Origin of the sequence: Methylobacterium phyllostachyos, assembly GCF_900103445.1 — a bacterium.
GTDB lineage: Bacteria > Pseudomonadota > Alphaproteobacteria > Rhizobiales > Beijerinckiaceae > Methylobacterium > Methylobacterium phyllostachyos.
Genome location: NZ_FNHS01000001.1, coordinates 337,064 through 391,710 on the forward strand (window position 1 = coordinate 337,064; position 54,647 = coordinate 391,710).

At 69.7% G+C, this 54,647-nt stretch carries 54 protein-coding genes and 1 other RNA gene (2 of these 55 running past the window's edge); 25 read left to right on the forward strand and 30 right to left on the reverse strand.

Translation table 11 applies throughout. The features are described 5' to 3' along the window. From BLQ49_RS01580 to rcdA, 3 genes are all read left to right on the forward strand, one after another. Window positions 1-31 carry the final stretch of a hypothetical protein gene (locus BLQ49_RS01580; protein WP_244507387.1) on the forward strand. 389 nt of this gene lie to the left of the window's left edge, so only the last 31 of its 420 coding nucleotides appear in the window; the start codon falls outside the window, past its left edge; its stop codon occupies window positions 29-31. Window positions 32-72: 41 nt separating this feature from the next. Beyond that, on the forward strand, window positions 73-2,205 hold the full coding sequence (locus BLQ49_RS01585; protein WP_091712742.1) for a TonB-dependent receptor family protein: 2,133 nt from the start codon (window positions 73-75) through the stop codon (window positions 2,203-2,205). Window positions 2,206-2,447: 242 nt separating this feature from the next. Further along, window positions 2,448-2,978 (forward strand): protease adaptor protein RcdA, encoded by a 531-nt coding sequence (gene rcdA / locus BLQ49_RS01590; RefSeq protein ID WP_091712743.1) that lies wholly within the window; start codon window positions 2,448-2,450, stop codon window positions 2,976-2,978. Between the two features lie 31 nt (window positions 2,979-3,009). On the opposite strand, the gene BLQ49_RS01595 is transcribed toward rcdA, so the two are convergent. Next, a complete protein-coding gene (locus tag BLQ49_RS01595; RefSeq protein ID WP_091712744.1) occupies window positions 3,010-3,792 on the reverse strand; it encodes a MetQ/NlpA family ABC transporter substrate-binding protein in 783 nt (260 codons plus the stop codon). 368 nt (window positions 3,793-4,160) lie between these two features. Next, window positions 4,161-4,409: a 50S ribosomal protein L31 gene (gene rpmE, locus BLQ49_RS01600; RefSeq protein WP_091712745.1), complete on the reverse strand. Its 249-nt coding sequence runs from the start codon at window positions 4,407-4,409 to the stop codon at window positions 4,161-4,163. 236 nt (window positions 4,410-4,645) lie between these two features. On the opposite strand from rpmE, the gene BLQ49_RS01605 reads away from it, so the two are divergent. Then, entirely contained in the window at window positions 4,646-6,487 is a 1,842-nt protein-coding gene (locus tag BLQ49_RS01605; protein ID WP_091712746.1) for an ABC transporter transmembrane domain-containing protein, read from the forward strand. 45 nt (window positions 6,488-6,532) lie between these two features. After that, complete coding sequence (locus tag BLQ49_RS01610) at window positions 6,533-7,555, forward strand: D-cysteine desulfhydrase family protein (protein ID WP_091712747.1); 1,023 nt, start codon at window positions 6,533-6,535, stop codon at window positions 7,553-7,555. Between the two features lie 36 nt (window positions 7,556-7,591). On the opposite strand, the gene BLQ49_RS01615 is transcribed toward BLQ49_RS01610, so the two are convergent. From BLQ49_RS01615 to BLQ49_RS01640, 7 genes are all read right to left on the reverse strand, one after another. Next, on the reverse strand, window positions 7,592-8,605 hold the full coding sequence (locus BLQ49_RS01615; RefSeq protein ID WP_091712748.1) for a peptidoglycan -binding protein: 1,014 nt from the start codon (window positions 8,603-8,605) through the stop codon (window positions 7,592-7,594). After that, window positions 8,605-9,582 carry a MotA/TolQ/ExbB proton channel family protein gene (locus BLQ49_RS01620; RefSeq protein ID WP_091712749.1) on the reverse strand — a complete coding sequence of 326 codons (978 nt, stop codon included), beginning with the start codon at window positions 9,580-9,582 and terminating at the stop codon, window positions 8,605-8,607. The genes BLQ49_RS01615 and BLQ49_RS01620 overlap by 1 nt, the downstream gene beginning before the upstream one ends. A gap of 102 nt (window positions 9,583-9,684) precedes the next feature. After that, complete coding sequence (locus BLQ49_RS01625; RefSeq protein WP_091712750.1) at window positions 9,685-10,503, reverse strand: TIGR00282 family metallophosphoesterase; 819 nt, start codon at window positions 10,501-10,503, stop codon at window positions 9,685-9,687. 3 nt (window positions 10,504-10,506) lie between these two features. Next, window positions 10,507-11,112, reverse strand: a complete 606-nt coding sequence (locus tag BLQ49_RS01630) for a 5-formyltetrahydrofolate cyclo-ligase (RefSeq protein ID WP_091712751.1) — start codon at window positions 11,110-11,112, stop codon at window positions 10,507-10,509. After that, window positions 11,102-11,258, reverse strand: a non-coding RNA gene (gene ssrS, locus BLQ49_RS01635) — 6S RNA. The genes BLQ49_RS01630 and ssrS overlap by 11 nt, the downstream gene beginning before the upstream one ends. 395 nt (window positions 11,259-11,653) lie before the next feature. Next, complete coding sequence (locus BLQ49_RS28805) at window positions 11,654-11,938, reverse strand: hypothetical protein (protein ID WP_143012187.1); 285 nt, start codon at window positions 11,936-11,938, stop codon at window positions 11,654-11,656. Window positions 11,939-12,368: 430 nt separating this feature from the next. Next, on the reverse strand, window positions 12,369-13,898 hold the full coding sequence (locus BLQ49_RS01640) for a glucosamine inositolphosphorylceramide transferase family protein (RefSeq protein WP_091712752.1): 1,530 nt from the start codon (window positions 13,896-13,898) through the stop codon (window positions 12,369-12,371). A gap of 273 nt (window positions 13,899-14,171) precedes the next feature. Between BLQ49_RS01640 and BLQ49_RS01645 the strand changes: the two genes are divergently transcribed. Together BLQ49_RS01645 and BLQ49_RS01650 are read left to right on the forward strand one after the other, a co-directional pair. Next, a complete protein-coding gene (locus tag BLQ49_RS01645) occupies window positions 14,172-16,277 on the forward strand; it encodes a GumC family protein (RefSeq protein WP_091712753.1) in 2,106 nt (701 codons plus the stop codon). Next, the gene (locus BLQ49_RS01650; protein ID WP_208858996.1) at window positions 16,274-17,557 is read left to right on the forward strand and encodes a VpsF family polysaccharide biosynthesis protein; all 1,284 of its coding nucleotides are present in this window, start codon (window positions 16,274-16,276) and stop codon (window positions 17,555-17,557) included. Before BLQ49_RS01645 ends, BLQ49_RS01650 begins: the two co-directional genes overlap by 4 nt. Window positions 17,558-17,571: 14 nt before the next feature. Here the strand turns inward: BLQ49_RS01650 and BLQ49_RS01655 are convergent, their stop codons facing one another. Both BLQ49_RS01655 and BLQ49_RS01660 read right to left on the reverse strand, forming a co-directional pair. Further along, window positions 17,572-18,819, reverse strand: coding sequence for a glycoside hydrolase family 5 protein (locus BLQ49_RS01655; protein ID WP_091712754.1), 1,248 nt, complete (start codon window positions 18,817-18,819; stop codon window positions 17,572-17,574). Beyond that, window positions 18,816-19,994, reverse strand: coding sequence for a DUF1972 domain-containing protein (locus BLQ49_RS01660; RefSeq protein WP_091712755.1), 1,179 nt, complete (start codon window positions 19,992-19,994; stop codon window positions 18,816-18,818). Before BLQ49_RS01660 ends, BLQ49_RS01655 begins: the two co-directional genes overlap by 4 nt. Window positions 19,995-20,198: 204 nt before the next feature. On the opposite strand from BLQ49_RS01660, the gene BLQ49_RS01665 reads away from it, so the two are divergent. The 3 genes from BLQ49_RS01665 to BLQ49_RS01675 all read left to right on the forward strand — a co-directional run bounded on the left by BLQ49_RS01665 (window position 20,199) and on the right by BLQ49_RS01675 (window position 23,712). Further along, window positions 20,199-21,353 carry a glycosyltransferase family 4 protein gene (locus BLQ49_RS01665; RefSeq protein WP_244507404.1) on the forward strand — a complete coding sequence of 385 codons (1,155 nt, stop codon included), beginning with the start codon at window positions 20,199-20,201 and terminating at the stop codon, window positions 21,351-21,353. Window positions 21,354-21,589: 236 nt separating this feature from the next. Continuing rightward, window positions 21,590-22,579, forward strand: coding sequence for a sterol desaturase family protein (locus tag BLQ49_RS01670; protein ID WP_091712757.1), 990 nt, complete (start codon window positions 21,590-21,592; stop codon window positions 22,577-22,579). 2 nt (window positions 22,580-22,581) lie between these two features. Further along, a complete protein-coding gene (locus BLQ49_RS01675; protein ID WP_091712758.1) occupies window positions 22,582-23,712 on the forward strand; it encodes a GNAT family N-acetyltransferase in 1,131 nt (376 codons plus the stop codon). Window positions 23,713-23,762: 50 nt separating this feature from the next. Here the strand turns inward: BLQ49_RS01675 and BLQ49_RS01680 are convergent, their stop codons facing one another. Then, window positions 23,763-24,908, reverse strand: a complete 1,146-nt coding sequence (locus BLQ49_RS01680; RefSeq protein ID WP_091712759.1) for an aminotransferase class V-fold PLP-dependent enzyme — start codon at window positions 24,906-24,908, stop codon at window positions 23,763-23,765. Window positions 24,909-25,357: 449 nt separating this feature from the next. Between BLQ49_RS01680 and BLQ49_RS01685 the strand changes: the two genes are divergently transcribed. Then, a complete protein-coding gene (locus tag BLQ49_RS01685; protein ID WP_091712760.1) occupies window positions 25,358-26,230 on the forward strand; it encodes a 4-(cytidine 5'-diphospho)-2-C-methyl-D-erythritol kinase in 873 nt (290 codons plus the stop codon). A gap of 8 nt (window positions 26,231-26,238) precedes the next feature. Here the strand turns inward: BLQ49_RS01685 and BLQ49_RS01690 are convergent, their stop codons facing one another. Together BLQ49_RS01690 and BLQ49_RS01695 are read right to left on the reverse strand one after the other, a co-directional pair. Then, on the reverse strand, window positions 26,239-26,724 hold the full coding sequence (locus BLQ49_RS01690) for a hypothetical protein (protein ID WP_091712761.1): 486 nt from the start codon (window positions 26,722-26,724) through the stop codon (window positions 26,239-26,241). Next, a complete protein-coding gene (locus tag BLQ49_RS01695) occupies window positions 26,721-28,298 on the reverse strand; it encodes a chloride channel protein (protein WP_425283965.1) in 1,578 nt (525 codons plus the stop codon). Before BLQ49_RS01695 ends, BLQ49_RS01690 begins: the two co-directional genes overlap by 4 nt. A gap of 372 nt (window positions 28,299-28,670) precedes the next feature. On the opposite strand from BLQ49_RS01695, the gene BLQ49_RS01700 reads away from it, so the two are divergent. Then, complete coding sequence (locus BLQ49_RS01700; RefSeq protein WP_091713106.1) at window positions 28,671-29,093, forward strand: MarR family winged helix-turn-helix transcriptional regulator; 423 nt, start codon at window positions 28,671-28,673, stop codon at window positions 29,091-29,093. Between the two features lie 39 nt (window positions 29,094-29,132). On the opposite strand, the gene BLQ49_RS01705 is transcribed toward BLQ49_RS01700, so the two are convergent. After that, the gene (locus BLQ49_RS01705; protein ID WP_167627600.1) at window positions 29,133-30,158 is read right to left on the reverse strand and encodes a polyprenyl synthetase family protein; all 1,026 of its coding nucleotides are present in this window, start codon (window positions 30,156-30,158) and stop codon (window positions 29,133-29,135) included. A gap of 165 nt (window positions 30,159-30,323) precedes the next feature. Here BLQ49_RS01705 and BLQ49_RS01710 point away from each other — a divergent pair, with 165 nt between their 5' ends. Together BLQ49_RS01710 and BLQ49_RS01715 are read left to right on the forward strand one after the other, a co-directional pair. Continuing rightward, entirely contained in the window at window positions 30,324-30,548 is a 225-nt protein-coding gene (locus BLQ49_RS01710; RefSeq protein WP_091712764.1) for a putative signal transducing protein, read from the forward strand. Further along, on the forward strand, window positions 30,545-31,300 hold the full coding sequence (locus BLQ49_RS01715) for a tRNA1(Val) (adenine(37)-N6)-methyltransferase (RefSeq protein ID WP_091712766.1): 756 nt from the start codon (window positions 30,545-30,547) through the stop codon (window positions 31,298-31,300). Before BLQ49_RS01710 ends, BLQ49_RS01715 begins: the two co-directional genes overlap by 4 nt. 9 nt (window positions 31,301-31,309) lie before the next feature. Here BLQ49_RS01715 and BLQ49_RS01720 read toward each other — a convergent pair whose 3' ends face one another. Continuing rightward, window positions 31,310-31,621, reverse strand: a complete 312-nt coding sequence (locus BLQ49_RS01720) for a hypothetical protein (RefSeq protein WP_091712768.1) — start codon at window positions 31,619-31,621, stop codon at window positions 31,310-31,312. Between the two features lie 37 nt (window positions 31,622-31,658). Continuing rightward, window positions 31,659-32,333, reverse strand: a complete 675-nt coding sequence (locus BLQ49_RS01725; RefSeq protein ID WP_091712769.1) for a trna delta -isopentenylpyrophosphate transferase — start codon at window positions 32,331-32,333, stop codon at window positions 31,659-31,661. A gap of 273 nt (window positions 32,334-32,606) precedes the next feature. Here BLQ49_RS01725 and BLQ49_RS01730 point away from each other — a divergent pair, with 273 nt between their 5' ends. Genes BLQ49_RS01730 through BLQ49_RS01740 form a run of 3 tightly spaced genes read left to right on the forward strand, consistent with a single transcriptional unit; the run spans window position 32,607 to window position 34,172 of the window. Further along, on the forward strand, window positions 32,607-33,407 hold the full coding sequence (locus BLQ49_RS01730) for a heme ABC transporter permease (RefSeq protein WP_091712771.1): 801 nt from the start codon (window positions 32,607-32,609) through the stop codon (window positions 33,405-33,407). Window positions 33,408-33,417: 10 nt separating this feature from the next. After that, window positions 33,418-33,561: a heme exporter protein CcmD gene (gene ccmD, locus BLQ49_RS01735; protein ID WP_091712773.1), complete on the forward strand. Its 144-nt coding sequence runs from the start codon at window positions 33,418-33,420 to the stop codon at window positions 33,559-33,561. Then, window positions 33,558-34,172, forward strand: a complete 615-nt coding sequence (locus BLQ49_RS01740) for a DsbE family thiol:disulfide interchange protein (RefSeq protein WP_091712775.1) — start codon at window positions 33,558-33,560, stop codon at window positions 34,170-34,172. The genes ccmD and BLQ49_RS01740 overlap by 4 nt, the downstream gene beginning before the upstream one ends. On the opposite strand, the gene BLQ49_RS01745 is transcribed toward BLQ49_RS01740, so the two are convergent. After that, window positions 34,173-34,787: a septation protein A gene (locus BLQ49_RS01745; RefSeq protein ID WP_091712777.1), complete on the reverse strand. Its 615-nt coding sequence runs from the start codon at window positions 34,785-34,787 to the stop codon at window positions 34,173-34,175. 88 nt (window positions 34,788-34,875) lie between these two features. Between BLQ49_RS01745 and BLQ49_RS01750 the strand changes: the two genes are divergently transcribed. Together BLQ49_RS01750 and BLQ49_RS01755 are read left to right on the forward strand one after the other, a co-directional pair. After that, window positions 34,876-35,136, forward strand: a complete 261-nt coding sequence (locus BLQ49_RS01750; protein WP_091712779.1) for a type II toxin-antitoxin system VapB family antitoxin — start codon at window positions 34,876-34,878, stop codon at window positions 35,134-35,136. Beyond that, entirely contained in the window at window positions 35,133-35,528 is a 396-nt protein-coding gene (locus BLQ49_RS01755; protein ID WP_091712781.1) for a type II toxin-antitoxin system VapC family toxin, read from the forward strand. The genes BLQ49_RS01750 and BLQ49_RS01755 overlap by 4 nt, the downstream gene beginning before the upstream one ends. Here BLQ49_RS01755 and ftsY read toward each other — a convergent pair. Continuing rightward, on the reverse strand, window positions 35,525-36,877 hold the full coding sequence (gene ftsY, locus BLQ49_RS01760; protein ID WP_091712783.1) for a signal recognition particle-docking protein FtsY: 1,353 nt from the start codon (window positions 36,875-36,877) through the stop codon (window positions 35,525-35,527). The genes BLQ49_RS01755 and ftsY overlap by 4 nt on opposite strands. 57 nt (window positions 36,878-36,934) lie before the next feature. Between ftsY and BLQ49_RS01765 the strand changes: the two genes are divergently transcribed. After that, complete coding sequence (locus BLQ49_RS01765; protein ID WP_091712784.1) at window positions 36,935-37,627, forward strand: RluA family pseudouridine synthase; 693 nt, start codon at window positions 36,935-36,937, stop codon at window positions 37,625-37,627. Between the two features lie 111 nt (window positions 37,628-37,738). On the opposite strand, the gene mtaB is transcribed toward BLQ49_RS01765, so the two are convergent. Then, the gene (mtaB, locus tag BLQ49_RS01770; RefSeq protein ID WP_091712786.1) at window positions 37,739-38,965 is read right to left on the reverse strand and encodes a tRNA (N(6)-L-threonylcarbamoyladenosine(37)-C(2))-methylthiotransferase MtaB; all 1,227 of its coding nucleotides are present in this window, start codon (window positions 38,963-38,965) and stop codon (window positions 37,739-37,741) included. Further along, window positions 38,962-39,852, reverse strand: coding sequence for a diaminopimelate epimerase (dapF, locus tag BLQ49_RS01775; RefSeq protein WP_091712788.1), 891 nt, complete (start codon window positions 39,850-39,852; stop codon window positions 38,962-38,964). Before dapF ends, mtaB begins: the two co-directional genes overlap by 4 nt. Window positions 39,853-40,078: 226 nt before the next feature. On the opposite strand from dapF, the gene BLQ49_RS01780 reads away from it, so the two are divergent. The 5 genes from BLQ49_RS01780 to tam all read left to right on the forward strand — a co-directional run bounded on the left by BLQ49_RS01780 (window position 40,079) and on the right by tam (window position 44,366). Then, on the forward strand, window positions 40,079-40,813 hold the full coding sequence (locus BLQ49_RS01780) for a GyrI-like domain-containing protein (protein ID WP_091712790.1): 735 nt from the start codon (window positions 40,079-40,081) through the stop codon (window positions 40,811-40,813). 131 nt (window positions 40,814-40,944) lie between these two features. Further along, window positions 40,945-41,718: an endonuclease III domain-containing protein gene (locus BLQ49_RS01785; protein WP_091712792.1), complete on the forward strand. Its 774-nt coding sequence runs from the start codon at window positions 40,945-40,947 to the stop codon at window positions 41,716-41,718. A gap of 80 nt (window positions 41,719-41,798) precedes the next feature. Then, window positions 41,799-42,863, forward strand: a complete 1,065-nt coding sequence (gene trpS, locus BLQ49_RS01790; RefSeq protein WP_091712793.1) for a tryptophan--tRNA ligase — start codon at window positions 41,799-41,801, stop codon at window positions 42,861-42,863. Beyond that, on the forward strand, window positions 42,860-43,561 hold the full coding sequence (locus BLQ49_RS01795) for a haloacid dehalogenase type II (RefSeq protein ID WP_091712795.1): 702 nt from the start codon (window positions 42,860-42,862) through the stop codon (window positions 43,559-43,561). The genes trpS and BLQ49_RS01795 overlap by 4 nt, the downstream gene beginning before the upstream one ends. Window positions 43,562-43,583: 22 nt before the next feature. Further along, complete coding sequence (gene tam / locus BLQ49_RS01800; protein ID WP_091712797.1) at window positions 43,584-44,366, forward strand: trans-aconitate 2-methyltransferase; 783 nt, start codon at window positions 43,584-43,586, stop codon at window positions 44,364-44,366. 16 nt (window positions 44,367-44,382) lie between these two features. Here the strand turns inward: tam and BLQ49_RS01805 are convergent, their stop codons facing one another. From BLQ49_RS01805 to pyrC, 9 genes are all read right to left on the reverse strand, one after another. Then, complete coding sequence (locus BLQ49_RS01805; RefSeq protein WP_091712799.1) at window positions 44,383-46,458, reverse strand: methyl-accepting chemotaxis protein; 2,076 nt, start codon at window positions 46,456-46,458, stop codon at window positions 44,383-44,385. A 238-nt stretch (window positions 46,459-46,696) separates the two neighbouring features. Beyond that, window positions 46,697-47,350: a pyridoxamine 5'-phosphate oxidase family protein gene (locus tag BLQ49_RS01810; protein WP_091712801.1), complete on the reverse strand. Its 654-nt coding sequence runs from the start codon at window positions 47,348-47,350 to the stop codon at window positions 46,697-46,699. Window positions 47,351-47,515: 165 nt separating this feature from the next. After that, entirely contained in the window at window positions 47,516-48,535 is a 1,020-nt protein-coding gene (gene ilvC / locus BLQ49_RS01815) for a ketol-acid reductoisomerase (RefSeq protein ID WP_012322218.1), read from the reverse strand. A gap of 12 nt (window positions 48,536-48,547) precedes the next feature. Beyond that, window positions 48,548-49,204, reverse strand: a complete 657-nt coding sequence (locus tag BLQ49_RS01820) for a TetR/AcrR family transcriptional regulator C-terminal domain-containing protein (RefSeq protein ID WP_091712802.1) — start codon at window positions 49,202-49,204, stop codon at window positions 48,548-48,550. A gap of 84 nt (window positions 49,205-49,288) precedes the next feature. Beyond that, complete coding sequence (locus BLQ49_RS01825; RefSeq protein ID WP_091712804.1) at window positions 49,289-49,933, reverse strand: glutathione S-transferase family protein; 645 nt, start codon at window positions 49,931-49,933, stop codon at window positions 49,289-49,291. 125 nt (window positions 49,934-50,058) lie between these two features. Then, on the reverse strand, window positions 50,059-50,601 hold the full coding sequence (ilvN, locus tag BLQ49_RS01830; RefSeq protein WP_091712806.1) for an acetolactate synthase small subunit: 543 nt from the start codon (window positions 50,599-50,601) through the stop codon (window positions 50,059-50,061). 171 nt (window positions 50,602-50,772) lie between these two features. Then, window positions 50,773-52,548 carry an acetolactate synthase 3 large subunit gene (locus BLQ49_RS01835; protein WP_091712807.1) on the reverse strand — a complete coding sequence of 592 codons (1,776 nt, stop codon included), beginning with the start codon at window positions 52,546-52,548 and terminating at the stop codon, window positions 50,773-50,775. A gap of 411 nt (window positions 52,549-52,959) precedes the next feature. Further along, entirely contained in the window at window positions 52,960-54,405 is a 1,446-nt protein-coding gene (locus BLQ49_RS01840) for an amidase (RefSeq protein WP_091712809.1), read from the reverse strand. A 117-nt stretch (window positions 54,406-54,522) separates the two neighbouring features. Continuing rightward, on the reverse strand, window positions 54,523-54,647 hold the 3' end of the coding sequence (gene pyrC, locus BLQ49_RS01845) for a dihydroorotase (protein WP_091712810.1). The gene runs 955 nt beyond the window's last position; 125 of the gene's 1,080 nt are visible here — the last part of the coding sequence; its start codon lies beyond the right edge, outside the window — the gene reads right to left on this strand; its stop codon occupies window positions 54,523-54,525.

Genomic DNA, 54,647 nt, shown 5'->3' on the forward strand with positions numbered 1-54,647 from the left:
CCGCGCCCGAGCCCCGCCCCCCGTCGTCTGACCCGATCGCCCTCCCCGATCCTCAGACACGGACACGCCATCATGCCCCGCCTTTCCCGGGCCGGCCGCCGCGCCGCCCTGTCGCTTTTCGCCTGCGCGACGCCATCGGCCGCCCTGGCCCAGGACCCCGCCGTCACCCTCCCGGAACTCAGTGTCGTCGGCGATGCCACGCCCACCGGCCCCCTGCCTGGAGAGGCGCGCGGCTCGCTCTCGGTTCCGAGCGTCGATCGCCAGCGCGCCACACTCTACCAGACCGTCGGATCGGTCGCCTTCGTGGACGCCGCGACGCTTCAGGACCGCTACGCCAACACGATCCGCGACGTGCTCAAGGACGTGCCGGGCGTCTACGTGCAGGAGCGCTACGGCCAGGAACTGCGCCTGTCGGTGCGCGGCTCAGGGATCGCCCGCGGCTACCACCTGCGCGGGCTCGAGATCCTGCAGGACGGCATCCCGTTCAACCTCGCGGACGGGAGCGGCGACTTCTACCAGATCGACCCGCTCGCCCTGCGCGCGGTGGAGGTCTACAAGGGCGGGAACGCCCTCACTTTCGGGGCGACGACGCTCGGCGGCGCGATCAACTTCGTCACGCCGACCGCCTACACGGCCATCGCGCCCAACATCCTGCGCATCGACGGCGGCAGCTTCGGCACGATCCGCGAGCAGGCGCAGATGTCCCGCATCGACGGGCCGCTCGACGTGCTGGTCAACGCGACCTTGACCAATGCCGAAGGCTTCCGCGCCCACGAGGTGCAGGCGACCAAGAATTTCAACGCCACGATCGGCTACCGGATCGCGCCCGATATCGAGACGCGCTTCTATCTCGGCACCTATCTCACCGACCAGAAGCTGCCGGGCAGCCTGACCCTCGGCCAGAGCCTGACCACGCCGACGCTGGCCAATCCCACGGCGATCACCGGCAACCAGTCGCGCAAGGTCGAGACGGAGCGGATCGCCAACCGCACCTCCTTCCTGCTCGATGTCGGCAAGCTCGACGTGGACAGCTGGGCGATCCACAAGAGCCTCTACCACCCGATCTTCCAGGCGATCGATCAGGACGGCTGGACCTACGGGATCAGCCCGCACTGGGCCGGCACCTTCGATCTCGGCGGGTTCCGCGACGACGTGGTGCTGGGCCTGCGCGCCTTCGCGGGCCAGAATTCGGCGCTTCAGTTCGTCAATATCCGCGGCCAGCGGGGCGCGCAGACGCTGAACGCCCTTCAGAGCGCATCGAACTACGAGGCCTATGGCGAGAACCGGTTCTGGTTCCTGCCGGACGTGGCGCTGATGACCGGCGCCAAGGCGTTCTCGTCGAACCGCACCTACAGCGACAAGGGGGGCCTGCCCGGGGATGTGACCCTGCGCTTCGCCGAGCAGACCTATGCTGGCATCAACCCGAAAGTCGGCCTGCTTTGGCAGCCGCTCCCCACGGTGCAGGTCTTCGGCGACATCACCCGGTCCCGGGACGTGCCCGATTTCGGGGACCTCGTGCAGCAGAACCTGTTGAACACCACCTTCGTGCCGCTCCGGGCGCAGCGCGCCTGGACCTACGAGGCGGGTGCCCGCGGCCGGATCGACCGCCTCGCCTTCGACGTGACGTTCTACCGGTCGGATCTCCGCGACGAACTCATCAATTTCTCGACCAATCCCGGCCTCAACATCCCGGCCGCAACCTTCAACACGCCGCGCTCGATCCATCAGGGCGTCGAGGCGGCCGTGACCCTCGACTTCGCCGGCGATCTCATCGGCGCCGGTGACGCCCTGAGCCTGACGCAGATCTGGACTCACAACGACTTCCGGTTCGTGCGCGACCCGGTCTTCGGCAACGACCGCATCGCCGGCATCCCCACGGACGTGCTGCGCACGGTGCTGAGCTACCGCCATCCGAGTGGCTTCCACATCGCCCCGGCGGTGGATTGGGTGCCCGAGGGTGCCTTCGCCGACCACGCCAACACCCTGCGGGTGCCGGGCTACGCGCTGCTCGGGGTCGAGGCCGGGATCGACTTCTCCAACGGAATCGCCCTGTTCGTGGATGCCCGTAATCTCACGGATGCGCGTTACGTGTCGGACATCGCCGTGGTGGCGAACGCCCGGGCGGCGGGCGGCGCGGCGGCTCTGGCGGCGTTCTATCCGGGGACGGGCCGCAGCATCTTCGCAGGCGTGCGCGCAGCGTTCTGAGCGCTGTCGCCCCAGTCACCTCAGGGGTGCGCCCGATCGCCCTGTGATCGGGCCCCGCTCCAAGCACTGGCATCCGCGCGCGAAGGACTTATCTCCAGATTCGGCGATCCATTAAGGTTAAGAATGGGTGAAGCGTGATGCCCCCTTCGATCGGCGCTAGGATTGCAGCGTCGTCGGACAGCAGGGGCGATATGTCCCAAATCCGGACGGACTGGACCGTCGGACGGCGCGGGAGAGGCAGGATGAACGGCTTCGAGGTCACGTTCCGGGACGATCAGGACTGGGTCGATTTCGGCAAGTCTTACGTCAACTCGGAAGCGTTCAAGGCCCTGTTCCGCGAGGGAATGTTGCTCGTGGAGGAGACCGCCGCCTATCTCGACGGCGAGGGACGCGACGAATCGCGCCTGATCTCGCGCGACGCGACGCTGAGCTACGCGGCTGAGAGCATGCGGCTCACCACGCTGCTGATGCAGGTTGCCTCCTGGCTGCTGGTGCAGCGCGCGGTCGCCGAGGGGGAGATGACTCCGGCCGAGGCTCTGCTCGAGAAGCACCGGGTCAAGCTCGGCGCCAGCGAGCCGCCGAAGCCCAAGGACTTCAACCAGCTGCCGATGCGGCTCCAGCAGCTGATCATGCGGGCTCGGCGGCTGCACAGCCGTATCCTGCACCTCGATGCCCTGATCACCGAGGATCGGCCGACGCCCGCTCCGGTGGAGAGCCCGGTGGCGGCCCAGCACGGCCTGCTGCGCATGGCATTCCGGCTGAGCGAGGGCTAGCCGCAACGCCTCAGCCCAGGGGCTCCAGCGCTCAGAAGGCCGGATACTGGCCGGGGAATTGATCCTTCAGGAGTTGGCGGATCGCATCGTTCTGGAAGGCGCGCACCAGCTTCGGCACCCAGGGCGCGTTCCTGTCGGCCGCGCGGACCACGATGAGGTTGCTGTAGGGATTGTCGACCGCGGATTCGAGCGCGATCGTATCCCGGCCGGGGGTCAGGCCGGCGGCGACGGCATAGTTGGTGTTGATCACCGCAGCGTCGAGGTCCTCGAGGCTGCGCGGAAGCTGGGCGGCGTCGAGTTCGTGGAGCTTCAGCCGCTTCGGGTTCTCGACCACGTCGAGGACGGTGGGCAGCAGGCCGACGCCCTCCTTGAGCCGGACCAGCCCCTGGGCCTGCAGCAGCAGGAGCGCGCGCCCGCCATTGGACGGGTCGTTCGGGATGCCGATCGCTGCGCCGTCCTTCAGCTCGCCCACGGCCTTCACCCGCTTGGAATACAGGCCGATCGGCGTGACGATCGTCTCGCCCACCGGAACGATGCGGTAACCCCGCATTTTGATCTGGTTGTCGAGGAAAGGCTTATGCTGGAAGGCGTTGGCGCTGAGGTCGCCGGCCGCCAGGGCCTCGTTCGGCAGCAGGTAGTCGGAGAAGACCACGAGTTCGATATCGAGGTCATCGCGAGCCGCAATCTCCTTTGCCTTGGCCCAATGGACCTCGGAATCGCCGCCCATGATGCCGAGCTTGATCTTGTCCCTGGCGAAGGCAGGGCCGGACACCGTCATCAGGACGGCGAGGGCGAACAGAAGCCATCGGGTCATCGGATCGGAACCGCTCTCTCATCGTGCCGGGACTCGCGCCGAGCCGCAGCATCGCGCCACGCTGTCCGCCCGGAACGTCCGGTCGGATCCGCGATGTTTTCAAGATGTCCGGCGCCGCGATCAAGACGTGATCGGGTTCAGCTCCCCGCCTCGGCACGCCGATCGACGCAAAGTCGGCCCGTCCGAGAATAATCGTCTCCCCTTCGACGGGACGACAACTGGGCCGTCATACGATCGGTCGAGTTTTTGTCATACAGTTCTGTGGAAAATCCGGCTGCCGGACACCCAAAAGGAAACGGGCGGCCTCGCTGGGAGGCCGCCCGTTCCAAACCTGTCCGTGCGCGTGCAGCTGCGCGTGGCGCCGCCGCTCAGCGCTTGCCGAGATTGCCGAAGCGCGAGTTGAAGCGCGACACGCGGCCAGCCCGGTCGAGCATCTTCTGCTCGCCGCCGGTCCAGGCCGGGTGGGTCAGCGGATCGATATCGAGATTGAGGGTGTCGCCCTCCTTCCCGTAGGTCGAGCGGGTCTGATACTCAGTCCCATCGGTCATCACGACCTTGATGAAGTGGTAATCGGGGTGCTCGGTCCCCTTGGCCTTTGCGGCCGCGTCCTTCGCCATGACCTGTGGTCCCTGTCTGGCACGCCGGCGGGAAGCGCAGGAGGCGCTGCCCGGCCCGGAATGCGGAAGATGTCACCGGTTGCACCGAACCGTGGGTTCGTGGCAACGGCACGTCCAAGCCGACCGTGGTGGCGGCCCGCGGCCATTGAACACACGCAATCGGATGAGCGGCGGCGTATACCGCAGGCGCTCCCCGGTCACAAGCGCCGCGGACCGGGAGGAAAGAATGAGGCGTGATGGCCCGTAGACCCAAGGCGGCCGAAGGCCGACCCAAAGCTCCGCTGAGCGCGCTCCGCCCGCTGCTCCCGTTTGCCCTGCGCTACCGCGGCCGGATCGTGGCGGGCCTCATCGCCCTCGCCTGCGCGTCAGCCTCGACCCTGGTGGTGCCCATCGCCATGCGCCGGGTGATCGACCACGGCTTCACGGCCGACGGCTCAGGCGTGATCGACGCCTACTTCCTGGCCCTGCTCGGGGTCGTGGCGGCCTTCGCGCTGTCGAGCGCGGCCCGGGTCTACACGGTGGTGACGCTCGGCGAGCGTGTGGTGGCGGATCTGCGCAGCGCCGTCTTCGCCCGGCTCACGATCCTCGATCCCGCCTTCTTCGACCGCGCGCAATCGGGCGAGATCGTCTCCCGGCTCACCGCCGACGCGACGCAGATCAAGTCCGCCTTCGGGGTCTCGGTTTCGATCCTGCTGCGCAACCTGTTCCTGTTCGTGGGCGCCATCGCCATGATGGTGATCACGAGTCCGCGGCTCTCCGTGATGGTGCTGGTCGCCATCCCGGTCATCGTCTTCCCGCTGATCCTGTCCGGCCGCGGCGTGCGCCGCCGGTCCCGGGCCGCCCAGGACCGTCTGGCGGAAGCCTCGGCCTACGCCGCCGAGGCGGTCGGGGCCGTGCGGACCATGCAGGCCTTCGGGCGCTCGGGCACGGCGGCGGCACGGTTCTCGACCGCCTCCGAGGAGGCCTACGCGGCGGCCCGGGACTCGATCCGGGCGCGGGCGCTGCTCACCGGCGTCGCGATCTTCCTGATCTCGGCCTCCGTGGTCGGCGTGATGTGGTACGGCGCTCAAGGAGTTCTTACCCACGCGATGACCGGTGGCGAGCTCTCGCAATTCGTCCTCTACGCGGTGTTTGGGGCTGGCGCCCTCGGCCAGCTCTCCGAGGTCTACGGCGACCTCGCCATGTCGGCCGGGGCGGCCGAACGGCTCACCGAGATCCTGGCGACGGAGCCGGCGATCCGCGCGCCAAGCCCCGCGCTGCCCCTGCCCGAGCCGGCCCGCGGGGCCGTGACCTTCGAGGCGGTGCGCTTCGCCTACCCGACGCGGCCTGGCCACACCGCCCTCGACGGCTTGAGCTTCGCGGCGGCCCCCGGTGAGCGGATCGCCATCGTGGGCCCGTCCGGCGCCGGCAAGTCGACGGTGTTCCAGCTCCTGCTGCGCTTCTACGACCCGCAGGGCGGCCGGATCGTGGTGGACGGCGCCGACATCGCGCAGGTCGATCCCGAGCGCCTGCGCGCCCGCATCGCCCTGGTACCGCAGGACCCGGTGGTGTTCTCCGGGACGGTCACCGAGAACATCCGCTACGGACGGCCCGAGGCCGGCGAGGCGGAGGTCCGGCACGCCGCCGAACTGGCCAACGCGCATGCCTTCATCGCCGCCCTGCCCCAGGGCTACGACACGCAGGTCGGCGAGCGCGGCGTGACGCTCTCGGGAGGCCAGCGGCAGCGCATCGCCATCGCCCGGGCGATCCTCAAGGACGCGCCGATCCTGCTCCTCGACGAGGCGACCTCGGCGCTCGATGCCGAATCCGAGCGCGCCGTCCAGGCCGCCCTCGGCACCTTGATGCGCGGGCGCACGACCCTGGTCATCGCCCACCGGCTCGCCACGATCCGCGCCGCGGACCGGATCCTGGTGCTGGATGACGGCCGCATCGTCGAGACCGGGACCCACGAGAGCCTGCTCGCGCAGGGTGCGCTCTACGCGCAGCTCGCGAACCTTCAATTCACCGACGCGCTCGACGAGACCGCCCGGGGCAAGGAGCCCCGCCCACGGGGCGAGCGGCTGCCAGCAGCCGAGTGAGCTGCGCCCGGGACAGGAATCGCGGCACGGTGTAGACAGGCCGTCATGCCGACGCTCGACCTCGCCCGCTTCCCGCGCCTGCCGCTGGTGACCCGGCCGACGCCGATCGAACCCCTCGATGGGCTCACCGCCCATCTCGGCGATGCGCTCAACGGCGTCCGGATCTTCGTTAAGCGCGACGACGTGGCCGGGATCGGCCTCGGCGGCAACAAGCTGCGCAAGCTCGAGTATCTGCTGGGCGCCGCCAAGGCCGCGGGGGCCGATACGGCGATCACCGTGGGCGGCATCCAGTCGAACCACGCCCGGCTCACCGCGGCGGCGACCGCCCGGGCCGGACTCGCCTGCGAGCTGTTCCTGACGCGGAGCGTACCGCGCCAGGATCCCGATTATACCGGCAACGGCAACCGCCTGCTCGACGACCTGTTCGGCGCCACGGTCCACGAACTGCCCGGGGACGCCGATTCCCTCGCGGCCGCCGAAGCGCGGGCGGATGCGCTGCGGGCGCAAGGCCGGACGGTCTACACCTTCCCCTCCGGAGGCTCGAGCCCGACCGGTTGCCTCGGCTACGCGAACTGCGCCACCGAGATCCTGGCCCAGACGGAGGCGCTCGGCCTGACCTTCACCCAGATCGTCACCGCCAACGGCAGCGCCGGCACCCATGCCGGGCTGGTCGCCGGGCTCGCCGCGATGGCGTGCGACCCGCGCCTGGCGAAGTCGTTCGCGGTCCTCGCAGAGGAGCCGCGCGCCCGGGCGGAGGTTCTGGACAAGGCCAATGCCACGCTGGCGCTGATAGGCACGGAGCGGCGGGTTGGGCCGGAGGACATCAACCTCGACGGCCGCCATCGCGGCCCTGGCTACGGGATTCCCACCGCCAGCATGCTGGTGGCCGTCCGGCTTATGGCGCGAACCGAGGGCAAGCTCCTCGATCCGGTCTATAGCGGCAAGGCCTTCGCGGGCCTGCTGCACGATGTCCGGGCCGGGCTCTACCCGGCCGGGTCGTCGGTGCTGTTCCTAATGACTGGCGGCACGCCCGGAATCTTCGCCTACAAGGACGTGCTGGCCGGCTGAGCGCGCCGCCGGCCCGCCCCGAATGGACGGCGGCCGCTACCGTTCGGTGAGCTTCATCTCGATCCGGCGATTGCGGGCATAGGCTTCCTCGGTGGTGCCGGCATCGAGGGGCTGGAACTCGCCGAAGGCGCCGGCCAGGAGGTGCTGCGGCGGGATGCCCTTGCCGGCGAGGTACTGCACCACCGCGATAGCGCGGGCGGCCGAGAGCGCCCAGTTCGACGGGAATTGCGACGTGCTGATCGGCCTTGCATCCGTGTGGCCGTCAACCCGCAGCACCCAGGGCAGATCCGAAGGGATCTGCTTGGCGAGGTCCGAGATCGCACCGGCGATCCGGTCGAGTTCCGGACCGGCCTCGGGCTTCAGGGTCGCCGAACCCGCTGGGAACAGCACCTCCGATTGCAGCACGAACCGGTCCCCGACCACGCGGATATCGGGGCGGTTGCCGAGGATCTGGCGCAGGCGGCCGAAGAAGTCGGAGCGGTAGCGCGCGAGTTCCTGGACCTTCTGCGCCAGGGCGACGTTCAGGCGGCTGCCGAGTTCGGCGATGCGGGCCTGCGATTCCCGGTCGCGGCTCTCGGAGGCGGCAAGTGCATCCTCCAGGGCGGCGAGCTGTCGGCGCATGGCGCTGATCTGCTCGTTCAGCTGGTCGATCTGGGACAGAGCCCGCTTGGTGGCGCCGCGCTCGGATTCGAGCTGCTTGTCGAGGGCGCCGGCGGCACCCTGGCTGACGGTCGCGGCCTCGGATTGGGTCCTCGCCTGATCGCGTTCGGCCTCGACGCCGGCCAGCGTCGTGCGCAGGTTGCGGACCTCCTCCTCCTGGGTGCGGCGGTTCGAGCGTTCCAGGGCGAGGAGGTCGGTGAGGTCGGCGATCTGGCGATTGAGCTTGACGAGCGTCTCGTCCCGCCCACTCAGCTCCTGCGACAGGAAGAATTGCCCGACGACGAACACCGTCAGCAGGAACACCACAGCCAACAGGAGCGTCGCCAGGGCATCGACGTAGCCCGGCCAGACGTTGAGGGTGCGGCGGGACCGCGCCGCCGTGGACGCCATCAGACCCGCTCCCGGCCGAGCCGGTCGAGCACCTGCTTCAATTCGCGCTCCCGGCTCGCCTGGGCCTCGACCCAGTCGCGGATCATCTGCTGCTCGGCGCGCATATGCTGCACCAGCCCCTGGATCCCCTCGGCGAGGTTGGTCATGGCCAGCGTCGCGGCGCGGCTGCTGCCACCCTCGGCCACCAGGGCCGTCAGGCGATCGATGGCCTCCTTCAGGTCCTGCGTGCCAGCCGCCGAACCGACCGGCGCGCCCACGGCAGCGGTGGCCGCGGTCGCCCCCGACAGCAGCCAATCCTGCAATTCGTTATGGAAACGCGCATGGGCCTGGCCCGCCTGCAACTCCAGGAAGCCGGTGATCAGCGACGAGGCGAGGCCGAACAGCGAGGCCGAAAAGGCCAGGCCGATTCCCGACAGCGGCACGGCCAGACCCGATTTCAGCTCGTCGAACATCACCCCGGCATCGCCGCCGCCGCGCATGCCCTTGATCACACCGCCCACCGCCGAGAGCGTGTCGATCAGGCCCCAGAAGGTGCCGAGCAGGCCGAGCAGAATCAGGATACCGGCGATGTAGCGCAGGATGTCGCGCCCCTCATCGAGGCGCGCCGCGATGGTGTCGAGATAACCGGCCGTGCCCGCCAGGGTCGTGCCCGCGACCCGGGCTGCGACCATCGGGGCCATTGGCGCCAGGAGAGAGGGCGGGCGCTTGGCCTGTGCGCCGCGCGCTGCGGCGTTGACGTAGGCGACCTCGCGGAACAGGCGGATGACCTGCCCGAAGGCGATCAGCACCGCGATCAGCAGCACCCCGAGGATGAGTCCGTTGAGACCGGGGTTGGCTAGGAAGGCCGGCGTGATCTGCTTGAACAGGATGAAGGCGAGGAAGCCGACGAGGATCAAAAAGATCGCCATGCGCCCGAGATAGATCCCGGGCTGAGCCAGCGGCTCCCTGTTGTTCTCGCCGGTATCGCGGGCGGCCATCGGTCGCTCTAGCCTGATCTCAAAAGAAGCGGCCGCCGGCGGCGTCCGTCGGGTCCACTGTGGGGGCAGGCCTGCACGCGATCAAGTCGCGCGAAGGACACGCTAATCCCAGAAGTGCGGCGTGCTCTCCTCCAGATTCGGCCCGAGACGGAGCGCCGCGACCCGTATGGCGAGCCCCCGCGCGTCGGTCTCAACGGCAATCCCGCAGAGCGTGCCCTCGCCGGTAGCGACCTCCCAGCGGGAGCCCGGTGTCTTCTGGATCATCCGACGGATCGGCTCATCCTTCTGCATGCCGATGACAGAGTCGTAATCGCCACACATCCCGGCATCCGACATGTAGGCGGTGCCGCTGGGCAGGATCCGGTGATCGGCCGTGGGCGTGTGGGTGTGGGTCCCGACCACGAGGCTCGCCCGGCCGTCGAGGTAGTGGCCGAAGGCCTGCTTCTCGCTGGTCGCCTCGGCGTGCACGTCCACGATGACGGCGTCGGCGGCGGCCCCAAGGGGGCAGGCGGTCAACTCGCGCTCCACGGCGGTGAAGGGGTCGTCCATCGCGTCCAGGAAGACGCGGCCCATGACGTTGATCACGAGGACGCGGGCGCCGCCCTGCGTCTCCACCACCGTCGCGCCCCGGCCCGGCGTCCCCGGCGGATAGTTGGCCGGGCGCACCAGCCGCGGCTGCCGGGCGATGAAGACCAAGGCCTCCCGCTGGTCGAAGCTGTGATTGCCCAGGGTCACCGCGTCGGCGCCGGCCTGGATCAGCTCGTCGCAGATGGTCTCGGAGATGCCGAAGCCGCCGGCGGCGTTCTCACCGTTCACCACCACGCAGTCGAGCCGCCACCGCTCGCGCAACCGGGGCAGGCGCTCGCAGACGACGGCGCGCCCCGAACGCCCGACCACATCGCCGAGGAAGAGTAGCCGCATCGGTCAGGGAGTCCTGTCGAAGCGGATCAGGCCCGCCTCGGTGATGACGCAATGGAGGGGACGGTCATGCGGCTCGGCGGGCACGCGCGCGACTTCCTGCGCGGCGAAGCCGATACCGACCGTGAAGAGCGGGCGCGTGCGAGACAACCGGGTGATCGCGCCGTCATAATAGCCGCGGCCGTAACCGATCCGCTGGCCGGCCCGGTCGAAGGCGGCGAGCGGCACGATCAGCGCGTCGGGATCCACGGTTGGCAGCGCCGGGTCCGGCTCGCTCAGGCCGAAGCGACCGGCGACGAGCGTGTCTCCGGCGCGCCATTCCCGGAACACGAGACCCTCCGGCGTGACATGCGGCAGGGCGACGGCCTGGCCGCGGGCCAGCAGGCCTTCGGCGGCGGGCCGGGGATCGACCTCGCTGCGGATCGGCCAGAAGGCGCCGACCAGCCGAGCCTCGGCGAGTTCAGGCAAAGCGAGGAGCGCGCGGGCAATGGCGGCCGAGGCGGCCTGCCGTTCCTCCGCGCCGAGGGCGTCGCGGGCTGCCAGCGCCCTGCGGCGGAGCTCCGCCTTGCGCGCCACGTCGGCGGGATCGGAAGGGGTCGGGTGCGGAGCCACGTGAGCCGTTGGAGGATCGATCCCGGGAAACCTACAGCGTAGGTGGGCGCCGTGTTGGCCAGGTCCAGGGACGAGGCCAGGGACAGCTCCCGAGGGAGTCGATAAGGCCCCGGGGATAGTGCTCCTGACGAACTCTGCAGCCCCGCCCTCGACATGTAGCGGTTGGGAGGCGCTCCCGCCAGGGTTATGTGGGCAAGAAAGTGGTGCCCGCCGCTGCGGAGGCCGAACTCCTGCGCCCATCCCCAGGCAGCTCGCGGGGTTGGATCGCGTGCGTTTGCCGGCGCACCTTTTCCCGCTCGCTCCGAATCAGCGGGCGGTGATCGGGGCCCCAGTCCGCAAAGCGTTCCAGGTTGCTCCGTGCCGGCGCGTTGCGACGACCGTCTGGATCCCGAGCGGTATTTCGCCGTCGCCGCAAGCGCCCGGCTCACGGTGGCGTGCCTGCACGGTGATGCGAGTGATGGACGCCGATTCACCCTTCGAGCCGGCTCTGTCCCGTCGGGGCCGAACCGGCGATCACGTAGATGGTGCGCGATCCGTCGCGTCACCCGCGCTGGATGGCTTGATAGGCGCGGTTGGCGGCTTGGACGCTGGCGCTGTCCCGCGTCTCACGCGTACTCGCCGGCGAGCTCGTCGTGTGATCCGCGCTGGCCAAGTTCAGCAGCGCATCGCTTTGACGATGGGAAACCGCCTGCGCGGATCGCGGATCGGCGGACTGCGCATGGGGCGTGATTTTGGCGCTCTCCTGCTGCTTAGTCTCGGCCTTCACGGCATGAGCGGACACAGCATGCGCTTGAGTGGTGGATACCGGAGCGGCGGAAACACTCATCGGACAACTCCTGCCTAGCGGCTCGACACCAATGATTCGGCTGCAGTATTACTGCATCACGGATCGAAAACACGATCGAACCACGGACATCACGCGCGGCCCGGTTCAATTTCTTGGCCTGGTCCTGGCACGACAATCACGTGCGACATCCGCAGGTCATAGATTTGGAGCGTGCCACCAAATTGTCAAGCATGCGCGGTTTACACGTCGAAGTATTTCTATCTTTCATCCCATTGATATCGAAATCTGTTCTATGATTACATGGCTGGAAAAAACGACATTCGATTCATCAACACAGACCTGTAAAAAGACCGATCCCGATTGCCCTTCATATTTCGGGTTGGAAGAGCGGTTCCGGCCGGCCGCTTTGGTCATGCAAGCGATCGTCCCAAGCCAGAATGCGGAAGCGGGTGCAACGGCTTGATCGGGTTCATGCCCTGGGCCGGACGCGGCCGGGCATCGTGACGCGCGGGGACCGCCCGGCGCCATCGATGCATTCGATCCCGCCGCCTGCATTCAGAGTGTGCAGGCGGTTGCCGGGCCAGGCCGGTCCGGGCTCGACCCGGCCGATCACGGTCTGGGCGAATCCCTCTTGGTCGAGGCGATCGATCCGGCCCAGCACCAGCGCCCGGCCATAGCCCGTGGCGCAATCCTGGATCGGCCGGATCAGGCGCCCGCCGCGGGCGACGATCCGCCCGGCTGGGCGTGCCAGGGAAGGATCGACCAGCACCGGGTTGGCCGGATGCGGCGTGTAGGGGCCACGGAGATCCGGCGCGAACCAGAGGTGCAGCGCGTCGTGGAAGGAGCCCGCCCCGGCCGGCGCGTCGAGCCCGGCATCGCGCACGGTCGCGAAGATCCACCAAAGACCGCCGTGCTCGACCAGGGTCGCGTCGCTCGCCACCACGCCGGACAGGAGCGTCGCCTCCTTGACCCAGCCGCCGGGAAAACGCGTGGCGCGGTAGAGATCGACCGTCCCGGCGGCGGAAGCCTCCGGCACCATCCAGACGCTGCCCTCGCGCGCGAAGACGAAGGGATAGGAGAGGTGATGCGCCTCCTCCAGCACCGGCACCGGTGTCCCGTCCGGCCCGTCCGGCCCGAAGCGGACCGCCGAGATGATCGCCTTGCCGGTGGCGTGCGGAAAATCCTCGACGAAGAGATGCGTGGTTCCCGCAACGGAGATCGGGAACGGGTCGGCGTAGAAGCGGCGGCCATCGTCCGGCAGGACGGTCCAGCCCGTATCGGGATGGCGCCCGAGGTCGATCAGGTCCGGCCCCGCGAGGGGGCGCCAGCCGCAGCGCCAATGCGGGGCGTTGTAGCACAGGCGGTACAGCCCGTGGACGAGGGCCCCGGCGAGCATCCGCCCGGCGCGGGCACCGAGGCGCGGAAGCGTCAGGACGGGCCGGTGATCCGGGGGGACGGCGATACCGGCCCCTGCTCCGGCCCGCCCGGCGATCCGGTCGCGCAGGGCCGCGACGACCAGCGTCGCCGTCCGGGCGAGCGCGTCCTCGAAGCTCGCCAGCACGATCCCGGGCCGGTCGGCGCCGAGACGCCCGGTGGCGCGGGCCAGGCCGTCCTCCAGAAGAGTCAGATGCGGTACACCGCCCGCGAGCAGGCTCGCCAGCAGGGCCTCCTCGCCGGACCTGCCATCGTAGGCGAGGTGCCAGGTGGCGGCAGCAGGCGGGGCATCGCCGCACAGGTCGAGCACGAGATCGGGCGCCGGGCCATCCTGGCGCCAACGATCGAGGTCGGCACCGGGGATCGGCGCCGAGCCGAGACGCCGCAGACCATGGACCAGTGCTTCGAGCCGGAACAACAGATCGGCCGTCTGTGGCCACGTCCCGGCCCCCGGCGCGTCGGCGAGGCTGACCAACCCGATCCCGGGGATATCGGCGATCCGCCGCAACAAATCCGCATGCCAGCGGCGCGGGCTGCTACCATCGATACGAACGCGCACATGCATGACTCAGCGTGGCCCCGCCCGACACCGTGATCTACGGTCCGACGCAGCGCCTCCTGATCCAATCCCTAACCGTAACGGGAACGAAAACACGGTAAATCAGATCCGAAGTTGAGCCTGGCATTTACCAGGTCACCAGTAATGGATACGTCTTGATGGGACAATGTCAGTGTCTGCAGTTTACCGATCACGGGCGTGCCTCTTGATGCGCGACTCTTGCAAGCGGGGATGCGGTCCGCGCAGGTGTGACCTGGATTGAGACGACGGTGACCGATCGTGACACGGATCGACCCTAACCTCGCTGTCGCGACCTGGCTGGCTCCGGTGCAGCCCGCTTTGCCCGACCGGCCCGGCCAAGGCCGGCCGGAGACGACCGCCGAGTTCGGCGACCTGTGGCGCATCCTGTGGCGGCGCAAGCGGCTCGTCTTCGGGACAGCCCTGCTGCTGGCGCTCCTGACCCTGGCCTACGCCCTGCTCACGCCGTCCCTCTACACCGCCACCGCTCAGATCCTGATCGACCCGCGCGACCGGCAGGTGGTCTCCAACGACGTCAATCCGGGCGCCCTGTCGCCGGATGGTGGCATCGCGCAGGTCGAGAGCCAGGTGAAGGTGATCGAATCCGACGCGGTCCTGGGCCGCGCCGTGGCGCAGACCGGGCTCGAGACGGAACCGGGCTTCGGCGTGCCCAAGGGCAGCCTGCTCACGCGCGCCCTGTCCGAACTGCGGGCGCTGGTGACCGGGCCGATGCCCGAACGGAGGACCGACGCCCAGGGCCGCGCCCTCGACCGGCTCCGGCGCCGGCTCGCGGTGAAGCGGGCCGACAAGGTGTTCGTGGTCGATGTCGTCGTCACCACGACGGATCCCGACCTTTCGGCGCGGATCGTCAATGCCATCGCGAACGCCTACCTGACGGACCAGACCGAGGCGCGCGCCGAGGCCGCCCGGCGGGCGGCCGGGGATCTGCGGGGCCGGCTCGACGAGCTGCGCAACGCGGTGAACGCCGCCGACAAGAAGCTCGAGGACTATAAGGCCCGCAACGGCCTCATCACCGCCAGCGGCCGGCTGGTCAACGAACAGCAGCTCACCGACCTCAACACGCGGCTCGTAGCAGCCCAGGCCCGCACCGCCGAGGCCAAGGCGCGCCTGCAAGGGATCCGGGACGCCCGCGGCCGCGCGGTTGGGTCCGGGGCGATGCCGGAGGCGGTCCAGTCCACGGTGATCGAACGCCTGCGCGGCCAATATGCCGAACTCGCCGCCAAGGAGGCGGACCTGCGCACCAATCTGGGCGAGCGTCACCCGTTCATCGCCGCGGTGCGCACCCAGATGCAGGATGTCCGCCAGCTGATCGACGCCGAGCTCAACCGCATCGCGGGAGCGGCTGAGACCGAGTTCCAGCGCGCCCAGGCCAACACGCGCACACTCACCGCCGAGCTGGAGCGCCTCCAGCGACAGGCGGCGGTCACCGCCCAGTCGTCGGTGCAGCAGCGCGAGCTGGAGCGCGAGGTCGAGGCCGCGCGCTCGGTCTACAACAGCTTCCTGGTCCGTGCCCGGGAGATCAAGGAGCAGACCAGCATCGACAGCTCGAATGCCCGGATCATCACGGCCGCCCGGCCGCCGCAGGATCCGAGCTGGCCGCCGCGGCTGATCCTGGTCGCCGCCGCCCTGTTCGGCGGCCTCGGCGTCGGCGCAGGCCTCGCGCTGATGCGGGAATACATCGCCCCCACAGTGCTGTCGCCGCGCCAGCTCGAAAGGCTCTCGAATGCACCGGTCGTGGCGGTGCTGCCGGGCCTGCGGCCGCGGGGTGCCAATGCGGCGGCGGCAAGCTTCACCCTGGACCAGCTGGCCGCGACCTCGAACACCCGCGGACGCTCGCTGGTCCTGCTCGTGACCTCGGGTGAATCGGACGAGCCGCAGCGCCGCGCCGTGATCGGGTTGCTCGCCGCGGTGGCGGTCGGGCGTGGCGACCGGGTCCTGCTGGTCGATGCGGATCTGCGCGGCGACGGCTCGGGCGCGGGCGGGCTCCTCGACGTGCTGCGCGGCGAGCAGAGCCTCAACGCGGTGACCGAAACCGATCCGAAATCCGGCGCCCGCCAGATCGGTCTCGGGGATACCAGCAAGCCGGTTCGCGACGCCCTCACGTCCGACAATGTCGAGCGGTTCGTTGCGGGCGTGAAGGCCCGGTTCGAACTGGTGATCGTCGATGGCGGGGTTCTCAGCGAGAACCTGCGGCTCGGCCCCCTGGCGAATGCGGCCGACCGGGTCCTGATGGTCGCCTGCAACGGCGCGACGCGCCAGCGCGACCTGATCGACCTCGTCGATACCTCCGAGGCGCTGGGCCGGCCCATCTCCGGCTCGCTGTTGCTGGCGCGGCGTCGGGCGTGAGGATCGCCCGGCCCGTAGCACCGGACGCCGCACCGGCGCAGACGGGCGCGGCGGCGCGCGCCGAGACCTTCGTGCTGATCGTCTGGGCCGCGATCCTCGTCGGGGTATCCGGGGGGATGCTCTGGGCGGTCGGGCTGAACTACGACGGGCTCACAGGCGCGGCGGCCTCCAAGATCCATCCGGCGACCTATCTCGCGGTGGCGCTCTTCGGGTGGATGCTGCTGCGCGCCGGCAATCCGGTCGTTCCGGTGGTGCAGGCGCTCGGCCGCAAGCCTGCCAGCGTGCTGCTGGCACTCTGCGGCGTTCTGCTCCTCGTGCTGATCGCGGTCCGCGGCGGGACCGGCCTCGCCGGCTCGATCGACACCTTCGTGCTGGCCGGGCTCCTGCCGATCCTGCTCTCGGACCGCGATGCCGCGACCCTGACGCGGCTGGAGACCGTGTTCCACGTCATCATGGTCGCCAACGCAGGCCTCGGGCTGTTCGAGCTTGCCAGCGGTCAGCGCTTCTTCCCGTTCCGCCTCGACGGCATGGCCTTCGAGACGGACACGCGCTCGGCGGCGCTTCAGGGTCATCCGCTCAGCAACGCGACCATCACGGCCTGCTACATCCTGGCCCTCGCCACGGGCGGCGGACGGCTCGGGACCGCCCTGCGGGCCGGGATGATCGCCCTGCAGCTCGTAGCGCTGGTGACGTTCGGCGGCCGCTCCGCCACCGTGACGACCCTCGTCCTCGGCGGCGCTGTCGGGCTCGTCGCCCTCGCACGCCTCCTGCGCAGGGGCCGGATCCCGCTCGTCGGCGCGGCCTGCGCCTGCTTCGCCCTCACGCTGGTGCCGGTCGCCGTGGCCGTCCTGGCGGCGATCGGCTTCTTCGACACGCTGCTCGGCCGGTTCTCCTCCGACGGCGGCAGCGCGCAGGCCCGGGTCGACATGCTGACGGTCTTCGATGCGATCCCGTTCCGGGACCTGCTCCTGGGCCCGGACCTCCTCCAGGTCACCACCCTGCGCCGGATCTACGGCCTGGAATGGGGCATCGAGAACTCGATCCTGTCGGACGTGCTCTACCACGGCCTCCTGATGACGGGGCTCCTCGTGGTGGCGGTCGCCCTCTACCTCGCCGAGGTCGCGCGCTCCTGCCGCCGGGGCGTCTGGCTGCCGATCCTCACCTTCGTGATCTTGGTCAACACCTTCGAGGGACTGGCCGGCAAGACCACGCTGCTGGCGAAGTTCGCCCTGATGCTGATCGTCCTGTTCCCGCAAGGGCGGATACGCGGGCGCGTTTGAGCCTCAGGTGAGCCTCAGGGCGATCCCTTGAGGCCGAGAGCCGCGACGAGGGCGGGATCGACGCCGTGCGCGTCATCCATCAGGCCGAGCCCGTCGAACAGATTCCAGAACGACCACGCGAAGCCTGCCCGCTCCGCCGTGAGGCGAACGTCGCGGAGATAGGCCGCCCGGTCGGGCGCCCGCGCGGCTTTGTAGCGGGCATCGGTACGCAGGGCGCCGAACTCGCCCATCAGCACGGTGCGGGGTGGAATTCCGTAGAGGTCGGCCCAGGTGGAGACCGGCTCCATCGCGGTGGCGAGGAAGGCGGGCCCGGGCGCGGCCTCGCCGTATTCGCGCAGCTTCTCCTCGATCACCGCGAGGTCGCGGCCCTTCTCGGCCTGGGATACCGAACGGTCGGCATCCATGCGGGCCCGGACCGCCTTCAGCGTCTCGGCCATGCGGTCGTGCGTCCCCGGCCAGGGCACCGCGGTGAGCCATCGATAGAACGGCTCCTGCGTCATCCAGGTCGCGCCCTGGTGGGAGAACAGGTACGGTTCGTAGAAGTGGAACGTGTAGAGGAGCGGCGCGAACCGCGCGAGCGGCGCCGGATCGAGGGCCGTCAGGCCGGCGACAAGGCCGCCGCAGGCGCCCGTCGCCACCAGGGTGAGCGCCGGCGCCGCCGCCCGGGCCGCGGTGAGGAGCCCGTCCTGAACACGGTTCCAGGCGAGGGCCCCGCAAGCCTGCGGTGGCTCGTTGACCGGCTCCAGCGCCACCCGGTCCACTCCCTTGCTCGCGCACAGGCGAGCCAGTTCGGCGACGAGGTCCCGGTAGGCCGCGAAAAGCGGCGCCCGATCGGTGCCGTAGAACGCCTCCGGCGTGTAGTGATGGGTCGCGGCATTCGCCTGGACGTTGACCACCACGCGAAGTCCCACCGCCAGAACCAGGTCGATCGCGGCAGACAAACGTTCCAGAAGTTCGGCCCGGCGGGGCGATCCCGCGAAGGCCACGAACGGGCCGGGATCGAGGGGCAGGCGGGCGAAGTCGAAGCCGAGGGCGGCGAGCCGGGTCAGGTCGGCGCGGCTCGGCACGGGCCGGTCCGCCTGGAACGGTGGCCAGGCGTAGTCGGTGCGGGGTGCCGGATACTCTGTGGTCAGCGAGAACCAGGGCCAGAGAGCGATGCCGCGACGCAGGGACAGCGGCTCCGCGGCGGCCCGGGCCGGGAAGGCTCCGGCACCCGCTGCGGCGAGGCCGCCCGCGAGCAGGGCCCGGCGGCTCGCCCTCACCAGCCGGTCACGGCGGCAGCCCCGACAGGCCCAGCCACCGGCACCGCCCTCCGCTCCGCCGGGGGATAACCGCCGACCCGCCGCAGCTCGTCCTCGTAGGCCGCCAGCACGTCGTCCCAGCGAAAACGCTCGGCCTGCCGCCGTGCTGCGGCGCGGGCCTGCGCGACCGCGTCCGCATCCGCCAACACCCGGTCGATCGCACTCTCGCAGGAGACACGATCGATGAAGTAGAACTGCCCGTCGCCCGCGGTCCCCCGGTTGAACGGGTTGTCGTGGGCGATCACAGCGTTGCCCGCCCACAGGGCCTCCACCAGCGACGGGTTCGTGCCGCCCACCGTGTGGCCGTGGAGATAGGCGAGCGCGTGCACCCGCAGGGCCTGGACCTGATCCGCCTCGTAGATGGCCCCCGGGAACAGCACCTCGGGCGAGGCCGCCTCCTCGACGGCGCGGTGATAGGCGTTGCGGACGCTCATCGTGCCGAGCACCACGAGCCGGACGCCCCGGGGCCGGCGGGAGAACGCCTCGACGAGCGTCAGGATATTGTTGTCCGGCTCGATGCGGGCGATCGAAACGAGATAGCGGCCGGCCTCCAGCCCCAGCGGTGGCGGACTGACCTCCGCGGGCGGCAGGTCACCGCCATAGGGAATCGTCGCGATGGCCCGGCGCGGGCGCCGCCCGGCGAGGTGGTCGGCGATGGCCGGATGGTCGGCGACGAGCCGGTGCGAGGACCATGCGGCGATCCACTCGCTGACATAGAAGAACGCCCGGACTGGCAGCGACCATTTCGGGCGGCGCCACTCGATCCCGTCCATGTTGGTCAGGATCCGGCCGCCGCGGGCGCGCAGGTAGGGCAGGAACACCGCGCCGTTGTAGCCGAGCACGAGGCAGACGCCGCCGCGGCGCGCGGCGTCGTGGGCACAGATCGCGTCGAAGGCCAGGGTCGCGGCCGGTCCTTTCAAGCCGACCTCCACGGTGATCAGCTCGATGCCGTCCCAGGTCTGCGACGAGACTCGCGTGCGCACCCGCTCGACCTCCCGCTGGCAATAGACGCCGACGCGCCAGCCCCGGCCGGCCAAGTAGCGGGCGAACCGGTCCGCGAAAGTCTCAAACCCGCCATGAGCCGCCGGAATTCCGCGCGTTCCTAGAATAAGCACTGCGGGTACCTGGCTAGGCATTGTCCTTCCTTCCCAATGCACCGCTCATATTGTAAGATCAGATAGCGACCAAGGGGCGTAATGGATTTTCAACCATCAGTTTGTCAATTAACGGATATCTAAGCCTACGGTAGGAGCTCAAAAGTGAATACCGTATTAGCCGCGCCCGCCGAGGCCGACTGGGTCCCGGGAGCTTCTTGCCCGGGGGGCGGACAGGCGCCGACCATCACCTGCGTGCATCAGGGCTTTGAGCTCTACGGGTCCGATCGCTGCTTCATCGAGACGGTCCGCAGCCTCCGCAACACGTATCCGGCCGCGCGGATCGACGTGATCCTGCCGCGGCACGGGCCGATCGTGGCGGCCCTGGAACCCGTCGCCAGCCGCGTCGTGATCGAGCCGCTGTGGATCCTCCGGCGCAAGGGTCTGGCGCGGCGCCTGACCGTCGATCTGATGGCTTTGCCCGTAGCGGTGCTGCGGGCGCTCGGGCGCATCCGCGCGAGCGATCTCGTCTACATCAACACCACCGTCGTGGCCGACTACCTGCTGGCGGCACGCCTGCGGCCCGGGCGCAGCATCGTCCATGTCCACGAGATCCCGGAGGGGGCCGTCCTGAAGGTGCTGCGCGGGCTGATCCGCTGGAGCGGCGCCGACGTGGTGTTCAACTCGCGTGCCACCGCCTGGGCCTACGCACTGCCGGCGGGGGCCACCACCCGGGTGGTCTATAACGGCATTGCCGGGCCGGCGGTGCCGAACCGAGGCGGCTACGACGGCAGCCGCCCGCTCCGGGTGCTGATGCTCGGACGCATCAGCCGCATCAAGGGCCAGGATGTGCTGATCGAGGCCGTGGCCGCGCTGCCGGAGGCGCTGCGGCAGCGGATCGACCTGCGCATCGTCGGCAGCGCCTTCGAGGACGAGGCCCGGGAGCGCGCCCTCGCCGAGCGGATCGTTGCTGCGGGCCTATCGGATCGCGTGAGCCTCGAACCCTTCGTGACCGACCCAGCCGCGCTCTACCGCTGGGCCGACGTGGTGACCATGCCGTCGCAGCGCCCGGAATCCCTCGGCAGGGTGGCGATCGAAGCCATGGCGTACGGCGTGCCGCCGCTGGTGACGGCGATCGGCGGCCTTCCGGAGGTCGTGGAGCATGGGCAGACGGGATGGGTCGTCCCGCCCGGCGGGCCGGAGCCGATCACGCAGACCCTGGCGGACCTGATCGTCGATCCGAAGAGCTGGCAAGGTTTCGGCCAGGCCGCGCGGGCGCGCTTCGAGGCAAGATTCTCGGAAGCCTCCGCGGCCGAGGGAATCGAGGCCGCAGTGCGGGCGACCTTGCAGCGGTCGAGGACGGCGCGGGAAGCGCATCAGTCTCCGACCCCGATCGACTGAGCAGGTTCGGGCCATGGAATCGCCGCCGGCATCGAAGGACAAGGGGTTGCGTTGCAGGGTGCCCAGCGCACCGGTCCGCAGTCGAAACCAATTCTCAACACACGATCGACACGGCAAGATGGTCCGATGACAGCGAATGATGAGTCTTGCCGACCGCCGGAATCCGCCCGGGACCGGCCGCCTCTGAACGGCGCCGGCACGGCTCGGATACGGTCGAGCGGGGGAAACGCGTAGACATGGATGTCATCGAATTCATCCAGCCGATCGTCGCGAAGGTCTCAGTCGAGAACCTGCTCGCCGCCGGCCTGCTGTTCGCGACCGCCTTGGTCTGCGCCCTGATCGCCTATCTGCGCACGGCGGAGACATACTCGCTCGCCGAGTTCTTCGAGTTCGCCCTGCCGCGGGAGGTGATGACGCATCCCTCCGCCCGGGCGGACCTGCTGTTCTACGTCACCCGCAAGGCGATCATGCCATTCCTGCTGATCCCGGCGGGGGTGACCTTCGTGGTCGGGGTCGGCTACGCCACCAATCGGGTGCTGGGCACGGTCTTCGGCATCGACCAGCCCGTGTTCGGCGCCCCGGGGCCGGTCACCGTGGTGGTGTTCACCGCCACGATGCTGCTCGCCTACGACCTGTCCTACTACCTCTACCACACGGCCCAGCACCGCTACCCGTTCCTGTGGGAGCTCCATAAGGTCCACCACTCGGCCGAGGTGATGGTCGGGATCACCAAGGACCGGGTCCATCCCCTCGACGAGCTGATGAACCGCGCCTGGGACGGGGTGATCCCCGGCATCTGCTTCGGGATCTGGAGCCTGCTGGCCCTGAACCCGGTCGAGCTGACGGTGTTCGGCATCAACGTCTACATCATGCGCAACATCCTGATGATGGACTTCGTGCGGCACACCCATTTCAAGATTTCGTTTGGGCCACTCAACAGGGTCATCCTGTGCCCGCACTGGCACCAGCTTCACCATTCCACGGCACCGGAGCATTACGACAAGAATTTCGGCCTGCTGTTCTCGTTCTGGGACCGGCTGTTCGGGACTCTTTGCGTCCCGAAGCCCGACGAGGACTTCAAGTTCGGCCTCGTCGATCGGGACGTGGCCGACTACCAGTCCCTGTCGGGGCTCTACGTCTTGCCGCTGAAGAAGATGGGTCGGCGGATCGCCCGGCGGGTGCGACGCCTGCGCGGCGTGCCCGCCCAGCCGCGGCCAGGGGCCTGACCATGGCGACGGAGCGTTTCGAGACCATCCGCACGGCCGAGCGGCTCGCCGAGGTCGGGCCCGCCTGGACGGCCCTGTGGGCACAGAGCGGCGCCCTGGTCTTCCAGAGTCACGCCTGGGTCTCCGCATGGTGGGCGAGCGCGCCCGACCGGGAGCGCCGGGGCCTCGCCATCGTGCTGGCGTGGCGGGACGAGACCCTTGTCGGGGTATTGCCGCTCGCCATCGTGCGCCGGAGAGGATTTCGGGTCCTCGAATGGGCGGCCAAGGACTGCTCGGATTTCGGCGATGCGCTGCTCGCTGTCCGGACGGACCACAATCTGGTCCGGCGGATGTGGCGCCATGCCGGCCGGTCCGGCGGTTTCGACCTCGCCTATCTCAACCGCCTCCTGCCGGACGCCGCGGCCCGGACATTGCTCCAGCCGGAGAATGGCGGGGTTCGGCTGCGCCTGAACCACCGCGACGAGGCGAACTGGCGGGTGCGCGGCCCCTGGAAGTCCGGGCCGGCGTGGTTCGACGCGCAATCGAAGAAGACCCGGCAGAATTATCGCCGCGGCCAGAAATTCCTCGCCGAGCGCGGGCTCCTCACCTTCCGCCTGCTCGAGCCGGGGACGCCCCTCGGACCGGTTCTCGACCGACTGACCACCTTCAAGCGGGCCTGGCTCCAGCGCCAGGACCTTGCCTCCACGGCCTTCTACGACGAAGGCTCCCGGGCGCTGCACGCCATGGTTCAGGTGCTGTCCGACACGGGATTGCTGCACGCCTTCGTGCTCGAATGCGACGGCGAGGTCGTGGCGGTGTCGATCAACTTCGTCCAGGCCGGGACGATGATGGCCTTCGTGACCACCTACGATCCGGAAGTCGAGCGCGCCTCGCCCGGCATGGTGCTGATGATGGATTACATCATGTGGTCGATCGACCACGGCCTGCACACGGTGGATTTCCTGTGCGGCGATGAGGGGTTCAAGGGTCGGTTCGGCACGCAGAGTCTGACGTTGGCCTCAATGACCGGTGCGCGCACCCCGCAGGGCGCCGCGGCGCAGATCGTGGATCGGGCGCAGCACGCATGGCGCCGGCGGTTCGGCAAGGCCGAGGACGCGAACGGCGAGACCGTGGCGACGGAAGCCGCGGTCTAGACGTCCGGACCGCAGCGCGGGCAGGCGCCGCCGCGGTCCCTCCGGCGCGCCTACGGGTCTGGGTCGCTCCTCCCGTCGAGGATATCCCGGACCGCATCCACGCAGCGCGCGAGATCGTGGTCGTTCGCCCAGACATGGGGGCTGAGCCGCAGCGCCCCCGAGCGCTCGCTCGCGAATACGCCGCGCCGACGCAGCCCCTCGGCGAAGCCGGCGGGCAACCCGCCGGGCAAGCGTAGGCCCAGGATGTGGGGCGCACGCAAAGTCCGTGGCGCGATGGGCAGACCGAGGGTTGCGAAAGAATCCGCGAGCCGGTCCGTCAGCCCGCGCAGGCAAGCTGCCACGGCCGGCACGCCCCAGCCCGCGATCAGTTCCAGTCCGGTCGCCGCCATGGGCAGCGCCACGGGGTCGTTCAGCTCGCCCCGGTCGTAACGGCGCGCGCCCACGGCCGGCGGGCGGTTGCCGACATGCGCGTCGAGCGCCACGCCATGCTGGCGGTGCGGCGCAGCGTACAGGAAGGCGAGGCCGTAGGGACCGAGCGCCCATTTGTAGCTCGGAAAGGCCAGGAAATCGGGTCGCCAGCGGGTCACGTCGACCGGGACGGCGCCGACCGCCTGGGTCGCGTCGATCACCAGGACGGCACCGGTCGCGTGGACCGCCGGCGCGAGGCGGTCGAGATCAATCAGGCTGCCATCGGTCCAGTGGAGCGGGGTCAGGGTGGCCAGGGCGAGCGGCGGCGCGCCCGGACGCGCGATCGCGGCCAGCAACGCGGCGGTCCAGTCCCCGTCCGAAGGGCGCGCGACCTCCTCCACGATGAGATCGTGCGCGGTGGCAAGGCGGTCGAAGGCGAAGCGCAGGGAGGGGAACTCGTCGGCCACCCGCAGCAGACGCCCGCCCCGACCGGGGGCGAGGTTGCGCGCCGCCACCGCCATGGCGTGGCTGACGGCACCGACGATCGCGACGTCGTCCGAACCGGCCCCGATCAGCCCGGCCGCCGCGGCCCGGGCCCGCTCGACCCAGGCGGGCACTGCCTCACGCGGATAAGACCAGGGGCGGCTCTTCGTCAGGAGCCCGATCTCTCCGGCGGTTCGCACGCCCAGCGGCAGCGGCGACCAGGCCGCCGCATCCAGGTAGCTGATATCGGCCGGCATTTCGAACAGGTGGCGCTGGCAGCGAAGTTCGTTGGCGGGCGAGATCATGGCGGTCCGGATCGTAGCGGATCGAGCCCGTACGGGCGATCCTTGGCGCACAACGCGGGGCTTGATCGTACGCTCCCCGATCCCGCAATCCGGCATACGCCTTGCGCGAGCCGATGGCCCAGCCCCTCTTGCGGGCGGACGATCCGGGACCGGTACGGACCGTTCGCAGCGGCTGTGCCCTGCAGAAGCGCCCTAGGCGGCGGGAATGCCCGCAGCCGTGCCTCCCCTTGGATGAAGCTGGCCTGTCCGAGGCTGTCCCCACGCCGGGCGGCGCCCTGTTCGGCCCGGCGGCGAGCGACGGGCTTGCCGAACGCGCCGAGGATCTGTTCGCGATTCGTGTGGGCGACCCGCGACCGTACCGGTCGCATGGGCAATTCGGCTGCGCTGTTATTCTCAGCCTCCAGCCTGTAGAGCCTCGCCACCATCCGCCGCGACCCATCCGAGACCCCGTGCCCCTGCTCGCAGACCGTGCCCCCGCCAAGGTCAACCTGACGCTCCATATTCTCGAGCGGCGGGCGGAGGACGGCTATCACGCCCTCGAAAGCCTCGTGGCCTTCGCGGGGACTGCCGACCGGCTGACCCTCGACCCCGACGCGCCCCTCGGCCTCACGGTCTCGGGACCGACCGCCGGACCGGCGGGGCCCACCGGTGACAACCTCGTCCTGCGTGCCGGGCGTCATCTCGCGGCGCGCGTGCCGGGCCTGCGCGCGGGCGCTTTCCACCTGACCAAACGCCTGCCCGTGGCGGCGGGCATCGGCGGGGGCTCCTCCGACGCTGCCGCGGCCCTGCGCCTGCTCGCCCGCCTCAACGGGTTGTCGCCTGACGATCCGGCCGTCGTCGCGGCGGCGCGGGAGACGGGGGCCGACGTGCCGGTCTGCCTGGATCCGCGGGCCCGGATGATGTGCGGCGTCGGCGAGGAGATCGGCCCTCCGCTCGACCTTGCCCCGCTGCCGGCGGTGCTGGTCAATCCCGGCGTCCCGGTGCCCACCGCGCCTGTCTTCAAGGCCCTTGGGCTGGCGGCCGGGCAGAGCCTTCCCGGGGCCGACCACCCGGTGATCACCGAAGGGCTCGACGGACACGCCCTGGTGGCGGCGATCGGCCCCGCCCGCAACGACTTGGAGGCACCGGCCCTTACGGTGGCGCCGGTGATCGGCACCGTGCTGTCGGCCCTGCGCGCGCAGGGCTGCCGGCTCGCGCGGATGTCCGGCTCCGGCGCCACCGTCTTCGCCCTGTTCGACGGAAGGCGCGGGGCGGTGCGCGCCGCCTCGGCCCTGCGCGCCGCCCATCCCGGTTGGTGGGTGGCGCCGACCTTCCTGCGCTGAGTCGCGGGTCAGTCCGTCCCGGACGATTCGTAGACCGTGACCACGCCGTCCGCCTCGGGGACGATCACCCGCCAGCGCCGGGCATGCGGCAGGTCTGCGGGGTCGATCGCGCTGGCAACACCGCTGACGACATCGAAGGTCGCGAGCCGCCCATGGCCGTCGCGGCCGCATAGGTAGGCGCGGCCGTCACCCAGATGGAGCGCCGCCGGGCTCGCTTCGGCCCGACCGAACGCGATATCGCCGATCGCCCCGCTCGGTACGAGGACGGCCCCCTGCAGTTCGAGGACGTCGACGTCGCTGGTGAGACGGGACAGAACAGGGAGATCGCCGCGGGCGCCGCTGCGCCGGTTGAGCAGCAGCGCCCCGCGCCGCCCTTCCCAGATGACGACGAGAGCGAGGTCCGGCCCAGCAGGGCCCGCCGCCAGGTAGCAGGTGCCCGGTTTCAGGCGGTCCAGGTTGACCGTCCGCCCCGGGATGCGAATCTCCGTGGTCATGCGCCCGAACCCGCCCTGCGCCCGCTCCGCCCCCTCCGGAAGAACGCGCGGCGCTCGGCCTCGGACCGCACCACAGTGGCCCGGACCTGAAGCAGATCCTTGCGGGTCAGGAGCCCGATCAAGCGCCCACTCAGCGGATCGGTAACGGGCAGGCGCCCCTGCCCGGCCGAGAGCATCACGTCGAGGGCGTGCGAGACGACATCCCCCGGATGGACCACGGCGAGGTCGGCATCCGAGACGCGCTCGCCCAGGGTATCGTCCGCTGGCTCCGCGGCCCGCGCCTCAAGGGTCCAGCGCAGGGCCTCGTTGCGCGAGACGAGTCCCACGGGACGGCCGACCGCATCGACCACCGGATAGGCATGGTGCGCGCCGGCTTCGATCGCGGCGAGCGCGTCAGGCAGTGGGAGGTCGGCGTCGAGGGTCTCGACCGAGCGGGTCATCACCGCCTCGACCCGGGCGAGATCATAGGGGTCGATCCCATATTCCCGGGTCACATGCTGGCCGCGCCGTGCGATCTTCTCCGTGAGGATGGAGCGCTTCAGGAGCAGCACGGTGACCGCATAGGCCGTCATGGTTGCGGCGAGCAGCGGTGCAAGCGCGGCAACATCCCCCGTCACCTCGACCGCGAAGACGACGCCCGTGAGCGGCGCCGGCAGCGTGCCGCCGAGCATCGCCGCCATGCCGATCAGCGCCCAGAACCCATGCGCGCCCGGCAGGACGAGGCCGATCAGCCAGCCCGCGGCGCCGCCGAGGATCAGCAGCGGCGCGAGCACGCCGCCCGATGTGCCAGACGACAGGGCGAAGAGCCAGATCACCGCCTTCACCGCCAGGATCGTCACGACGGCACCCGCCAGCATGTGGCCGGACAGAAGATCGTGGATCACGTCGTAGCCGACGCCGAGCGCCCGCGGCTCCACGAGACCGCCCAGACCCACCACGACCGCGCCGAGCGCTGGCCACCACATCCAGTGCAGGGGCAGGTGGCCGAATCCGTCTTCCAGGGCGTAGAGCGCCCGGGTCAGGACACCGGAGATCAGGCCGCAGGCGAGGCCCAGGGCCGCGCAGGCCGGCAGGCCCCACCAGGGCAGCGCCGGATTGTCGGCGAAGGGAAACAGCGGGCCCGCCCCGAACAAAGCCGGCCGCCAGCAGGCTGCCGTCACCGCCCCGACCGTCACCGGAACGAGGCTGCGCGGGCGCCACTCGAACAGCAGCACTTCGACGGCGAGCAGCACCGCCGCCACGGGTGTCCCGAAGATCGCTGTCATGCCGGCGGCAGCGCCGGCCACCAGCAGGGTCTTCCGCTCGGCGGCGCTCAGGTGAAAGAACTGCGCGAACAGCGAGCCGACCGCGCCGCCCGTGACGATGATCGGCCCCTCGGCGCCGAACGGGCCGCCGGTACCGATCGCCACCGCCGAGGAGAGCGGCTTGAGCAGAGCCACCTTGGGCGACATCCGGCTGCCGCCGATCAGGATCGCCTCCATGGCCTCCGGGATGCCGTGGCCGCGGATCTTATCAGAGCCGTAGCGCGCCATCGCGCCGACGATGAGGGCGCCGATCACCGGAATCGCCACCATCCAGGGGCCCGGCGTGGCGCCGGCGAGGGAGGTCAGGGCCGTGTCGAAGCGGCCGTACCACGCGAGATTGGTCACGAGGCCGATCAGCGTGAGCAGGATCCAGGCGGTCCCGCTCGCCGCGGTGCCGGTGACGACGGCCATCCCGGCGAGGATCACCACGCGCCGGTCGGCGCTGAAGTCGCCCAGTGCCCGGCGTCGCGGACTGCCGCTCTCGAATTCGGTTCCGCCGTCCGTCAAGGCTCTCTCCCATCGATCGCCAGCCATTTATATCGGATTACGATATATACAACCGCCAGTCGACGGCTCAGCGAGGCGTGCCAGCGTCGGCCGGCATGGGATGCGCATGAGCGCCCGATCACCCGGGGGATGGCGATGGATGCATCGGAAGGCGAGCGGTTATCGACTGAGCAGTACGCGGCGCTGGCGCAGTTCCGCTTCCAGCTGCGGCGCTTCCTGGCCTTCAGCGAGGCCGCGGCCGCCCGGGCCGGGCTGCCGCCACAGCAGCATCAAGCCTTGCTGACCCTGGCCGGCCATGTCGGCCGCATCCCGGCCACCGTCGGATTGCTGGCGGAGCAACTGCTCATCGCGCCCCATAGCGCCGCCGAGTTGGTCGCCCGCATGGTCGATGCCGGATTGCTCACGAAGACGCGGGCCGCGGAGGATCGGCGCCGGAGCGAGCTGGCGCTCACGCCCCGCGCCGAGGCGCTGCTGCGGACCCTGACGGCGGCCCATCTGGAGGAGTTGCGCGGGCTGGCGCCCGCTCTGGCCGAAGCGCTGGAGTCCGCGACGCGTTGACCCGGATCGCCATCGCAGTTCCGGCAGCGAAGCGCTGCCTCAGCGCGCCCGCGCCACACAGAACTCGATGGCCCCGTTGAGCGCCGCCTTCACCGGTCCATCCGGGAAAACATCGAGCGCCGCCCGGGCCTCGGCGCCGTAATGGTGGGCGCGGGCCACGGTCTCCTCCAGCGCGCCGTGGCGCTGGAGCAGGTCGAGGGCCGTCTCCAGATCGCCGTCGCGGATCTCGCCCTGCTGGAGGGTGCGCCGCCAGAAGCCGCGCTCGCCCTCGCTGCCCCGGCGATAGGCCAGCACGATCGGCAGGGTGATCTTGCCCTCGCGAAAATCGTCGCCGACGTTCTTGCCGAGTTCGGCCGAGGTGCCGCCGTAATCGAGCACGTCGTCGATCAACTGGAACGCGATGCCGAGGCTCATGCCGTAGGACCGCGCCGCCGCCTGCTCCGCCTCGGGGCGCCCGGCCAGCACCGGCCCGACCTCGCAGGCCGCCGCGAACAGCTCGGCGGTCTTGCCGCGGATCACCGCGAGATAGGCGGCCTCGTCGGTCTCCAGGTTCTTGGCGTTGGTGAGCTGCATCACCTCGCCCTCGGCGATCACCGTGGCGGCGGCCGAGAGGATGTCGAGCGCCCGGAGCGAGCCGACCTCCACCATCATCCGGAAGGCCTGGCCGAGCAGGAAGTCGCCCACCAGCACCGAGGCCTCGTTGCCCCACTTGATCCGGGCCGCGACCCGGCCGCGGCGCATGTCGCTCTCGTCGACCACATCGTCGTGCAGGAGCGTCGCCGTGTGCATGAACTCGACGCTGGCGGCGAGCTTCACGTCGCCGTCCGTGTCCCCCGCGTAGCCGCACAGCTTGGCGCAGGCGAGGGTCAGGATCGGGCGCAGGCGCTTGCCGCCGGAGGCGATCAGGTGGTTCGCCACCTCCGGGATCATCGTCACCTCGGACCCCGTCCGCGACAGGATCGTGGTGTTGACCCGGGCCATGCCGTCCGCCACCAGCGCGACGAGGTCGTTCAGCCCCGCCTCGACTTCGGGCTTCGGGTTCTCGATGGAGAGGGCAATACCCAAGATCCGCGACCTCCAGACCGGTTCCACTCCGGGCGGCGGGCGATCCCTTCGCACGGGCCCCGCAGCGCCGCAACATCGGTGCCGATCGGATATGGGACGTTCCCGACGCGGAGCCGACGCGGCGAAACCGCCGGGGCAAGAGCAGGCCGTGACCGGGGGACCATTATGATCGAGTTGATCCGGGCCAACGACGTGGTGCTGATCGGGTTTGCCCGCACGATCCTCGAAGCCGCCGAGATCCCGGTCCTAGTCGCCGACAGCCACATGAGCCTGATGGAGGGTTCGATCGGGATGTTCGGCCAGCGCCTGCTGGTCCCGCGCGACTACGAGGCGCAGGCCCGGCGCCTCCTCGGCGATGCTGGGATCGCCCACGAGTTGCGTCAGCCATGACGGAGGCGCCGGATGCCTTCCTGGGCGGGCTTCTACGCCTGCATCAGCCGCCGCGCGGGGCACACCGGGCAGGGACAGACGCGGTGCTGCTCGCCCGCCTGCTCGCGCCGGACGCAAGCGACCGGCTCTGCGATGTCGGCGCTGCCACGGGCGCGGTCGGGCTCGGCTGCGCGGCGCTGTGGCCCGGCCTTCGGCCGACCCTGGTCGAGCGCGATCCCGCTCTCGCCGAGCGTGCCCGAGCGAATGCCGCCCTGAACGGCATCGAAGCCCGCGTGATCGAGATGGATGTCCTCGCCCCCGCGGCGGAACGCCACGCCGCAGGTCTGCAGCCGGACAGTTTCGATCTGGTGCTGACAAACCCGCCGTTTTTCACGGCTGGCCGTCACCGGGCTTCGCCGCATCCCGGCCGTGCCGCAGCTCACACCTTCGCCGGGGAGAAGGCCGGGCAGGAGCTGGATGCCTGGATCCGCGCCTGCACGGCGATCCTCCGACCGGGCGGGCGACTGGGATTGATCCACAGGGCCGACGCCCTCGCAGTGTGCCTGGACAGTCTCCGGGGTCGCTACGGCGATCTGGCGATCCGTCCGGTTCATCCCCGGGCCGAGGCCCCGGCGATCCGGATCCTGATCCGCGCCGTCAAGGGAAGCCGTGCCGCGCTGAGCCTTCAGCCGCCCCTCATCCTGCACGGGCCGGACGGTGCGTTCACGACGGAGGCCGCAGCGCTTCACGGCACTGCGCCGGCAAATCGTTGACCACGCCGCTCAGGCCGCCAAAGCGGTGGGCTCCGCGTCCCCGATGCCCAGGAAGCGCTCGACTTCCGGAAGATCCGCGAAAGCCAGGAATTCCGGGCGCAGCGGCGCCGGAAGACCCTCGAAGTTCAGCCCGGGGAACGTATCGGGATGTGGGTAGAGCTGCCAGACGGCGCCTGGCTCCACCGGTGGGAACAGGATCGCGACCTTCTCGTCGCCGAGGCGGACGATCCGCGAGGGGCTGTACGACAGGGTCTCGATGCTCCAACCCCGGTGGGCGTTTCCGTGGGCCTTCATGGTGCGGCGGCGTGTCGCGCGGTGCATGGCGGTCTCCTGCGGTTGCGGGTCGATATCGGGTGAGTCAGGCGGCGTTCTTGCGGCCGGAGCGCTTGGGCCAGCCGAGCGCCACGAGGCGGGCCTTGGCGTAGTCGCGGACCTCGTCGCGGGTGCCGGGTGGCATCGCGGCGAGGATCGCCTGAGTGGCGCCATCCAGCATCAGGTCGGTGACCGCGTTGATCGTCTCGGCCTCGTCGATGCGGCGCTTCAGGTCGCCCTCGGCCTCGGTGACGTCGTCGAAGGCGGGCGCCTCCTCGAAATCCTCGTCGACCGCCCGGACGGGGATCTGGTGGGCGCGGAACTCGTCGGCCTCCTCCTCGGAGTAGACCAGCCCGTGCAGCTCGATCAGCTTGAGGATGACGCGGTCCTTCCCGCGCTTCTCGGCCATGGCGTAGACGTAGGCCGCCTGCTTGCCCGAGACGCGGTAGTTCACGTTGACCAGCGCCTCGCCCATCGACCACTCGACCCGCTCGGTGCCGGGCTTGGTGCCGGGCAGGCGGCCGGTCACGAGGATCACCGCCTCGTCGCGCTCGGCCCGGATGATGGTCGGCGGTTCGAACACGATCCCGGCCTGAGCGGCGATCCGTTCGAGCGTCTTGTGATAGATGACGGCCGTCCCCTGGACACGCCAGACGTTGCCCCCGAAGGGCTCGCCGTAGCGGACGAGGATGTCGGCGATCTGCTTGTCGGCGGTTCGCATGGGAGTTCGATCCGGCGGAAGGGGCCGCGTCATCCACAGCTTTATACGGCGACGCTCTTTCGTTCTCTTTTTGTTCGTATCTATATGCGCAATTTCCCCGCCTTTCGCAAGGGCGGACGGGCAGCGCAGGCGTGTTTTTGGCTCCGCCCCAGGGGAGCACCCTTGCTGCAAAAAGCGCTCGGTTCCGTGATCCGGCGCGTTGAAGCCCCGCATTGTTGCTGCACCGCACCCTAAGGTAGACCGGCCGTCACGATGTCCGAGACAGCAGCCGTGATGACGCCTTCCCTCTGGACCCGCCTGTCGAATCCCAGCCACTTCATGCGGTGGTCGGGCGCGCTCGTGCCGTGGCTCACGGCCCTGTCGCTCGCCGTTCTGGCCGTCGGCCTGTACCAGACCTTCTTCACCGTGCCGCCCGACTATCAGCAGGGCGAGACCGTGCGGATCATGTACATCCATGTCCCGGCGGCGTGGCTTGGCGTGTTCTTCTACGCGGCCATGAGCGTGTCGGCGATTGGCACCCTGGTCTGGCGCCATCCGCTGGCCGACGTGGCCCAGCGGGCGGCAGCGCCGATCGGCGCGGCCTTCACGCTGATCTGCCTCGTGACCGGCTCGCTCTGGGGCAAGCCGATGTGGGGCACCTACTGGGTCTGGGACGCGCGGCTGACCTCGATGCTGGTCCTGTTCCTGATCTATTGCGGCATCATCGCGCTCTGGCGGACCCTGGAAGACCCGAACCGCGCCGCCCGCGCGGTGGCGATCCTGACCCTGGTCGGCGCCGTGAACCTGCCGATCATCAAGTTCTCGGTGAACTGGTGGTCGACGCTGCACCAGCCGGCCTCGATCCTGCGCATGGGCGGCTCGACCATCGATCCCTCGATGCTCTACCCGCTGCTCGTCATGATCGGCGCCGCGACCCTCGGCGGCACGACGCTGCACCTCTACACGATGCGGACCGAGATCATGCGCCGCCGGGTGCGCACGCTGACGATCCGCGAGGCCGAGCGCCTGGACCGCGCCCAGCCCCGCATCACCCCGCAGCCGTCGGGCGGGCTGCCAGTCGGACAGCCGGTCTAGGAGCGCTGCGATGGATCTCGGGTCTCACGGCGGCTTCATCCTGGCTGCCTTCGCCTTCACGGCGCTGGTGATGGCCGCGCTTATCGGCAACGCAATCCGCGACCGGCGGGCGCAGCTGCGGGCACTCAAGGGTTTCGGCGAGGACCGGCGATGACCGACCCGCACAACGACGTGACGGACCGGCCGCCCCCGGTTCGCCGCTCCCTCCTGCTGATCTTGCCGGCGCTGGCCTTCACGGCACTGGCCGCCGTGTTCTTCCTGCGCCTGCGCTCGGGGGTCGACCCGGCCGCCCTGCCCTCGGCGATGATCGGCAGGCCGGTGCCGAATTTCGACCTGCCGGCCGTGCCGGGGCTCACCGCCGGCGGCGCACCGGTGCCGGGCCTGTCGAGCGCCGAGTTGAAGGGGCAGATCACGGTCCTCAACGTGTTCGCCTCGTGGTGCGCGCCCTGCCAGGTCGAGCACCCGATGCTGATGCGGCTCGCCAAGGAACCGGGGATCCGGCTCGTCGGCATCGACTACAAGGAGCCGAACCCGGAGGCTGGGCAGCGCTTCCTCGCCCGGCACGGCGTGCCGTTCAGCGCCGTGGGCGCCGACGCGAGCGGGCGCGCGGCGATCGATTTCGGCGTCTACGGCGTGCCCGAGACCTTCATCATCGGCCCGGACGGGGTGATCCGCGACAAGCTCGTCGGCATCCTGACGCCGGAGAATTTCGCGAGTGTGCTGACGCGGATCCGGGCCGCCGGCAAGGTCGCGGCGGCGGAGTGATCACGCCTCCGGTTGCGCGGCCTTGTTCTCATAGCGGGTCAGCAGCGGAGTCTGAGCCAGGGCGAACAGCACGGTGATCGGCATGATGCCGAACACCTTGAAGTTGACCCAGAAATCCTCGGTCTGGGTCCGCCACACGATCTCGTTCAGCGCCGCCAGGACGAAGAAGAACAGTCCCCAGCGGAAGGTGAGCTTGCGCCAGCCCTCCTCGGTGAGGCTGAACATCGAATCGAGCACCACCGACAGGAGCGGCCGCCCGAAGGCGAGGCCGCCGAGCAGCACCGTGCCGAACAGGGTGTTCACGATGGTCGGCTTGACCATGATGAAGGTCTTGTCCTGCAGCGCCAGGGTCAGCCCGCCGAACACCACCACGACCACGCCGGACACGAGCGGCATGATCGGCAGGCGCCGCATCAGCGCGTAGTGGATCGCCAGCGCCACCACGGTCGCCGCGATGAACAGGCCCGTGGCCACGAACAGCTTTTGGTCGGGGGCGACGCCGAATTTCTCCGAGTAGGCGTTCCCGAGGAAAAACAGCACAAGCGGCCCGAGTTCGAGCGCCAGCTTCATCAGCGGCGGCAGGTGGCGGCGCGGGGGGACGGATTCGATCTGCATGCGGGTCAGTTGGCTCGGATGCGGCGCGCTTGGTAGGCTGGACGCGCCGGACTGGATTCGTCGGGGTGTGTGTAACGCAGGAGCCGCGATGTCCATCACGATCGAGAATGCCGAGATCGAGGCGCTGCTGGCCGACCTCACGCAGACGACCCGGCGGAGCGCGCCGGATCTGCTGCTGGAGCTGCTGCGGCGGGAGCGCGAACGGCTGGCCGATGATTGGCAGCGCGAAGCGGCAGCGGCGATTGCGTCGGGGCGGCTGCTGCACGAGCGTTGGAAGGCGGCGGAGGACATCGACCCTCGCCCGATCGATGAGATTCTCGCTTATGACGAGAATGGCCTGCCGGTATGAACGCCCTGGCTGTCATCGACACATCGATCTTCATGGCAATCCTGCTCAGCGAGCCGGACGCGGATCTTTGTAGTCAAACGATCCGGTTCTACCGAAAACGCGTTATGGCGGCGGCGACATATCTCGAATGCGCGATCGTCAGCAGCAAGAAGACGACTGGCCGGGCTAACCTCGACGACTGGCTCCTTCGAGAGGCGATCACGGTCGTCCCCGTCGACCACACCCTCGCGCAGATCGCCGCCGACGCCTTCGCGCGCTACGGCAAAGGCCGGCACCCGGCCGGCCTCAACTTCGGCGATTGCTTCGCCTACGCGCTCGCCCGGTCGCTGAACGCGCCGCTCCTGTTCAAGGGCGACGACTTTTCGCGCACCGACGTGCTGAGCGCCGTCTAATCCTTCTCCAGCCCGGCGATCGCCCGCGCGAAGTCCCGGGCCGCGAAGGGCTCCAGATCCTCCACCCCCTCGCCGACGCCGATGAAGTGGACAGGCAGGCGGAACTTCGCCGCCAGCGCCACCAGAATGCCGCCCCGGGCGGTGCCGTCGAGCTTGGTCATCACCAGCCCCGAGACCGGGGCCGCCTGCGAGAAAAGCTCCACCTGGCTGATCGCGTTCTGGCCGACCGTCGCGTCGAGGACGAGGAGCGTGGCGTGTGGCGCCTCCGGATCCTGCTTGCGCAGGACGCGCACGATCTTCTCCAGCTCGGCCATCAGCCCGGCCTTGTTCTGGAGCCGGCCGGCGGTGTCGATCAACAACACGTCGGTGCCGGCCGCCGAGGCCTGCTTCAGCGCGTCGAAGGCAAGGCCCGCCGCGTCCGCCCCCTGCGCGCCGCTCACCACCGGCGTGCCGGTGCGCGCGCCCCAGACCTTGAGCTGGTCGATCGCTGCAGCCCGGAACGTGTCGCCGGCCGCCAGCATCACGGTGCGGCCCTCAGCGCGCAGCTTCGAGGCCAGCTTGCCGAGAGTGGTGGTCTTGCCGGCCCCGTTCACCCCCACGGTGAGGATCACGAACGGCTTCTTGGTCGCATCGATGGCCAGCGGCACCGCCACGGGCTCGAGAGCGCTCTCGACCTCGGTGGCCAGGATTGCCCGCACCTCGTCGGGCGAGATGCCCTTCTCGTAGCGGCCCTTGCCGACCGCCTCCGAGATCCGCATCGCGGTCTCCAGGCCGAAATCGGCCTGGATCAGGGCGTCCTCCAGATCCTCCAGGGTCGTGGCGTCGAGCTTGCGCTTGGTGAACAGGCCCGTCACCCGCTCGGACAAAGCCGAGGAGGTGCGCTTCATCCCGGAGGTGAGGCGGCTCCACCAGCCCTTGGCCTCCGGCTCGCGATCCGGCCCGGCGCCGGCATCGTGGGCGAGGGCCGCCGCGGCATCGACCGGCTGGATGTCGGGCTGCGGCTCGATGACCGGCTCACGGTTCGCGTCCCCGGTATCCACCGGATCGGCGCCGTGGGCGGGGTCGTCGCCGGCCGTGCCCGCGGGGGGACGCTCGGCCTCGCCCTCGATCGGCAGCAGATCGGCGCCCTCGACCACATCGGCCACCGGCTCGCCGGTCTCCTCCGGCGGCAGCGGGATGGTCTCGACATCCTCCGCGCCCGTCGCAAAGTCGGGCTGGCCCTCGGAGGGCGAGGCCGCCTCCGCGGGGAGGTCCGCTTCCGGCTTGTCGTCAGGCTTGTCCTCGGCCGCACCCTGGCCCTTGCGCCCGAACAGGCGTCCGAACCAGCCGGGCTTTTCCTCGCTCGCCATGCCGTCGCGTCCTCACCCTACCTTGCCGACCCGGCGCCAACGATCTAGCCGATCCGGATGTCCAACGCCTTCGACATAGGCGCGCGCCTCCTCTACCGCGATGCCCTGCTGCTCGTCATCGACAAGCCACCGGGTCTCCCGGTCCATCCGGGCCCGCGCGGCGGCGAGACGCTGACCGATCATCTCGATGCCCTGCGCTTCGGGCTGCCGCGCCGGCCCGAGGCCGCGCACCGGCTCGACCGCGACACGTCGGGCTGCCTCGCGCTGGGGCGCCACGCCAAGGCGCTGGCGCGGCTCGGCAAGCTGTTCGCCGGAAGCGCGGTGGACAAGACCTACTGGGCCGTGGTCGAAGGCGGTCCCACCGAGGAGGCCGGCCGCATCGACCTGCCCCTCGCCCGCCGGTCGGACGATCCCCGCTCCTGGTGGATGAAGGCCGACCCCGCCGGCGACCCGGCGCTGACGCATTGGCGGGTGCTCGGCCGGGCGGACGGGCGCACGTGGCTGGAGCTGAAGCCGGTCACGGGCCGCACGCACCAGCTCCGGGTGCATTGTGCGGCCTCAGGCTGGCCGATCCTGGGGGATTCAATCTACGGTTCGGCGCCGCGTGGAAGTGCCCTGCATCTGCACGCCCGGACGCTGTCGATTCCGCTCTATCCGAAGCGCGCGGCCATCTCGGTGACCGCACCACCACCCGCGCATATTGCTGCGGCCGCCGCCGCGATGGGGCTGGGAGAATGTCACGACGCTTAGCCGTGCGCATGCCGCAATCTGAGGCGGCCTGACCGAGTGAAACGCGCTCTTTCCCGGACGCCTGCAACGCAGTGAAAGGTGATCCGGGACCGAGCACGGAAAGCGCCGCGCTCAGGCTGCGATCAACCGCGCACCGTCGTGCGCCGCGATGGCGACAGTGAGCATCGTGCCGGGCTCCATCTCGGCCGCCAGCCGCACCGGCGTGAAATCCGCGGCCCGTCCCGTCCCACCCCGCTCGGCCAGCACGGTCAGATCCCGCCCGACCTGCCCCTCGAGGTGCCGCAGCAGGGCCTGCGCGCCCGCCTCCCGCAACCGCGCCGCACGCTCGCGGATCACGCCCTGCGCCACCGGCGGCATCCGCGCCGCCGGTGTCTCGGGGCGGGGCGAGTACGGGAAGACGTGGAGATGCGTCAGGCCGCATTCGGCCACGAGGTCGAGGGAGCGGGCGAACTGCGCCTCGGTCTCGGTGGGGAAGCCCGCGATCAGATCCGCCCCGAACACGATGTCCGGACGCAGCCGCCGCGCCGTCTCGCAGAAGCGGATCGCGTCGGCGCGGGCATGCCGGCGCTTCATGCGCTTGAGGATCAGGTCGTCGCCCGCCTGAAGCGAGAGGTGCAGGTGCGGCATCAGCCGCTCCTCCTCAGCCAGAGCCTCCAGCAGGGCACCGTCCGCCTCTACGGAATCGATCGAGGACAGGCGCAGGCGCGCGAGGTCCGGCACCGCCCGGAGGATCGCCCGCACCAAGATGCCGAGGGAGAGGGGCGCGTCCGGCAGGTCGCGGCCATAGGCGGTGAGATCGACGCCGGTGAGCACGACCTCCCGGCCGCCATGGGCTACGATCGTCTCGACCTGCGCGATCACCTCGGCGACCGGCACCGAGCGCGAGGGGCCGCGGCCGAACGGGATCACGCAGAAGGTGCAGCGGTGATCGCAGCCGTTCTGCACCGGCACGAAGGCCCGCGTATGCCCGGCGACGGCGGCGATCCGGGTCGGATCGGCCGCGCGCGAAAGCATGACAGCCCCCGGCCCGCTCCCGGCGCTCGACCAGCCCTCCGGCCGCAGCTTCTCGCCGTTGCCGACGAGGCGCGCCACCTCGGGCATCGCCGCGTAGGCTGCAGTCTCGACCTCGGCGCCGCAGCCGGTGACGACGATCTCAGCCTCGGGCCGCTCGCGGGCAATCCGGCGGATCGCCTTGCGGGCCTGCCGCCCGGCCTCGGCGGTGACCGCGCAGGTGTTCACCACGATCCGGTCGCGCCCGTCGGCGCCGGCATGGACGCGCAAAGCCTCCGACTCCACAATGTTGAGCCGGCAGCCGAAGGTCAGCGTCTCGACGCTCATCCGGCGGCGCCGGAAAACAGTTCCGGCGCGAGCGTCCCCTCGGCCACAAGCGCGACGGGTCCGGTCATCAGGACATGGTCGTCGGCGCGCCATTCCACGAACAGCTCCCCGCCCGGCAGCGCGACCTGCGCCTGCCGGCCGATCATCCGCAGCCTGGACGCCGCCACCACGGTGGCGCAGGCGGCGGTACCACAGGCGAGCGTCAGCCCGGCGCCCCGCTCCCAGACCCGCAGCTTGATCGTCTCGCGGTCCGTAACCTGGGCGATCGAGATGTTGGCCCGCTCAGGGAAGAGCGGGTGGTTCTCCAGCATCGGCCCGATCCGGCCGAGGTCGAACGTGTCCGGGTCGGCCTCGACGAAGAACACCGCGTGCGGGTTGCCCATGTTCACCACGCCCGGCGAGTGCAGCACCGGATCGTCGATCGGCCCGACCTGTAACTCGATCCGCCGCGTGTCGGGGAACGGCTCCGCCAGGGGGATCTCGTCCCAGGCGAGCTTCGGCCGGCCCATATCGACCGTGAAGGCGCGCTCCGAGACCCGGCGCACGCCGAGCAGGCCTGCCTTGGTCTCTAGCGTCAGCCGGCTGCCCTCGGCGGGGCGGGCCATGGCCGGATCGTCGAGCATCGCGTAGGCGACGCAGCGGGTGCCGTTGCCGCAGGCACCGGATTCCGAGCCGTCGGTGTTGTAGATCCGCAGGAACGCGTCCGTGCCGGGGCTCACGGGATCGTGCAGCACCATCAATTGATCGAAGGCCGAGCCCGGATCCTGCGCGATCGCCCGCGCCTCCTCAGGCTGCACCGTCGCGGTAGAGCCGCGCAGGTCCAGCACCACGATGGCGTTGCCGGCGCCGTGCATCTTCAGGAAGCGTCTGTGGGCGAGTGCGCTCATGCGGTCCCGCGGCTCGAAGGGGGTCGGCCGGCTATATGGCAAAACCGGGGGGCCGGCGCGAGTGGGCCACCGTCGTGGCAGATGCGCCGCATCCGCGGTTCTCATTCGGGGCCCTCAAGCGCCACGTTCTTGCACGGCACACTCGCGGGCGATCCCGAACGCCGCTACCCTATGTGGTGGGAAGCCCGGACGGACGATCCGCCGGGTCCCGTCCGGAGCGCCCATCGTGATCCGCCTTCGCCCGCTCGTCTTCCTCGCCAGCCTCGTGCTCGCCGCCGGCCCGCTCGCCGCGCAGCAGCCGGCCCCGCCGCCCTCGACCGCACCGTCACCGGCTCAGACGAACCCGCTGCCGACCACCACGGCCCCGAACCCGGCGCCCGATCCCGGCAAGAGCCCGGCACCGGCCCCCGAACAGGCGGTGGCGCCGCCGCCGGCCGGGCAGAATGCCGTCGGGACGCCGGGGCGCCCGACCCTGATCGACAAGCCCGGCGAGCCCGGCGACGTCGACGAGGTCACGCTGCCCACCAAGCCCGCCGCCATCGTCACCGGCAAGACGAAATGGGAGGAGGCGGTGCCGAACCTCAAGCAGGCCTTCGCGCGGATCGAGGCGGACCTCGCCAAGCTCGGCATCGCCCCGGCGGGCCGGCCGCTCGCGGTCTTCACCCGGACGGACGACGATGGCTTCGAGTTCGAGGCGATGATCCCGGTGGCATCCGCGCCGAACCCGCCCCCGGCGGAGGCGGACGGGCTGCGCTTCGGCACGACGCCGTCGGGCAAGGCGCTGCGCTTCGCGCATCACGGGTCCTACGAGTCGATCGACGGCACCTACGAGACGCTCACCGCCTATCTCGATGCAAAGGACATCGTGGTGCAGGACCGCTTCGTGGAGGAATACGCCAGCGACTTGAAGGACAGCACCGACGATAATCTGGATGTGAATATTTATGCGCTGGTGAAATAGGGGGTGAGATCTACGGATCCGCACGTATCCCGCCCCCGCAAAGGGGGGAGGGAGAGCGCGCCCCGATCGGACAGATCGCCGCTGCCCCGCCCCGGCAGGAACAGCGGCGCCGGCTCGCGGATTCGCCCGCCATGCCCCTCGCACCCATCCAGACCGAAACCCGCCCGCGGACCGGCCGCAAACCCGCCCCCGCCCCCGGCGATCCCACCCTCGCCGAGAAGGCGCTCGCGATCCACGCACGCCTCTGCCCGGTCTACGGCTGCCCAATCCCGTACTTCCACAGCCTCGATCCGGTCAGCGAACTGATCTCCTCGCTGCTGTCGCACCGGACCCGCAACGCCGAATCCGGCCGGGCCTTCAAGGCGCTGCGGGCGCGCTTCCCGGACTGGGAGGCGGTGATCGACGCGGAGGTGCCGGAGATCGAGGCCGCCATCGCGGGCGTGACGTGGCCGGAGCTGAAGGCGCCGCGTATCCGCGACGTTCTCCGGGCGCTCCGCGATCGGTGCGGAAGCCTCGACCTCGCCTTCCTGGCCGACATGGAGGTCGAAGCCGCGCGGGACTGGCTGCAAGCGATCCCGGGGATCGGACCGAAGACCAGCGCGGCGGTCCTGTCCTTCTCCACCCTGCGGATGCCGGCCCTACCGGTGGACAGTCACCATCACCGGGTTGCCCAGCGCCTTGGCCTGATCGGCCCGCGGGTCGATGTCGGCCCGTCGCACGTGATCCTGCGGGCGCAGCTTCCGGCGGACTGGAGCGCGCAGGACCTCTACGACAATCACGAAATCCTGATGCTGCACGGCCAGAAGGTCTGCCACCACCGTAACCCGGCCTGCGGGCGCTGCGTATTGGTTGACCTCTGCCCCAGCGCGAACGGAGGAGCGGGGGAGTCGTCAACGCGTTCTTGACCGGTCGAGCCTGCGGGTGCGAGTAACCCGCGCCCGGACGGCGCAGAGCCCCGGCCTTGCACTGTTCAGGATCGGCGCCGATGGCCGCGTTCACCGAATTGGTCTTCTCGGGCGTTCAGCCCACCGGCAACCTGCACCTTGGCAACTATCTCGGGGCGGTGAAGCGCTTCGTGGAGATGCAGGCGCGCGACGCGCAGTGCCTGTATTGCGTGGTCGACATGCACGCGATCACCGTGTGGCAGGATCCGGAGGCGCTGCGCGGCCAGATCCGCGAGGTCACGGCCGCCTTCCTCGCGTCCGGCATTGATCCAACGCGCTCTATCGTCTTCAACCAGAGCCAGGTGCCGCAGCACGCCGAACTCGCCTGGGTGTTCAACTGCGTCGCCCGCCTCGGCTGGCTGAACCGCATGACCCAGTTCAAGGAGAAGGCCGGCAAGGATCGGGAGAACGCCTCGATCGGGCTCTACGACTACCCGGTGCTGATGGCGGCCGACATCCTGGCTTACCGGGCGACCCACGTTCCCGTGGGCGAGGACCAGAAGCAGCACCTGGAACTGACCCGGGATATCGCCCAGAAATTCAACACGGACTTTTCGGGCTCGATCGCGGCCCACGGCCATGGCGAGGCGTTCTTCCCGATCACCGAGCCGCTGATCGGCGGCCCGGCTGCGCGGGTAATGTCGCTGCGGGACGGCACCAAGAAGATGTCGAAGTCGGATCCGTCCGACAACGCCCGCATCAACCTCACGGACGAGGCTGACACGATCGCTCAGAAGATCCGCCGGGCGAAGACCGATCCGGAGCCCCTGCCTTCCGAGGTGGCGGGCCTGAAGGAGCGACCCGAGGCCGACAACCTCGTGGGGATCTACGCGGCGCTCGCCGGGATCACCCGCGAGGACGTGCTGCGCGATTTCGGCGGGGCGCAGTTCTCGACCTTCAAGCCGGCTTTGGCCGACCTCGCTGTGACGAGCCTCGCGCCGATCGCCGGTGAGATGCGCCGCCTGACCGCCGATCCCGGCCATATCGACGCCGTACTGGCCGATGGCAGCACCCGGGCCGAGGCCATCGCGGCCCAGACGTTGGACGCCGTCAAGGATATCGTCGGCTTCGTCCGGCGCGGTCCGAGCCTTCAGGCGGTCCGGTGAATATCCGGGCGCTGGTCTTCGACGTCTTCGGGACGCTGGTCGACTGGCGCTCCGGCGTCGCGCGCGAGGCGGCGCGGCTGCTCGCACCCTTTGCGCCGAACCTCGATGCCGGCGCCTTCGCGGATGCGTGGCGGGTCCGCTACAATCCGTCGATGGAGACGGTGCGCTCCGGCGCCCGGGCCTTCGTCGACCTCGACACGCTCCAGGCCGAGTCCCTGCCCGACGTGCTGGCGCAGTTCGGCATCGCGGGCGTGCCAGAGGACGTGCGGCGGGAGCTGGTCCACGCTTGGCACCGGCTCGACGCTTGGCCCGAGGTACCGGACGCGATGCGGCGCTTACGGGAAAAGCATCTCCTGGCGCCGAACTCGAACGGGCATGTCCGGCTGATGGCCGACCTCGCCCGCCGCAACGGCCTGATCTTCGACGCGGTGCTCGGCGCTGGCTATTCCCGAGACTACAAGCCGAAACCAGCGCTTTACCGCGACGCCGTGGCGGCCTTCGGCTTCGCGGCCGGGGAGACCATGATGGTCGCCGCCCATTCGAACGACCTCGCCGCGGCCGCGGGCCACGGCCTGTCCACCGCCCACATCGCCCGCCCGCAGGAGCACGGCCCGGCCGGCGGAGAGACCGCGCCGACCGTGCCGGTGACCTACGCGGCGCGGGACTTGGCGGATCTTGCCGACCAGCTCGGCTGCTGAGGCTTTTGAACGGAAGGGTGCCATGGCCGATTGGAACCCCGCCCTCTACACACGCTTCGAGGACGAGCGGACCCGCCCGGCGGCGGAACTCCTCGCTCGCATTCCCCTCGATAGGCCGCGGCTCGTCTATGACCTCGGCTGCGGCCCCGGCAATTCCACCGCGCTGATCGCGGCCCGCTACCCCGACGCGGAGGTGATCGGCCTCGACACCTCCCCGGCCATGCTGGAGAGCGCCCGGGCTCGGCTGCCCGGTCTGACCTTCACGCTGGCCGATGCCGCGACCTGGGCGCCGGAGCGCGCGCCGGACCTGATCTACGCCAACGCCGTGCTGCAATGGCTGCCGGACCACGCGACCCTGCTGCCGCGGCTGTTCGGCCTCCTCGCCCCGGGCGGCGTGCTGGCCGTGCAGATGCCCGACAACCTCGCCGAATCCTCTCACCGGCTGATGCGGGAGGTGGCCGGCGCTGGTCCCTGGGCCGCGACGATCGGCGATCCGGCCGTGGCCGGTCGCCTCGGGCGGATGCTGGAGCCCGCCGGCTATTACGACCTGCTGGCGCCGCGGGCCGCGGCGGTCGATGTCTGGCGCACCGCCTATCACCACCCCATGGCGGACGCGGCTGCCATCGTCGAATGGGTGAGCGCCACCGGGCTCCGCCCGTTCCTCGACCCGCTGGACTCCGAACAGCGCGCCGGGTTCCTCGCAGCCTACGAGATAGCCATCGATCGCGGCTACCCGCCCCGCAGCGACGGGCAACGCCTCCTCGCCTTCCCGCGGGTGTTCATCGTCGCCCGCAGGGCCACGTAGCGCGCGAAACGGTGCGTCAGGCCGCGCGCACCGTTCCGAGGAAGCGGTCGACCTCCTCCCGGAGATGCTCGGACTGACGCGACAGGTTCGCGGACGAGTCCAATACCTGACCGGCGGCTGCGCCGGTCATGTCGGCGGCTTCGGCCACGCGGGTGATGTTCGTCGTCACCTCGCCCGTGCCGGCGGCCGCCTGGGTCACGTTGCGGACGATCTCCTGGGTCGCCGTGCCCTGCTGCTCGACCGCGGCCGCGATCGTCGTGGCCGCACCACTGATTTCGTCGACGCGGGTCGTAATGCTTCCGATCGCCGAGGCCGCCTGCGCGGTCGAATCCTGGATGCGGGCGATCTGACCCGCGATCTCCTCGGTGGCCCGTGCGGTCTGTTCGGCCAGCGCCTTCACCTCGGCGGCCACGACCGCGAAGCCGCGGCCGGCCTCGCCGGCGCGCGCCGCCTCGATGGTGGCGTTGAGGGCCAGCAGATTGGTCTGGCCCGCGATGCCGCTGATCAGCGCCACCACGTCCCCGATCTTCATGACGGCCCCACTCAGATCCTCGACCAGCCGAACCGTGCGACCGGCCTCGTCGGCCGCGGCCCGCGCGAGTTGCGCGGAACCATGCACCTGACGTCCGATCTCCTGCACGGAGCTGCCGAGTTCCTCGGCCGCCGAGGCTGCGGCCCGGACGTTGGAGGCGGCCTCCTCGGCCCCGGCCGCGACGGTGGTCGATTGGCCGGCGGTCTCCGACGCCGTAGCGGCCAGCGCCTTGGCGGTAACCTGCAGCTCGGTGGCCGCACGCGTGACCGTCTCGACGATGCCGCCGATCGCCTGCTCAAAGCTGTTCGCGAGATCTGCGGTCATCCGCTTGCGCTCCTGCTCGGCAGTCGCCTGGGCGGCCGCCCGGGCCTGCACATCGGCCTCCGCCTGCGCCCGCAGACCGTCGCGCAGTTTCAGGACGGCCCGCCCGACCAACCCGACCTCGTCGCGGCGCCGCGCCTCGGGCACGTCCGCCCCGTAATTGCCCGCCGCCATGTCGCCGATGGTGCTGCCGAGCGCGCGGATCGGCTTTCCGACGAGGCGGCTCAGCGCCGCGAAGATGACTGCGCAGCCGATCACAACGCAGAGGATCGAGATCCCGATCAGCATCGTGCGCGCCTGATCGGCGGCGGCCGTGAGCGTCGACACCGGCACCGCGACCACGATGGCCCAGCGGTCGGGGGCCTCGCCCGCCTGGATATGCTGTGCCACGTACCGCCACAGCGCGCCGTCGGGGCCCGGCGCATCGGTCACCACCATGGTCCCCGCCGCGATCGCCTGCTTGGCCGCAGCGGCCGTCGAGGCATCGAAATCCTGCATTGGCTTGCCGGCCGCGGCGGCAGTCGGATGGGCGACGGTCGTTCCGCTCGCCGAGACCACGGCCAGATAGCCGGTCCCGAACGGCTTCACCGCACCGAAATCCGCGTTCAGGGAGCCGAGATCGATGTCGACACCGGCGGTGCCGCGATACGCGCCGTCCACGCTGATCGGCGCGCCGAAGGACATCATGACGACGTCCTTCCCAGCCACCGGATAGATGTAGGGTTCGATGGCGACCAAGCGGTTCAGCTTCTTCGGCTGGAGGTAATAGGCTCCGTCCGGCTCGGCCTCGTAGCCGGTGAGAACCTCCCGCTTGATCGTGCCGCTGCCACGATTCCAATAGGGCATGAAGCGGCCGCTCGCATCCGAGGAGGCCGTGCCGGCGAACGCGCCGTCGCGCCCGTCCAGGGCGTTCGGCTCCCAGCCCGTCCAGGTCGCGAGTAGGTTGGGGCTGGTCCGCAGAAGCTCGCGCAGCATCGCATCATAGACCTCACGGTCCTGGATTCCGCCGGCGCGCAGGGCCGAGGCCGAGGCTGCGATGCTCTCGGCGGTCTTGGCCGCCACGGCGAGGCGAAGCCGGACCTCGCGCGCCACGTTCGACAGCGTCTCCGACTGTATCTTGGCCGTCTGCTCCTCGAAGGAGGCGCTGATCCTGCGGGTTAGAAAAGTCGTCCCAACCGCGAAGACCGCAGCGATCAGGACGCTGCAAATTATTGCAACGCGCAGCGGGAGTGAGAACATGTTGTATATTGTCCGCGCAAAATTCTTCGTAAGAACTGGCGCGAGTCCTTAACGCTGTCACCCCAGATCGTCAAGTCAATCAGAATGTAAGCGCAATAAAAATCAATGCATACGATTCATTAATATTACAAGCACCGTAGATCAAACTGGGTTTTATTCGGGTGAGCAAAACTGAAGTTCAAACGCGGGATTTGATCACTGGCCGCCCTGCTTCGTCAAGACGGCCAGAGATGACCTGTTAGGCCTCGCCCCGGGCGACCAGCGCCGCGTACTCGGAGACCTCCAGCTTACCCTCCTGTGCGACCCGGGCCTTGTCGGCATCGCTGATGACGTCGCCGGCGAGGTCGAGGCGTTTCCAGGCGGCGAGCGGCGTCTCGCGCCCGGGCCGCGGGACGTACTTATTCTGCTCAAGCTTCTGATACTTGTGAATGTAGCGTGGGCAATTGACCCAGATCTTGGTCACCGCGACCTTCACGAGGTACTTTGCCTCGGTGTACTCGGCCATCAGCGCATCGTCACGGAGGAGCGTCGCATGACCCTGCACGCGGATGCGATGCGGCGTCTCGAAGTCGATGAACAGCAGACCGACCTTGGCCTGACCCTCGATGTTGCCCATCGAGTAGAACATGCCGTTCCCGTCGAAGCCGGGGAACACCAGCGTGCTGCCGTCGAGCACCTTCACGAACCCCGTGGGACCGCCCTTGTAGGAGACGGTCGGCATGCCGTCCGGGTCGACAGTCGAGAGGAAGAACATGTCGCGGGAGCCGATGAAGGCGCCCTCCTCCGGTTGGATGCTCTCGTGGACCCAGTCCTCGTCGAGGCGCACGGCGAGCTTGGTGGTGCCGAATTCCTCCTGCAGCGCCCGGTGTGCGTCAGAATAGAGCGATGCCATGCGTGTCCTCTCCGCTTGCGGACCTCGTGCAGGCGGGACCGCTGCCGGACTTATGGCTTGGATTTCTGGTGCCGGACAACCCAGAACGCGAAGGGCCGGCCGCGCCTTCGCGCGACCGGCCCCCGAGCAGCCGAGCGAAGCCCGGCCGCGGAGTCTCAGAGACGATCAGTTGCGGGTCTTGTCGACCAGCGCCTTCTCGGAGATCCACGGCATCATGCCGCGGAGCTTGGCGCCGACCTCCTCGATCGGATGGGCGGCGAGCTTGGCGCGGGTGGCCTTGAACGAGGTCTGGTTGACCTTGTTCTCCAGCATCCAGTTGCGGGTGAACGTGCCCGACTGGATGTCGTTCAGCACGCGCTTCATCTCGGCCTTGGTCTCGGGCGTGACGATGCGCGGGCCGGTGACGTACTCGCCGTACTCGGCCGTGTTGGAGATCGAGTAGTTCATGTTGGCGATGCCGCCCTCGTAGATGAGGTCGACGATCAGCTTCACCTCGTGCAGGCACTCGAAATAGGCCATCTCAGGGGCGTAGCCCGCCTCGACGAGGGTCTCGAAACCGGCCTTGATCAGCTCGACGAGGCCGCCGCACAGCACGGCCTGCTCGCCGAACAGGTCGGTCTCGCACTCCTCCTTGAAGGTCGTCTCGATGATGCCGGCGCGGCCGCCGCCGTTCGCCGAGGCGTAGGACAGGCCGAGGTCGTGGGCGTTGCCCGAGGCATCCTGCGCGATGGCGATCAGGGTCGGCACGCCGCCGCCACGGAGGTACTCGGAGCGCACGGTGTGGCCGGGGCCCTTCGGGGCGACCATCAGGACGTCGAGGTCCTTGCGCGGCTCGATCAGGTTGAAGTGGACGTTGAGGCCGTGGGCGAACAGGAGGGCGGCGCCCTGCTTCATGTTGCCTTCCAGCGACTCGCGGTAGATGTCGCCCTGCAGCTCGTCGGGGGTGAGCATCATCACCACGTCGGCCCACTTGGCGGCCTCGGCGACGGAGAGAACCTTGAAGCCCTCGTGCTCGGCCTTCTTGGCGGTGGCGGAGCCCTCGCGCAGGGCGATGACGATGTCCTTCACGCCGGAATCGCGCAGGTTGAGCGCGTGGGCGTGGCCCTGGCTGCCGTAGCCGACGATGGCGACCTTCTTGCCCTTGATCAGGTTCAGGTCGGCGTCGCGATCGTAATACACCCGCATGTGTGTCTCCTCTTAAAGCTGGTGGTTCGGGTCGGGTTTGGCCCGGCCGTAGATGGCCAGGAACTGCTCGACGGCGCGGCCCGCATCGCGCCGGATCCCGGCCCCGTCGAGGTCGAGGGTCTCGCCGAGCAGAAGTCGAATCTGGATATCCCGGCCGACGAGGCCGAAGAAGGTGCGGAAGGCGGCCTCGCTGTCGGCGAAGGCGAGAAGGCCGGCGGCGCGCCCCGCCTCCAGCACCGGCTTCACCCGCTCGCCGATGGCGAAGCGCCCGTTCGCCAGCACGATGCCGCCGAGGTTGCTCTTGCGCGAGCCCGCATGCGCGATCGCGATGCGGTTCAGCGCGACCGATGTCGGGCCGGTAATGACCTCCAACCACGTCACGGCGAAGTCCTGAAGCCGCTCCCGCAGGGTCGCGCCGTCGAGTACCTGCGCGGCGTCGTGCCCGGCATGGACCCGGGAGGCTTGCCACCGCACCGTCGCGGTCAGCAACCCGTCCCGGTCGCCGAACCACTTGTAGAGCGTCTCCTTCGAGCAGCTCGCCCGGCGCGCGACGGCGTCCATGGTCACCTGCTCGCCGTCCTCGACCATGAGGCCGAGCACGGCGTCCAGCACCGCCTGCTGGCGGGCTGAGGGGGCGTCCTGCTCGGCTGTGGCGCTGGCCTGCATCATCTCGAATGCCGTACCGTACCGTACGGTACGCGCTCTAGGCTGATTCGGTGGTCGCGGCAAGGGGTTTGCCGCGACCGTGCGGTGTCAGCGCGGAAGCGGCAGTCCCTCGCGGGCAAAGACGGCCTGCACGGCCGGGCGCTCGGCGACCCGGCGGGCATGGGCGGTCCAGGCCGGGAAGCGGCCGGCCATGTCGAACCGCAGCACCGGGCCGTTCGCCCAGAACCAGAAGACCATCAGGTAGGCATCGACCACGCTGAACCGGTCGCCCACCGCCCAGCCGCCGTGCGAGAGGCGCACCTCGGTCATCGTGGCGAGATCCGCGTAGGTGTTGGCTGCCTTCGCCTTGATGCCCTCGAAGGCATTCTCGTCGTCGGTGTAGCGCTCCGGACGGCGGACATGGGCGTAGGTCACGTGATGGTTGCAGGCGAGCCAGCCGAGCCACTCGTCGGCGGCGGCCTGCTCTCGCAGATCCGTCGGCCACAGCCCCTTCTCGGGCACCTGACGGGCGACGTGGCGGATGATGGCCGCGCATTCGGTGAGCACCCAGCCGTCCTCGGTCAGCGCCGGCACGCGGCCGCGATCGTTGATGGACAGGTATTCCGGCCGCCGCTGGTCGCCCGCGGCGAGGTCGAGCTTGATGCCCTCATAGGGCAGCCCGGATTCCTCCAGGATGATGTGAGCGGCGAGCGAGCAGGCGCCGGGGGCGTAGTAGAGGCTGCGGGCGGTCATGCGGGGTCCTTGATCGACGAATACGGGCACGGCGTTTTCAGCGACATGAGCCGGCGGGCTGCCGCCTTCGTATCCGACGACGGCCTTCGGCTCCCCCGAGCACCGACTGACCGCGCGTCAGAAGCTCAGAGCGGCTCCGCCCCGCGCCCCATGGCAGAAATGCCCGTCCGGCAGATCTCCACCAGCCCAATCACGCTCATCAGGCGCACGAACCGGTCGATCTCTTCGGTGGCACCCGTCAGCTCGAACACGAACGAATTGAGCGTGGCGTCCAGCGTCTTGGCGCCGAAAGCGGCGGCGAGCCGTAGAGCCTCGCTCCGGTGCTCGCCCTCGCCCTTCACCTTCACGAGGCAGATCTCGCGCTCGATGGCGTTGCCCTGGAGCGTGAGGTCCACCACCCGGTGCACCGGCACCAGCCGGTCGAGCTGCGCCTTGATCTGCTCGATCACGGCGTTCGTTCCGGTGGTCACGATGGTGATGCGCGAGATGTGGCGCGCCTCCTCGGTCTCGGAGACGGTCAGGCTCTCGATGTTGTAGCCGCGGCCGGAGAACAAGCCGGAGATACGGGCGAGCACGCCGGGCTCGTTGTCGACGATCACCGCCAGCGTGTGCCGGTTCACCGGCTCGACGCGGACGGCATCGGGGTAGTGGGTGTTCATCGCGTTCATGGCCGGCTTCGTCCTCGTCGGGGTTTCCGAAGGGCGTGCCCTTCGGCGGGGTGTCGGGGCAGCGCCCCGACATCGGGTAAAACCCGACCGCAGGGCTCTGCCCTGCACCCGCAAAAGGTCTCGACCTTTAGAAACCAGGATATTCGCGATCGATCCTGTGATGCCAGCCGATCAGACCAGCATCTTGCCTTCCTCGGAAATCACGTCGCCGAGTTCGACGCCGGTCTCGCCGAGGTAGTCGGACAGGAGCATCTCGTTGTGCGCCTTGCCCGACGGGATCATCGGGAAGCAGTTCTCGGTCTTGTCGACGATGCAGTCGAAGATCACCGGCCCGTCATGGGCCAGCATCTCCGCGATGGCGCCGTCGAGGTCGCCCGGCTTCTCGCAGCGCATGCCCTTGGCGCCGTAGGCCTCCGCGAGCTTCACGAAGTCCGGCAGGCTCTCCGAGTAGCTCTGCGAGTAGCGCGAGCCGTGCAGCAGCTCCTGCCACTGCCGGACCATGCCCATGTACTCGTTGTTCAGGATGAACACCTTGATCGGCAGGCGATACTGCACCGCCGTCGACATCTCCTGCATGTTCATCAGGATCGAGGCCTCGCCGGCGATGTCGATCACGAGACCGTTCGGATGCGCGAGCTGCGTGCCGATCGCCGCCGGCAGGCCGTAGCCCATCGTGCCGAGGCCGCCCGAGGTCATCCAGCGATTCGGCTCGTCGTACTTGAAGTACTGGGCCGCCCACATCTGGTGCTGACCCACCTCGGTGGTGATGTAGGTCTCGCGGTCCTTGCAGGCCTCATAGAGGCGCTGCACAGCGTATTGCGGCTTGATGATCGTGCCCGAGGGCCAGTAGGCGAGGCAGTCCCGCGCCTTCCAGGCCTTGATCTTCTGGAACCACGGATCGAGGTTCGACTTCTCCGGCCGCGACGGCAGGGCGCGCCACGCCTCCAGCATGTCGGCCAGCACTGAGGCGCAGTCGCCGACGATCCCGACATCGACCTTGACCACCTTGTTGATCGAGGAGGCATCGACGTCGATGTGGATCTTCTTGGAGAAGGGCGAGAACGCGTCGAGCCGGCCGGTGATCCGGTCGTCGAACCGGGCGCCGACGCAGATCATCACGTCGCACTCGTGCATCGCGAGGTTGGCCTCGTAGGTCCCGTGCATGCCGAGCATGCCCAGGAACTTCTCGTCCGTACCCGGATAGGCGCCGAGCCCCATCAGGGTCGAGGTAACCGGGAAGCCGGTCTCGCGGACGAACTCGCGCAGCAGGCGCGAGGCCTCAGGCCCCGAGTTGATCACGCCGCCGCCGGTGTAGAAGACCGGCCGGCGCGCGGTCGCCATCAGCTCGACGGCCGCGCGGATCCGGTCGGCATCGCCTTTCACGGCCGGGCGGTAGGTCTTGTGGCTCGCGATCTCCGGCTGCTCGTAGAGGCCGGAGGCGAACTGGATGTCCTTCGGCAGGTCGACCACGACCGGTCCGGGACGGCCATTCGCCGCCACGTAGAACGCCTCGTGCAGGATGCGCGGCAGGTCGTCGATCGATTTGACGAGGTAATTGTGCTTCGTGCAGTGGCGCGTGATGCCGACCGTGTCGCATTCCTGGAACGCGTCGGTGCCGATCAGATGCGTCGGAACCTGGCCGGTGATGCAGACCAGCGGGATCGAATCCAGCATCGCGTCGGTCAGCCCGGTGACGATGTTGGTGGCGCCGGGGCCCGAGGTGACGAGGACGCAGCCGACCTTCCCGGAGGAGCGGGCATAGCCCTCCGCGGCGTGGACGGCGCCCTGCTCGTGGCGGACGAGGATGTGCTTGACGGCGTTCTGATGAAAAAGTGCGTCGTAGATCGGAAGTACGGCGCCGCCCGGATATCCGAACAGCGTATCGACACCCTGATCCTGGAAGGCCCGGATGACCATCTCGGCCCCGGTCATGACCTCGCCGCCCATGCTCGTCTCCTCGCGCTCTCCGGAGCCACCGCGATCCTGGGATCGCCGCCCGGCCCCGTCCTCTCTCCCGGCACCCTCGTCATGCGGGGCGGTCTCCGCCTCGCCCGAAGGTGTCTCTTTCGCCTCGGATCTCCGTCCGTCCCAGTCCTGTCCCGCCCGGACGCGGGCAACAAAAAAGGGCCCCGAGGGACCCTGCATGCGCCACCGCCCGGATCGCGGCCCTAGCTCAGGGCCGCCCCGTCGGTGACGCTACCGCTACAATAAGGACCGTGGTCATTGGATATCCGAACCTGCTCCGCGGCGGCCCCATGATCCGGAACTGGCTCATGGTCGACACGCGAAGTGTCGGGCCTCTTAGCGGAGAGTGCGAGGCCGGTCAACGCACCCGGCGATTGTTTCAGGAAAGTCAGCTCAGTTCAGCGGCGGCGGATATCGGCGGACCCAGTTGCTCGCCGCGTCGTAGGCCGCGCCGAGTTGCAGGCAGGCGAGTTCGCCGTGATTGCGGCCGACGATCTGGATGCCGGTGGGCAGGCCGGCCTCACCGAACCCAGCCGGAACATCGAGCGCCGGTAGGCCCGACATGGTCACGGGGATCACGGCCTGCATCCAGCGATGGTAGGTGTCCATCGCTCGGCCGCCGACCGTCTCGGGCCAGCGCAGATCCTTATCGAAGGGGAAGACCTGCGTCGTCGGCATCACGAGGTAGTCGTAGGCCTCCATGAAGCGGCGCAGGGTCTCGTACCAGCGGGTACGCCCCTCAAGCGCTGCAATGATCCGGTCGGCGCCGAGCGCCAGCCCGCGCTCGACCTCCCAGGCGGCCTCCGGTTTGAGCTGAGCCCGGTGGCGGGGCTCGTCGTAGAACGGGCGGAGATTTGCCGCGACGGTGAGCGCCCGCAGCACCAGCCAGTCCTGCCAGAGCTGCTCCATGTCGTAGCGCGGCACCGCCTCCTCGACGGTGCAGCCGATCTCGACGAAGGTCGAGAGAGCAGCGCGCCCCACCTCGAGCACGCCCGGATCGAACGGGATCTGGCCGCCGCAATCGCCGAGCCACGCGATCCGGGTGCCGCGGAAGTCGCGGGCGAGCGGGCTTGCAAAGGCCGATGGGTCCTGGCGGATGGCGTTCGGGCAGCGCGGGTCATAACCCGCCTGGACGGAGAGCATCAGGCCGATATCGGCGGGCGTGCGCCCGATCGCGCCGAGCACCGCGAGGCTGGGGCTGAACACGTCCTTGGCCTCGGCGGGGATGCGGCCCCAGCTCGGGCGCAGGCCGTAGCAGTTGTTGAAGGCAGGCGGGTTGCGCAGGGAGCCGGCATGGTCGCTGCCGTCGGCGACCGGCTGCATCCGCAGGGCCACCGCCACCGCGGCGCCGCCACTCGACCCGCCCGCGCTCTTCCCCAGGTCGTAAGGGTTGGCGGTGGTGCCGTAGACCGGGTTGAAGCTGTGCGAGCCGAGGCCGAACTCAGGAACGTTGGTCTTGCCGATGAAGATCGCCCCGGCGGCGCGCAGGCGGCTCACCATGATCGAGTCCGCGTCGGCGATCCGGTCGGCGAAGATCGGCGAGCCTTGCGTGAAGCGCAGGCCGCGGACCGGATCGAGATCCTTCACGGCCAGCGGGAAGCCGTGCAGTGGCCCGACGGCATCACCACGCGCCAGGGCGGCGTCGGCAGCCTCGGCCTCCTGCAGGAGCGCGGCGTCGTCCCGCAGAGCCACGATGGCGTTCACCTGCGGGTTGAGCCGGTGGATGCGCTCCAGATAGGCGCGCATCACCTCGACGCAGGAGACCACCCGGCCGCGGATGGCGGCGGCGAGGTCGACCGCGCCCATGGCCGTGATGCCGTCCTGTCGCGCGTCCTGCATCGTACCGCTCCTTCGCCCTGGTGGTCTGCCCCGACGGCTTGGCGATGCAAGATCGGACACCTGTCTAATCGAGCACAGCCACGAGATGCTGCGTGGCGCACCCGTTTGCCTAGGTCGTCATTCCACGGCCCAGGGCAGCGTCTCGTCCCCGCGGAAGACCACCACCGCGGTATCCTCGACCGCCACCGCCTCGGCGATGCGGCTCTCCCGCCGCTCCAGGGTCACGGTTCCGGCATTGGGCT

What these genes read in the sequence shown, in the direction of transcription:
- BLQ49_RS01585 (WP_091712742.1), top strand. Translation starts at nt 73, where the DNA reads ATGCCCCGCCTTTCCCGGGCCGGCCGCCGCGCCGCCCTGTCGCTTTTC.
- rcdA (WP_091712743.1), top strand. Translation starts at nt 2,448, where the DNA reads ATGAACGGCTTCGAGGTCACGTTCCGGGACGATCAGGACTGGGTCGAT.
- BLQ49_RS01595 (WP_091712744.1), bottom strand. Translation starts at nt 3,792, where the DNA reads ATGACCCGATGGCTTCTGTTCGCCCTCGCCGTCCTGATGACGGTGTCC.
- rpmE (WP_091712745.1), bottom strand. Translation starts at nt 4,409, where the DNA reads ATGGCGAAGGACGCGGCCGCAAAGGCCAAGGGGACCGAGCACCCCGAT.
- BLQ49_RS01605 (WP_091712746.1), top strand. Translation starts at nt 4,646, where the DNA reads ATGGCCCGTAGACCCAAGGCGGCCGAAGGCCGACCCAAAGCTCCGCTG.
- BLQ49_RS01610 (WP_091712747.1), top strand. Translation starts at nt 6,533, where the DNA reads ATGCCGACGCTCGACCTCGCCCGCTTCCCGCGCCTGCCGCTGGTGACC.
- BLQ49_RS01615 (WP_091712748.1), bottom strand. Translation starts at nt 8,605, where the DNA reads ATGGCGTCCACGGCGGCGCGGTCCCGCCGCACCCTCAACGTCTGGCCG.
- BLQ49_RS01620 (WP_091712749.1), bottom strand. Translation starts at nt 9,582, where the DNA reads ATGGCCGCCCGCGATACCGGCGAGAACAACAGGGAGCCGCTGGCTCAG.
- BLQ49_RS01625 (WP_091712750.1), bottom strand. Translation starts at nt 10,503, where the DNA reads ATGCGGCTACTCTTCCTCGGCGATGTGGTCGGGCGTTCGGGGCGCGCC.
- BLQ49_RS28805 (WP_143012187.1), bottom strand. Translation starts at nt 11,938, where the DNA reads ATGAGTGTTTCCGCCGCTCCGGTATCCACCACTCAAGCGCATGCTGTG.
- BLQ49_RS01640 (WP_091712752.1), bottom strand. Translation starts at nt 13,898, where the DNA reads ATGCATGTGCGCGTTCGTATCGATGGTAGCAGCCCGCGCCGCTGGCAT.
- BLQ49_RS01660 (WP_091712755.1), bottom strand. Translation starts at nt 19,994, where the DNA reads ATGCCTAGCCAGGTACCCGCAGTGCTTATTCTAGGAACGCGCGGAATT.
- BLQ49_RS01670 (WP_091712757.1), top strand. Translation starts at nt 21,590, where the DNA reads ATGGATGTCATCGAATTCATCCAGCCGATCGTCGCGAAGGTCTCAGTC.
- BLQ49_RS01675 (WP_091712758.1), top strand. Translation starts at nt 22,582, where the DNA reads ATGGCGACGGAGCGTTTCGAGACCATCCGCACGGCCGAGCGGCTCGCC.
- BLQ49_RS01680 (WP_091712759.1), bottom strand. Translation starts at nt 24,908, where the DNA reads ATGATCTCGCCCGCCAACGAACTTCGCTGCCAGCGCCACCTGTTCGAA.
- BLQ49_RS01690 (WP_091712761.1), bottom strand. Translation starts at nt 26,724, where the DNA reads ATGACCACGGAGATTCGCATCCCGGGGCGGACGGTCAACCTGGACCGC.
- BLQ49_RS01695 (WP_425283965.1), bottom strand. Translation starts at nt 28,298, where the DNA reads ATGGTGGCGATTCCGGTGATCGGCGCCCTCATCGTCGGCGCGATGGCG.
- BLQ49_RS01700 (WP_091713106.1), top strand. Translation starts at nt 28,671, where the DNA reads ATGGATGCATCGGAAGGCGAGCGGTTATCGACTGAGCAGTACGCGGCG.
- BLQ49_RS01710 (WP_091712764.1), top strand. Translation starts at nt 30,324, where the DNA reads ATGATCGAGTTGATCCGGGCCAACGACGTGGTGCTGATCGGGTTTGCC.
- BLQ49_RS01715 (WP_091712766.1), top strand. Translation starts at nt 30,545, where the DNA reads ATGACGGAGGCGCCGGATGCCTTCCTGGGCGGGCTTCTACGCCTGCAT.
- BLQ49_RS01720 (WP_091712768.1), bottom strand. Translation starts at nt 31,621, where the DNA reads ATGCACCGCGCGACACGCCGCCGCACCATGAAGGCCCACGGAAACGCC.
- BLQ49_RS01725 (WP_091712769.1), bottom strand. Translation starts at nt 32,333, where the DNA reads ATGCGAACCGCCGACAAGCAGATCGCCGACATCCTCGTCCGCTACGGC.
- BLQ49_RS01730 (WP_091712771.1), top strand. Translation starts at nt 32,607, where the DNA reads ATGACGCCTTCCCTCTGGACCCGCCTGTCGAATCCCAGCCACTTCATG.
- ccmD (WP_091712773.1), top strand. Translation starts at nt 33,418, where the DNA reads ATGGATCTCGGGTCTCACGGCGGCTTCATCCTGGCTGCCTTCGCCTTC.
- BLQ49_RS01740 (WP_091712775.1), top strand. Translation starts at nt 33,558, where the DNA reads ATGACCGACCCGCACAACGACGTGACGGACCGGCCGCCCCCGGTTCGC.
- BLQ49_RS01745 (WP_091712777.1), bottom strand. Translation starts at nt 34,787, where the DNA reads ATGCAGATCGAATCCGTCCCCCCGCGCCGCCACCTGCCGCCGCTGATG.
- BLQ49_RS01750 (WP_091712779.1), top strand. Translation starts at nt 34,876, where the DNA reads ATGTCCATCACGATCGAGAATGCCGAGATCGAGGCGCTGCTGGCCGAC.
- BLQ49_RS01755 (WP_091712781.1), top strand. Translation starts at nt 35,133, where the DNA reads ATGAACGCCCTGGCTGTCATCGACACATCGATCTTCATGGCAATCCTG.
- ftsY (WP_091712783.1), bottom strand. Translation starts at nt 36,877, where the DNA reads ATGGCGAGCGAGGAAAAGCCCGGCTGGTTCGGACGCCTGTTCGGGCGC.
- BLQ49_RS01765 (WP_091712784.1), top strand. Translation starts at nt 36,935, where the DNA reads ATGTCCAACGCCTTCGACATAGGCGCGCGCCTCCTCTACCGCGATGCC.
- mtaB (WP_091712786.1), bottom strand. Translation starts at nt 38,965, where the DNA reads ATGAGCGTCGAGACGCTGACCTTCGGCTGCCGGCTCAACATTGTGGAG.
- dapF (WP_091712788.1), bottom strand. Translation starts at nt 39,852, where the DNA reads ATGAGCGCACTCGCCCACAGACGCTTCCTGAAGATGCACGGCGCCGGC.
- BLQ49_RS01785 (WP_091712792.1), top strand. Translation starts at nt 40,945, where the DNA reads ATGCCCCTCGCACCCATCCAGACCGAAACCCGCCCGCGGACCGGCCGC.
- trpS (WP_091712793.1), top strand. Translation starts at nt 41,799, where the DNA reads ATGGCCGCGTTCACCGAATTGGTCTTCTCGGGCGTTCAGCCCACCGGC.
- tam (WP_091712797.1), top strand. Translation starts at nt 43,584, where the DNA reads ATGGCCGATTGGAACCCCGCCCTCTACACACGCTTCGAGGACGAGCGG.
- BLQ49_RS01805 (WP_091712799.1), bottom strand. Translation starts at nt 46,458, where the DNA reads ATGTTCTCACTCCCGCTGCGCGTTGCAATAATTTGCAGCGTCCTGATC.
- BLQ49_RS01810 (WP_091712801.1), bottom strand. Translation starts at nt 47,350, where the DNA reads ATGGCATCGCTCTATTCTGACGCACACCGGGCGCTGCAGGAGGAATTC.
- ilvC (WP_012322218.1), bottom strand. Translation starts at nt 48,535, where the DNA reads ATGCGGGTGTATTACGATCGCGACGCCGACCTGAACCTGATCAAGGGC.
- BLQ49_RS01820 (WP_091712802.1), bottom strand. Translation starts at nt 49,204, where the DNA reads ATGATGCAGGCCAGCGCCACAGCCGAGCAGGACGCCCCCTCAGCCCGC.
- BLQ49_RS01825 (WP_091712804.1), bottom strand. Translation starts at nt 49,933, where the DNA reads ATGACCGCCCGCAGCCTCTACTACGCCCCCGGCGCCTGCTCGCTCGCC.
- ilvN (WP_091712806.1), bottom strand. Translation starts at nt 50,601, where the DNA reads ATGAACGCGATGAACACCCACTACCCCGATGCCGTCCGCGTCGAGCCG.
- BLQ49_RS01835 (WP_091712807.1), bottom strand. Translation starts at nt 52,548, where the DNA reads ATGGGCGGCGAGGTCATGACCGGGGCCGAGATGGTCATCCGGGCCTTC.
- BLQ49_RS01840 (WP_091712809.1), bottom strand. Translation starts at nt 54,405, where the DNA reads ATGCAGGACGCGCGACAGGACGGCATCACGGCCATGGGCGCGGTCGAC.